The 40,856-nt window shown below is 66.8% G+C and carries 39 protein-coding genes; 22 read left to right on the forward strand and 17 right to left on the reverse strand.

Features of this window, described 5'->3' with window-relative positions:
* Positions 1–165: 165 nt before the first annotated feature.
* Together Rhe02_RS40445 and xseA are read right to left on the reverse strand one after the other, a co-directional pair.
* A complete protein-coding gene (locus Rhe02_RS40445; protein WP_203913804.1) occupies positions 166–369 on the reverse strand; it encodes an exodeoxyribonuclease VII small subunit in 204 nt (67 codons plus the stop codon).
* Entirely contained in the window at positions 366–1,565 is a 1,200-nt protein-coding gene (gene xseA, locus Rhe02_RS40450; RefSeq protein ID WP_203913805.1) for an exodeoxyribonuclease VII large subunit, read from the reverse strand. Before xseA ends, Rhe02_RS40445 begins: the two co-directional genes overlap by 4 nt.
* Positions 1,566–1,692: 127 nt before the next feature.
* Between xseA and Rhe02_RS40455 the strand changes: the two genes are divergently transcribed.
* Together Rhe02_RS40455 and Rhe02_RS40460 are read left to right on the forward strand one after the other, a co-directional pair.
* Positions 1,693–2,673, forward strand: coding sequence for a 4-hydroxy-3-methylbut-2-enyl diphosphate reductase (locus Rhe02_RS40455; RefSeq protein ID WP_203913806.1), 981 nt, complete (start codon positions 1,693–1,695; stop codon positions 2,671–2,673).
* Between the two features lie 9 nt (positions 2,674–2,682).
* Positions 2,683–3,117, forward strand: coding sequence for a hypothetical protein (locus Rhe02_RS40460; protein WP_203913807.1), 435 nt, complete (start codon positions 2,683–2,685; stop codon positions 3,115–3,117).
* Here Rhe02_RS40460 and Rhe02_RS40465 read toward each other — a convergent pair.
* The 5 genes from Rhe02_RS40465 to Rhe02_RS40485 all read right to left on the reverse strand — a co-directional run bounded on the left by Rhe02_RS40465 (position 3,030) and on the right by Rhe02_RS40485 (position 7,949).
* A complete protein-coding gene (locus Rhe02_RS40465) occupies positions 3,030–4,148 on the reverse strand; it encodes a DNA recombination protein RmuC (protein ID WP_203913808.1) in 1,119 nt (372 codons plus the stop codon). The two genes, Rhe02_RS40460 and Rhe02_RS40465, sit on opposite strands and share 88 nt — an antisense overlap.
* A gap of 3 nt (positions 4,149–4,151) precedes the next feature.
* Positions 4,152–5,609, reverse strand: a complete 1,458-nt coding sequence (locus tag Rhe02_RS40470) for a S10 family peptidase (RefSeq protein WP_203913809.1) — start codon at positions 5,607–5,609, stop codon at positions 4,152–4,154.
* A gap of 27 nt (positions 5,610–5,636) precedes the next feature.
* On the reverse strand, positions 5,637–6,065 hold the full coding sequence (locus Rhe02_RS50675) for a winged helix-turn-helix domain-containing protein (protein WP_203913810.1): 429 nt from the start codon (positions 6,063–6,065) through the stop codon (positions 5,637–5,639).
* An 85-nt stretch (positions 6,066–6,150) separates the two neighbouring features.
* Positions 6,151–6,591 carry a methylated-DNA--[protein]-cysteine S-methyltransferase gene (locus Rhe02_RS40480; RefSeq protein ID WP_203913811.1) on the reverse strand — a complete coding sequence of 147 codons (441 nt, stop codon included), beginning with the start codon at positions 6,589–6,591 and terminating at the stop codon, positions 6,151–6,153.
* Positions 6,588–7,949 carry an AlkA N-terminal domain-containing protein gene (locus Rhe02_RS40485; protein ID WP_203913812.1) on the reverse strand — a complete coding sequence of 454 codons (1,362 nt, stop codon included), beginning with the start codon at positions 7,947–7,949 and terminating at the stop codon, positions 6,588–6,590. The genes Rhe02_RS40480 and Rhe02_RS40485 overlap by 4 nt, the downstream gene beginning before the upstream one ends.
* A 234-nt stretch (positions 7,950–8,183) precedes the next feature.
* On the opposite strand from Rhe02_RS40485, the gene Rhe02_RS40490 reads away from it, so the two are divergent.
* Positions 8,184–8,816 carry a TetR/AcrR family transcriptional regulator gene (locus tag Rhe02_RS40490; RefSeq protein WP_203913838.1) on the forward strand — a complete coding sequence of 211 codons (633 nt, stop codon included), beginning with the start codon at positions 8,184–8,186 and terminating at the stop codon, positions 8,814–8,816.
* Positions 8,817–8,827: 11 nt separating this feature from the next.
* Positions 8,828–9,913, forward strand: coding sequence for a redox-regulated ATPase YchF (gene ychF, locus Rhe02_RS40495; protein WP_203913813.1), 1,086 nt, complete (start codon positions 8,828–8,830; stop codon positions 9,911–9,913).
* Here ychF and Rhe02_RS40500 read toward each other — a convergent pair.
* Entirely contained in the window at positions 9,903–10,208 is a 306-nt protein-coding gene (locus Rhe02_RS40500) for a 4a-hydroxytetrahydrobiopterin dehydratase (protein WP_203913814.1), read from the reverse strand. The two genes, ychF and Rhe02_RS40500, sit on opposite strands and share 11 nt — an antisense overlap.
* Positions 10,209–10,504: 296 nt before the next feature.
* Here Rhe02_RS40500 and Rhe02_RS40505 point away from each other — a divergent pair, with 296 nt between their 5' ends.
* Positions 10,505–10,909 (forward strand): (deoxy)nucleoside triphosphate pyrophosphohydrolase, encoded by a 405-nt coding sequence (locus tag Rhe02_RS40505; protein WP_239124365.1) that lies wholly within the window; start codon positions 10,505–10,507, stop codon positions 10,907–10,909.
* A 26-nt stretch (positions 10,910–10,935) separates the two neighbouring features.
* Here Rhe02_RS40505 and Rhe02_RS40510 read toward each other — a convergent pair whose 3' ends face one another.
* From Rhe02_RS40510 to Rhe02_RS40535, 6 genes are all read right to left on the reverse strand, one after another.
* Positions 10,936–11,934 (reverse strand): succinate dehydrogenase/fumarate reductase iron-sulfur subunit, encoded by a 999-nt coding sequence (locus Rhe02_RS40510; RefSeq protein WP_203913815.1) that lies wholly within the window; start codon positions 11,932–11,934, stop codon positions 10,936–10,938.
* Between the two features lie 82 nt (positions 11,935–12,016).
* A complete protein-coding gene (locus Rhe02_RS40515; protein WP_203913816.1) occupies positions 12,017–13,885 on the reverse strand; it encodes a fumarate reductase/succinate dehydrogenase flavoprotein subunit in 1,869 nt (622 codons plus the stop codon).
* Positions 13,885–14,694 carry a succinate dehydrogenase subunit SdhC gene (gene sdhC / locus Rhe02_RS40520; RefSeq protein ID WP_203913817.1) on the reverse strand — a complete coding sequence of 270 codons (810 nt, stop codon included), beginning with the start codon at positions 14,692–14,694 and terminating at the stop codon, positions 13,885–13,887. The genes Rhe02_RS40515 and sdhC overlap by 1 nt, the downstream gene beginning before the upstream one ends.
* Before the next feature lie 44 nt (positions 14,695–14,738).
* Positions 14,739–15,674, reverse strand: a complete 936-nt coding sequence (locus Rhe02_RS40525; RefSeq protein ID WP_203913818.1) for a protein phosphatase 2C domain-containing protein — start codon at positions 15,672–15,674, stop codon at positions 14,739–14,741.
* Between the two features lie 13 nt (positions 15,675–15,687).
* Positions 15,688–17,007: a TldD/PmbA family protein gene (locus Rhe02_RS40530; RefSeq protein WP_203913819.1), complete on the reverse strand. Its 1,320-nt coding sequence runs from the start codon at positions 17,005–17,007 to the stop codon at positions 15,688–15,690.
* Positions 17,004–18,440: a TldD/PmbA family protein gene (locus Rhe02_RS40535; RefSeq protein ID WP_203913820.1), complete on the reverse strand. Its 1,437-nt coding sequence runs from the start codon at positions 18,438–18,440 to the stop codon at positions 17,004–17,006. Before Rhe02_RS40535 ends, Rhe02_RS40530 begins: the two co-directional genes overlap by 4 nt.
* 217 nt (positions 18,441–18,657) lie before the next feature.
* On the opposite strand from Rhe02_RS40535, the gene Rhe02_RS40540 reads away from it, so the two are divergent.
* The 5 genes from Rhe02_RS40540 (at position 18,658) to Rhe02_RS40560 (ending at position 24,654) form a co-directional block, all read left to right on the forward strand.
* Complete coding sequence (locus tag Rhe02_RS40540) at positions 18,658–19,710, forward strand: ABC transporter ATP-binding protein (protein ID WP_203913821.1); 1,053 nt, start codon at positions 18,658–18,660, stop codon at positions 19,708–19,710.
* Positions 19,707–20,726, forward strand: a complete 1,020-nt coding sequence (locus tag Rhe02_RS40545) for an ABC transporter ATP-binding protein (protein ID WP_239124366.1) — start codon at positions 19,707–19,709, stop codon at positions 20,724–20,726. Before Rhe02_RS40540 ends, Rhe02_RS40545 begins: the two co-directional genes overlap by 4 nt.
* On the forward strand, positions 20,723–21,718 hold the full coding sequence (locus tag Rhe02_RS40550) for an ABC transporter permease (protein ID WP_203913822.1): 996 nt from the start codon (positions 20,723–20,725) through the stop codon (positions 21,716–21,718). The genes Rhe02_RS40545 and Rhe02_RS40550 overlap by 4 nt, the downstream gene beginning before the upstream one ends.
* Positions 21,719–21,727: 9 nt before the next feature.
* Positions 21,728–22,717, forward strand: coding sequence for an ABC transporter permease (locus Rhe02_RS40555; protein WP_203913823.1), 990 nt, complete (start codon positions 21,728–21,730; stop codon positions 22,715–22,717).
* Between the two features lie 188 nt (positions 22,718–22,905).
* A complete protein-coding gene (locus Rhe02_RS40560) occupies positions 22,906–24,654 on the forward strand; it encodes an ABC transporter substrate-binding protein (protein WP_203913824.1) in 1,749 nt (582 codons plus the stop codon).
* Positions 24,655–24,706: 52 nt separating this feature from the next.
* Here the strand turns inward: Rhe02_RS40560 and Rhe02_RS40565 are convergent, their stop codons facing one another.
* Positions 24,707–26,413 carry a S9 family peptidase gene (locus Rhe02_RS40565; protein ID WP_239124367.1) on the reverse strand — a complete coding sequence of 569 codons (1,707 nt, stop codon included), beginning with the start codon at positions 26,411–26,413 and terminating at the stop codon, positions 24,707–24,709.
* A gap of 88 nt (positions 26,414–26,501) precedes the next feature.
* Between Rhe02_RS40565 and mshB the strand changes: the two genes are divergently transcribed.
* The 5 genes from mshB to Rhe02_RS40590 all read left to right on the forward strand — a co-directional run bounded on the left by mshB (position 26,502) and on the right by Rhe02_RS40590 (position 31,351).
* Positions 26,502–27,350, forward strand: coding sequence for an N-acetyl-1-D-myo-inositol-2-amino-2-deoxy-alpha-D-glucopyranoside deacetylase (mshB, locus tag Rhe02_RS40570; RefSeq protein ID WP_203913825.1), 849 nt, complete (start codon positions 26,502–26,504; stop codon positions 27,348–27,350).
* Complete coding sequence (locus Rhe02_RS40575) at positions 27,337–27,702, forward strand: hypothetical protein (RefSeq protein WP_203913826.1); 366 nt, start codon at positions 27,337–27,339, stop codon at positions 27,700–27,702. Before mshB ends, Rhe02_RS40575 begins: the two co-directional genes overlap by 14 nt.
* 59 nt (positions 27,703–27,761) lie before the next feature.
* Positions 27,762–28,862: an LPXTG cell wall anchor domain-containing protein gene (locus tag Rhe02_RS40580; protein WP_203913827.1), complete on the forward strand. Its 1,101-nt coding sequence runs from the start codon at positions 27,762–27,764 to the stop codon at positions 28,860–28,862.
* Positions 28,863–29,182: 320 nt separating this feature from the next.
* Positions 29,183–30,856, forward strand: coding sequence for a VanW family protein (locus Rhe02_RS40585; protein ID WP_203913828.1), 1,674 nt, complete (start codon positions 29,183–29,185; stop codon positions 30,854–30,856).
* 15 nt (positions 30,857–30,871) lie between these two features.
* Positions 30,872–31,351: a hypothetical protein gene (locus Rhe02_RS40590; protein WP_203913829.1), complete on the forward strand. Its 480-nt coding sequence runs from the start codon at positions 30,872–30,874 to the stop codon at positions 31,349–31,351.
* Here Rhe02_RS40590 and Rhe02_RS40595 read toward each other — a convergent pair.
* Positions 31,333–32,238 (reverse strand): GNAT family N-acetyltransferase, encoded by a 906-nt coding sequence (locus tag Rhe02_RS40595; protein WP_203913830.1) that lies wholly within the window; start codon positions 32,236–32,238, stop codon positions 31,333–31,335. The two genes, Rhe02_RS40590 and Rhe02_RS40595, sit on opposite strands and share 19 nt — an antisense overlap.
* A gap of 66 nt (positions 32,239–32,304) precedes the next feature.
* Between Rhe02_RS40595 and fdxA the strand changes: the two genes are divergently transcribed.
* The 4 genes from fdxA to Rhe02_RS40615 are packed head-to-tail and all read left to right on the forward strand — an operon-like array spanning position 32,305 to position 35,563.
* Positions 32,305–32,631: a ferredoxin gene (gene fdxA / locus Rhe02_RS40600; protein WP_239124368.1), complete on the forward strand. Its 327-nt coding sequence runs from the start codon at positions 32,305–32,307 to the stop codon at positions 32,629–32,631.
* Entirely contained in the window at positions 32,628–33,695 is a 1,068-nt protein-coding gene (gene dapC, locus Rhe02_RS40605; RefSeq protein ID WP_239124369.1) for a succinyldiaminopimelate transaminase, read from the forward strand. The genes fdxA and dapC overlap by 4 nt, the downstream gene beginning before the upstream one ends.
* Positions 33,696–33,704: 9 nt before the next feature.
* Positions 33,705–34,847 carry an AAA family ATPase gene (locus Rhe02_RS40610; RefSeq protein WP_203913832.1) on the forward strand — a complete coding sequence of 381 codons (1,143 nt, stop codon included), beginning with the start codon at positions 33,705–33,707 and terminating at the stop codon, positions 34,845–34,847.
* Between the two features lie 2 nt (positions 34,848–34,849).
* Entirely contained in the window at positions 34,850–35,563 is a 714-nt protein-coding gene (locus Rhe02_RS40615) for an HNH endonuclease family protein (RefSeq protein ID WP_203913833.1), read from the forward strand.
* Positions 35,564–35,569: 6 nt separating this feature from the next.
* On the opposite strand, the gene Rhe02_RS40620 is transcribed toward Rhe02_RS40615, so the two are convergent.
* Positions 35,570–36,493 carry a DapH/DapD/GlmU-related protein gene (locus Rhe02_RS40620; protein ID WP_203913834.1) on the reverse strand — a complete coding sequence of 308 codons (924 nt, stop codon included), beginning with the start codon at positions 36,491–36,493 and terminating at the stop codon, positions 35,570–35,572.
* An 18-nt stretch (positions 36,494–36,511) separates the two neighbouring features.
* Between Rhe02_RS40620 and dapE the strand changes: the two genes are divergently transcribed.
* The 3 genes from dapE to Rhe02_RS40635 form a co-directional block, all read left to right on the forward strand.
* Positions 36,512–37,582, forward strand: a complete 1,071-nt coding sequence (gene dapE / locus Rhe02_RS40625; protein WP_203913835.1) for a succinyl-diaminopimelate desuccinylase — start codon at positions 36,512–36,514, stop codon at positions 37,580–37,582.
* A gap of 264 nt (positions 37,583–37,846) precedes the next feature.
* Positions 37,847–38,611: an LOG family protein gene (locus Rhe02_RS40630; protein ID WP_203913836.1), complete on the forward strand. Its 765-nt coding sequence runs from the start codon at positions 37,847–37,849 to the stop codon at positions 38,609–38,611.
* On the forward strand, positions 38,608–40,856 hold a 2,249-nt coding region (locus Rhe02_RS40635; protein WP_203913837.1), incomplete at its 3' end, for an ATP-dependent helicase. The genes Rhe02_RS40630 and Rhe02_RS40635, both read left to right, overlap by 4 nt.

Genomic DNA, 40,856 nt, shown 5'->3' on the forward strand with positions numbered 1-40,856 from the left:
GGCCTGGCGGCCCGGCGGCCTGGCGGCCCGGCGGCCTGGCGGCCCGGCGGCCTGGCGGCCCGGCGGCCCGGCGGCCCGGCGGCCTGGCGGCCTGGCGGCCTGGCGGCCTGGCGGCCCGGCGGCCTGGCGGCCCGGCGGTTTGGGGCGGGGCGGTCAGGGCTAGGGCTAGGGCTGGGCGGGGCGGGCGGCGTCGAGGCGGGCTCGGGCGCCGTCGAGGCGGGACTGGCAGATGGCGGCAAGTTCTTCGCCGCGCTCCCAGAGCGCCAGGGCTTCTTCCAGGGTGCCGCCGCCGGATTCGAGCTTGTTGACGACGTCGGCCAGCTCGGCGCGGGCTGCTTCGTAGGAGAGCTCATCGGATGCGGAGGTCATGCCGTGACCTTAGCGGTCAGCTCCCCTTCGGCCAGCCTTAGGCGCAGCGTCTCGCCTTTGCGGGCTTCGTCGGATTTGCGCAGGACGTGGCCGTCGGCCTTTTGCACGATCGCGTAGCCGCGGGAGAGGGTCGCGGCGGGGGACAGGGCGCGCAGGCGGGCGAGGGTGTGCTGGAGCTCACTGTCGGCGCGAGAGAGCCGATGGTCGATGGATCGGCGGATGCGGTCGACGGACTGGTCGAGATCGGTTTCGAGGCGATCGATGAGGGCCTGCGGTTTGGCCAGCGCTGGGCGGCTGCGGAACGAGTCGAGGCGTTGCTGCTCGCGGTCGATGCGGTGGCGGACGGCCTGGGTGACCCGCTGCCGGGCCTGGGCGATCAGGCGCATCTCCTCGGCCAGGTCGGGCACCACCCGCTTGGCGGCATCGGTCGGGGTGGACGCGCGGACATCGGCGACCCAGTCAACGAGAGGGGTGTCCGGCTCATGGCCGATGGCGGAGATCACAGGGGTGCGGCAGGCGAAGACGGCGCGGCAGAGCGCCTCGTCGCTGAAGGGCAACAGGTCCTCCACCGACCCGCCGCCGCGCGCCAGGATGATCACGTCGATGGTTTCGTCGGCGTCGAGAACCTGAAGGGCGCCAACGATTGACGGCACCGCAGTGGGACCCTGGACCGTGACGTTGAGGACCCGGAAGTCGACCGCGGGCCAGCGCCGCTGGGCATTGGTCAGCACGTCGCGCTCGGCGGCGCTGGCCCGCGCCGTGATCAAGCCGATGCGGCGGGGAAGGAACGGCGGGCGGCGCTTGCGCCGCGGGTCGAAAAGGCCCTCCGCCTGAAGCAGCTTCTTGAGCTGTTCGAGACGGGCCAGCAGCTCGCCGAGGCCCACCTGGCGGATCTCGTCGGCGCGCAGCGAGAGCGTGCCGCGCTGAGCGAACCACTCGGGCTTGGCGTGCACGACCACCCGGGCGCCCTCTTCGAGCAGGGGCGCGCCGGAGTCGAGCACGTCGCGGCTGACGGTCACGGTGAGGCTCAGATCGGCCGAAGGATCACGCAGAGTGAGGAACACGGTGGCAGCGCCAGGACGCCGTGAGAGCTGCGCCACCTGGCCGTCGAGCCAGACCCAGCCCAGCTTGCCTATCCAGGCGCTGATCTTCTGGCTGACCACCCGAACGGGCCACGGCTGCTCAGGAGAACTCATGCCATGGCCTCCTTGCGTCGGCCATCACCTGCGGTGAGCGCATGAGCCACTCCCAACCTAATGATGAGCTCGACAAGCTCGCTCAAGTGACCAAGGTCTGTCATGAGTCCGAGGATAGAATCACCGTGTGACCGAAACTCCCCCTCGCAAGCGTGTTCTGCTCGCCAAGCCGCGTGGCTACTGTGCCGGCGTCGACCGGGCGGTGCAGACCGTCGAGGAAGCGCTCAAGCTCTACGGCGCGCCGATCTATGTTCGCAAGCAGATCGTGCACAACAAGCACGTCGTCTCCACGCTGGAGGCCAAGGGTGCGATCTTCGTCGAGGAGAACGAGGAGGTCCCGGAGGGGTCGACCGTGGTCTTCTCCGCGCACGGGGTGGCGCCTGAGGTCCATGAGCAGGCGAAAGAGCGCAACCTGAAGGCGATCGATGCCACCTGCCCGCTGGTGACGAAGGTGCATCACGAGGCGCGCCGCTTCGCCGCCGAGGACTACGACATCCTGCTCATCGGTCACGAGGGACACGAAGAGGTCATCGGCACGAGCGGGGAGGCGCCGGCTCACATCCAGCTGGTCGACGGGCCCGACGGTGTCGACAAGGTGACAGTGCGCGACCCGGAGAAGGTGGTCTGGCTTTCGCAGACCACACTCAGCGTCGACGAGACGCTGGAAACCGTGGCGCAGCTGAAGAAGAAGCTGCCCATGCTGCAGTCCCCGCCCAGCGACGACATCTGCTACGCCACGCAGAACAGGCAGCAGGTGATGAAGCAGATCGCCCTCGATTGCGATGTCGTGCTGGTGGTCGGTTCGAAGAACTCGTCGAATTCGGTACGCATGGTGGAGGTCGCGGTACAGGCCGGGGCGGCGCAGGGCCACCTGATCGACTTTGCGCACGAGATCGAAGACTCCTGGCTTGAGGGCGCGACCACGGTCGGGCTGTCCTCGGGCGCGAGTGTGCCGGAGGAGCTGGTCGAGCAGGTGCTGGCGCATTTGGCCGAGCGAGGTTTCGCCGATGTCGAAGAGGTGGTCACCGTTGACGAGCGACTCGTCTTCTCGCTGCCTCAAGAACTCAAGCGCGACATGAAGGTCGCCGCCGCGGCACGTGCCGTCTAAAGTAGAGCCATGGGTGGCTCACTCCTCGGTGTGATTGTCGGAGCGCTCCTGCTCGGCGTCTGGTTTGCCACGGCTCGAGCGCACAGACAGATCCGCTCGGAGGCGGCGGCCAAAAGCGGTGCGGCGTTTACCGTTTACGCCGCCATTCGCAGGCTGGACGCGGGCCGGTGGGCGGGGCGCTGGCGGCACGGGTTCCTCACCGTCAATGGCAGCGCGATGGAGTGGCGGCCCAGACGGCCGCGGCCCGGCCCGCGCGTCGCGCTATCAGATGTCCTTTTCGGACGGCCTCGCCCGGTCGCGGGCATAGAGTACTGGTGGGTCAACCCGGCCATGAAGATTTTTACGATCCATTCCTTTCATGACCCTTCCGCCAGGTACGATCTCGCGCTGCTGCCCGAGTCGGTGGAGCTGGTCGTGGACGGGGGCAAGAGCTCGGGCGCCTGAGCCTGGCGGGGCGCCATCTCGATCTGCTGCAGCTCGGGCGGGAAGTCCCCGGAGATGCCCAGCTCGTTGAGGCGGCGCGCGGTGACGAGCACCCGCTGTTCAAGCGAGCCAACGGCTTGGTTGTAGGCGATGACCGAGGCGTTCAAGGAGTTGCCCAGTTTCGCGAGATGGCCGCCGACGGTACCCAGACGGCTATAAAGCTGTTTGGCAAGTTCATGAATCTGGACCGCGTTGCGGGAGAGGGCTTCCTGCCGCCACGTGTAGGCGACAGTGCGCAGCAGAGCGACCAAAGTGGACGGTGTGGCCAGCACAACGTTGCGGGTGAAGGCGTGCTCCAGCAAGGCGGGATCGTGTTGCAGCGCCACATCGAGAAACGGCTCGGCCGGCACAAAAAGCACCACGAACTCGGGGGACTGGGCGAAGGCGTCCCAATATTGACGCGAGCTGAGGATGTCGATGTGTGAGCGCAAAGCCTTGGCGTGCAAGGTGAACTGCTCGTTGAGGTAGGCATCGAGCGGCACCTTCGCGTCAACCACCACGCTTCGGTTGCCGTGCAGGCGAACCACCATGTCGGGCCGGACCACGGCGAGGTCAACGGTCGCGGTGACCTGCTCGTCGAAGTCGCAATGTTCCAGCATTCCGGCGGCTTCCACGATGCGGCGCAGCTGGTGCTCGCCCCACCGGCCACGCACATGCGAGGTGCGCAGCGCGCCGACCAGCTGGCCGGTCTGCTCGTTGGCCACCCGCAGCTGGCTTCGCAGCTCCGCGTAGGCGTCGACCCGGTCGTGTTCAAGCTGGCGAAGGGTCTCGTTGAGGGGGGAGATGACGCGGGCGACCGCCTCCTGCGACTGTGCTGTGGCCTCATAGGACAGCGACCGCATCGCCTGCTCCAGGCGCACTTCTCCGGCCGCGGCCGCGTCGATGGTGGCCTGCAGACGAGCCAGCTCGGGTGCTGAGCGGGCCCGGGCGGCGAGCCACCCGAGCCCAGCTCCGGCGATGAGGCAGATGACGACTATCGCGAGGGTGTCCACACCCTAAGACTGCACGAAGGTCGCAATATCCTCCGACTGCGCCACGCGCGATGGCTCGTGCACGTACATCATGTGCCCGGCTTCGTAGTATTTGAACTCGATGTTCGCCCGCAGCTCCGCCGGAATTTCAAGGTGGGCGAAGGTGTGTTCGCTGGCGTAGTAAGGCGTCGCGCCGTCGTGATAGCCGCACGCGACCTGTACCCGCAGGTGGGGGTTGGCGCGCATGGCCTGGGCGAGCTTATCGGCGACATTGACGTGCTGACCTTCGAACTCCTTGTAGGACCAGGGATTCACCTGCCGCCACGCCAGCACCTCATAGGGGAGGTCCTGCTCGACCTTGAGTTCTTCGCGCAGATATTGATTGATGCCCGCACCGTAGGGGCCCATGATGGCGTCGAGCGACGGGTCTGAGCTCCACCGGTCGCCGGCGTAATCGGAGTCCCAGCCGAGGAACCGCCCGTCCAGGCGGCCTACCGTGCGTTTGCGCGACCGCAGCAGCTCGGTGTAGAACCGCACGTGTTCGGGTCGCAGGTCGACGCGGTCGAGGTAATCCTCGGACAGGCCGCTGATCCGCGCCAGCCGGCTCAGAACGCCGGCTCGCTCGTCGGCGGACAGCCGTGATCCGCGATCGAGCGCCCATGGGTAGTCGCGGCTGGCGAACTCCTCCGCCTCGGCGAGCACCTCGCGCAATGGCCTTTCGCCGTGCAGGCCGTGGTAGTGGGCGATGGCCGCGTAGGTGGGCAGGAAGAGCGGGTAGGCCAGATCGAGATGGGGGTGGAACTCGAGCGTACCCATATTGAGAACGCTGGATACCAGGATGATTCCGTTGGGGTAGAGCGCATGCCGGTCCTGGAGGTGCTGGGCCAGGGCGGCGGCGCGCAACGTGCCATAGGACTCGCCGCACAGGAACTTCGGGGACATCCAGCGGCCGTTGCGTGAGGTCCACAGCCGGATCAGCTCGCCCACGCTTTCCACATCGGCGGAAAAGCCGTGGTAGTCCTTGGCTTTCTCGCCCTTGACCGCCCGCGAGTAGCCGGTGGAGACGGGATCGATGAACACCAGGTCGGCATGGCGCAGCACGGTCTGCTCGTTGTCGGCCAGGCCGTAGGGCGGCGGCAGCAGCGACCCGGCATCGCCCATCACGATGCGCCGCGGCCCAAGCACACCCAGGTGCAGCCACACGCTGGCCGAGCCCGGCCCGCCGTTGAAGGCGAATATCACCGGCCGGGTAGCCGGATCGGCCCCTTCCAGCACGTAGGAGACGACGAACATCTCCGCCTTGGCCTTGTGGCCGTCAACCTTTTCGTCGGTCTGCGTCTCATAGCGCAGCACCATCCGGCCCGCGGTGGCCGTGTATCGCAGCCCGGCCACCTCGTGTGTGGTGGTGACCAACTGGTCGGTGGGCTCCGGCGAGGCTGCGTCGCCGTTCTTCTTGTCCTCGGGCTTCTGCTCATCTGCCATGGGAGCAGACCCTACCGACTGGTTAGGTCAGTTCGGGAGGTGGCGCAGGAGCGACAGGCTGTTGGACGGCTCGAGGCGGTAGCCGAAGCCGTGCACAGTGGAGATCGCGTCTCCGTGCACGCCGAGCTTCACCCTGACCCGCCGGACGTGGACGTCGACTGTGCGCTCCCCGCTGAACTCGTGGCCCCAGACCTCTCGCAGCAGCTGCAGGCGGGTGAAGGCTGCGCCCGGGTGCGAGGTCAGGAACAGCAGCAGATCGTATTCGCGGCGGGTGAAACGCACGGGACGCCCGCCCAGCAGCACCCGGCGACTGGCGGTGTCGATGACGACCGGGGTGGTGACGGGAGTCCCGTGCGCAGACCCGTGCTCCACTTCGGAGATGGCCTGCACCAGCCGGTCTGCCGACACCTGGGCGTCGGGACCGGAGAGCGTGACGGTGAGGGTTACGGTTGGCACCGCCCCAGACTATCTCCATAATCTCTATGGGTCTAGTAGGAATTTGGACGGTAACTCTGGCGCGTGCAAAGCAACGCGCGGCAGATCACCGCCGGCGATCTGCCTCGTGGTCCAGGAGCCAGCGCTTCACGTCCAGGCCCCACCTGTACCCGCCGAGTGAGCCGTCGGCGCGCAGCACGCGATGGCAGGGCACCAGAAGCGCGATCTGGTTGCGGGCGCAGCCCTGGGCGGCGGCCCGGACAGCTTCCGGCTTGCCGGTGAGCGCGGCGAAATCGGTGTAGGTGATGGGGGTGCCGAGCGTGCGCAGCACCTCCCAGCAATGCTCCAGATAGGCCGTTCCGGTCTGCGCGACCGGCACCTGGTTCAGCGCCCCGATATCCCCGTCGAGGTAGGCCTTCACGGAGTCGATCGCGATCTGGGGTACCTCACCGGCCGGTAGATCGTCGTTGCCGAACCGGGCGGCGGTGACCGCGACTCCGTTGCCGGTCATGGTGAACGGGCCCGCGGGTGTGGAAATAGTGATCATGATGCGGCTCTCCAAAGTCGGATCTGGGCATACGAACGCCAGGGCCGCCAGCTTTCGGCGTGCCGGGCGAGGTCTTTCGGGTTGGTCGGCAGACCGAGCGCGGCCGCGCCGTGCAGCGAGCCGAGATCGGTGGGGAGGAACACGTCGGGGTGGCCCAGCGCCCGCAGCGCGATGTAGTCGGCCGTCCACTCGCCTATGCCCGGCAGCTCAAGCAGAGCCAGTCTGGTGGTCTCGCGGTCGCTGCCGGTGTCGAGGGTGAGCTCGCCGTTGTCCATCACCCGGGCCAAGGTGCGCAGGGCCTCCCTGCGCCGGGTCGGCATCGAGAACGCCTCGTCGGGCAACTCCAGCAGCTCCTGCGGAGTGGGGAAGAGATCGCCGCGACACAGTCGCGATAGGACCGTCCGGGCGCCGGAGACGCTGATCTGCTGGCCCACGATCGCTCGGACGGCGACTTCGAAGCCGTCGACGGCGCGTGGCAGCCGCACCCCCAGCGGTTGTCCGGGGAAGTCGGCGATCAGCGCCGCGTCGATCGCGGCCGGGTCGGCGTCAAGGTCGAGCAATCGGCGGCAGCGCGCCACGGCCGGGGTCAGATCCCTTACGTCCGAGAGGTTCAGCTCGGCGGCCACGTGCCCGTCGGCCGGGCTCAGCGTCACCGTGGCCGGGCCGTGCGGCAGGCGGAGGCTGCGGCGGTAGCGGCCCGGCTCGTAGGTTTCGATGCCGGGGACGGTGCGGGCGCCGAGAAAGCCGAAAAGGCCGGCCGAGTCAAAGGGCGGACGGTAGCTGAGCCTGAGCGAGATCGTGCCGTCCACATGCGCGGGGGCACGCCGCAGCGACGACGGCACGACGCCGTAGACCTCGCGGAACGTGTCGTTGAACTGGCGCACGCTGCCGAAGCCTGACGCGAAAGCGATCTCGGCCAGGCTCAGCCCGGTCTTGGCGATCAAGGTCTTCGCCGTCTGCGCCCGCTGGGTGCGGGCCAGCGCCAGCGGTCCGGCGCCCAGCTCGTCGGTGAGCAGCCGGTTGAGGTGACGCTCGGTGTAACCGAGGCGGGCCGCCAGCGCGGGCACGCCGCCGCGGTCCACCACACCGTCGTTGATGAGCCGGACCGCCCGCGCCGTCAGGTCGGCCCGCACATCCCACTGCGGCGAGCCTGGCACGGCGTCCGGAGCGCAGCGACGGCATGCCCGGAAGCCCGCCTTCGAGGCGGCGGCGACGCTGGGAAAGAAGCGCACGTTTTCGCGCTTCGGCGTGCGGGCCGGACAGGATGGGCGGCAATAAATTCCTGTCGAGGTCACGCCCACCCAGAACCGTCCGTCGAAGCGGCGATCCTTGCTGGCTATGGCTGGGTAAAGGTCCACGCGGCTAAGTCTGCCCCGGCCGTGGGACAGACTGCTGGCGGTTTTCGGACGCGAGCTTGGGTGGGGAGAAATTGTGCGCCGCGCGGCCCCTGCCAACTGGGACCGCGCGGCTGTCACCCCTCTACCGCAGCCTGTTCTTCACAGGCGCTGGAAGAAGCTCTTTGCGGAACGAAGCGTTCCGTTCTTCGACTCTATCAGAACGGAACATTATGTTCCAGTGGTAGCGTGAGCAATATGGCGTTGAATGGTCGCAAGGCGCAGGCCGCCCGGAACGACGAACTGATCCTCGAAGCGGCGCGTGCGGTCTTCACCGCAGATCCAGCCGCGCCGATATCGACAGTCGCGGAGCGGGCCGGAGTTGGTATAAGTGCCCTCTATCGGCGTTACCGAAGCAAGGATGATCTACTCCAGAAGCTGTGCACCGACGCCATCCGTACATATGCCGATATTGCTGAATCGGCCGCAAAGTCGCAAGCGGAACCCTGGGAGGTCTTCGTCTCGTTCATGCGCACTGCCCTCGATGCGAAAGCCGGATCGCTGAGCATCCGCCTGGCCGGGCAGTTCCGCGTCGGCGAGGAGCTCCAGGCCCAGCTGCCAAGGGCTTTTGAGAGCACTCGGCAGGTACTGGACAGAGCCAAAGCGGCCGGAGTGGTGCGCGCCGATATCGAAGTAGGTGACATCTCTCTCATGCTGGAGCAGCTGCAAACGATCGAGGTCGGGGACGAAGCGCGCACGAACCAGCTCCGTCACCGGTACCTGAAGCTGATGCTCGATGGGCTGCACGCTTCGCGCGACGAGATCCCCGGGCCGGCGCCGACTTGGAAGGAGATTGGCAGCCGTTACGAGCAGGCGGTAACGCCCGCGTAAGCTGGTCTGTCGTGAGTCTTTCCATCGGCATCGTCGGCCTGCCCAACGTCGGCAAGAGCACCCTTTTCAATGCGCTCACCCGTAACGACGTGCTCGCGGCGAACTACCCCTTCGCCACGATCGAGCCCAACGTCGGCGTGGTCGGTCTTCCCGACGCGCGCCTGGGCAAGCTGGCCGAGATGTTCAGCTCGCAAAAGATCCTCCCGGCGCCGGTGTCCTTTGTGGACATCGCCGGCTTGGTGCGCGGCGCGTCGAAGGGCCAGGGCCGCGGAAACGCGTTCCTCGCCAACATCCGTGACGCCTCCGCCATCTGCCAGGTGGTCCGCGCCTTCAGCGACCCGAATGTGGTGCACGTCGATGGCAAGGTGTCGCCGAAGGATGACATCGAAACGATCAACACTGAGCTGATCCTGGCCGACCTGCAGACCATCGACAAGGCGATCCCGCGTCTGGAGAAGGAGGCCCGCGCCAACAAGACCCGGGCCGCCGCGCTGAACGCGGCCAAGGCCGCGGGCGAGCTACTCAACGAGGGAACGACGCTCTACGCGGGCGCGGCCAAGGCTGGCATAGACACGAGTGAACTTCGCGAGCTGCACCTGTTGACCGCCAAGCCATTCCTCTATGTGTTCAATGTGGACGAAGCCGAGCTTGGTAACAACGCTTTCCTCGACGAGCTGCGGGCGCTGGTGGCCCCGGCCGAGGCCATCTTCATGGACGCGAAGATCGAGTCGGAGCTGATCGACCTGCCCGAGGATGAGGCGCGCGAAATGCTTGAGGCGATCGGCCAGCCCGAGCCGGGTCTGGACCAGCTGATCCGAGTCGGCTTCCGCACCCTCGGGCTGCAGACCTACCTCACCGCCGGGCCCAAGGAAGCGCGGGCGTGGACGATTCAGGTCGGCGCGACCGCGCCCGAGGCGGCCGGTGTCATCCACACCGACTTCCAGCGCGGCTTCATCAAAGCCGAGATTGTGGCCTTCAATGATTTGATGGCCGCAGGCTCGATGGCGGCTGCCAAGGCCGCCGGCAAGGTGCGAATTGAAGGTAAGGATTACGTGATGTCCGACGGCGACGTGGTGGAGTTCAGGTTCAACGTGTGAGCTGGGTGTAGGCCGCTTCGATGCGGGCGGCCAGGCCCACTTCCGCCTGGGTGAGCGCACCGTCGGCCTCATGGCAGACTTTGATTTGGGTGCGGCCGTCGAGCCGGCGAATCTGCGGTCGGACGCCTAACGCGTCCGCGGCGACCGTAATCCGCTCGGTGAGCAGGGCGTGCTGGACGTCGTCGAGTTGAAGGGTCCGTTTGATGCAGTCACCGTCACGGATCCACCCCGCCAGCTGGGAAAGTGCGTCGGTGAGGTAGTCGCGCCGCTGGCCCCATGGTCGCTTGATCAACACTGCCAGACCACGCCCATTCGCACCTCCAGCGTCGTTGCCGGCTTGTGGCCGAATCTTGTCCGCCCCGTCACATAATCGGTATCCCCATCCTGCCCGTTAATCGTCTGAGTGTCCACGCGAACAAAACCGACTTCGGGTACTTCGCAGGACGCTATACGCGCAAGAAAGTCTTTACCACCAGCCGGTTTCCCTGCGACATTGTCTGGTTGTGCGAGTCAACATTGGCGGTTCGGTCACCTCTATCGATGGGTGACCCCAAATCGCCTTAAAGACCAGGGTCTGGCACGCTGTCCGCCGTGTCTAATTTCACGCCAGAGATCCGGGTCATCGTCGGCGCGGCCATTGTCGACGAGGGTCGCGTCCTGGCTTGCGAGCGCTCCGAGCCCGCCGAGACCGCTGGCAAGTGGGAGTTCCCGGGCGGCAAGGTGGAGCCCGGCGAGACCGAGCGAGAGGCGCTGATTCGCGAATGCGAAGAGGAGCTTGGCGTGACTGTGGAAATCGGGATCCGGGTGGGCGGCGACGTCATGCTGGGCCACGGCCGCGCCGTGCTTCGCGTCTACACCGCAACTCTGATCGATGGCACACCGAAAGCGCTTGAGCACGCAGAGCTTCGATGGCTGACCGTCGACGAGTTGGACAGCGTCCCCTGGCTCCCCGCCGACGCGCCAATAGTCGCGGCCCTACCCGCTCATCTGAGATGAGGGGATAGGGCCGGCTGACTGAGCGCTCAGTGCTTGTCTGGGTGGTAGTAGTTGAGGCCTTTGGGGTCGACGGGGAAGCTCAGGTCGTCGCCGAAGGGCGAAGCCGCCGCTGAGCGGTCGGAGAGCATTTCGTTGAGGTTGACGTGGCCCTTGGCATTGAGCTCGGGGGGCAGCGGAGGCGTCGGTTCGCGGCCGAAATCGACCGGAGCCATATCATCGGCCACCTTCACTGGGCCAGCGTGTACGGTCGGCTCTGCCGAAGCCGTAGGCGCAATCTGGTCACGCCGTAGGATCTTGCGTCCGAGTACCACAAGCGGATCATACCGCCGGTCCACGACGCGCTCCTTCATCGGGATGATGGCGTTATCCGTGATCTTGATGTGCTCCGGGCACACCTCCGTGCAGCACTTGGTGATGTTGCAATAGCCCAGACCCTGCTGCGACTTGGCGAACTCCTTGCGGTCGTTCTTGGCGTCGAGCGGGTGCATGTCCAGCTCGGCGGCGCGGATGAAATACCGCGGCCCGGCGAACTCTTCCTTGTTGGGCTCGTGGTCGCGTACCACGTGACAGGTGTTCTGGCACAGGAAGCACTCGATGCACTTGCGGAACTCCTGCGAGCGCTCGACATCGATCTGCTGCATCCGGTAGTCGCCCGGCGCGACCCCCGGCGGCGGCGCGAAGGCGGGCAGCTCGCGTGCCTTCGTGTAGTTGTAGGACACATCGGTCACCAGGTCGCGGATGACCGGGAAGGTGCGCAGCGGGGTGACCGTGACGGTCTCGTTCTCCTCGAAGGTGGACATGCGCGTCATGCAGCTCAGCCGCGGCATGCCGTTGATCTCCATCGAGCACGAGCCGCACTTGCCCGCTTTGCAGTTCCAGCGGCAGGCCAGATCCGGCTCCTGGGTCGCCTGCAGGCGGTGGATCACGTCGAGGACGACCTCGCCCTCATTGACCTCAACCTGGTAGTCGTTGAGCTGCCCGCCGCCCGAGTCGCCGCGCCAAACCTTGAACTTGCGAACGCTCATGCCGAAGCCTTCCCTTCGGTCCGCTTCGCTGCCGCATCGGCATGATCGAATCCCAATTTCATGATGAGTTCCCTGCGGTCACTCATGCCGACAACTCCTCTTCGGTCATGTACTTGGAAAGCTCGGACCGGTCGAAGAGGTCCAGGAGATCGGGGCGCATTGTCGGTACCGGCTGGTGGGTCAGGGTGACGTTGCCGTCGTCGTCGATGCCGCAGACCAGGTTGACCTGACGCCACTGCGGATCCATCTTCGGATAGTCCTCGCGGGTGTGGCCGCCGCGGGATTCCTTGCGCTCCAAGGCGGCCAGGGCCGTGCACTCGGAAACGAGGAGCATGTTGCGCAGATCGAGGGCCAGGTGCCAGCCGGGGTTGTAGCGGCGGCCGCCGGTCGCGCTGACATTGCGGACGCGCTCCCTCAGCTCGCCGAGCTTCTTGATGGCCGCCGCCAGCTCGCTTTCGCGGCGGATGATGCCCACCAGGTCGCCCATGATCTCCTGCAGCTCGTGCTGGAGGGCGTAGGGATTGTCCCCACCTTCATGGGAGAGCGGAGCCAGCGCCGCCTGGGTGGCAGCCTCCACATCGGACTGTGCGGCCTTGGGCCGGGTCGTCAGCTCGCTGACGTACTGGGCCGCGTGTTCCCCGGCGCGCTTGCCGAAGACGAGGAGGTCCGACAGCGAGTTGCCGCCCAACCGGTTCGAGCCGTGCATGCCGCCGGAACACTCGCCCGCCGCGAACAGTCCGGGCACCCCGCCCGCCGCGCTGTCCGGGTCGACCTCGATGCCGCCCATGACGTAGTGGCAGGTGGGCCCGACCTCCATCGGCTGCTTGGTGATGTCGACGTCGGCCAGCTCCTTGAACTGGTGGTACATCGAAGGCAGCCGCTTGCGGATCTGTTCGGCGGGAAGCCGCGAGGCGATGTCGAGATAGACGCCGCCGGCCTTGGTGCCGCGGCCGGCCTTGACCTCACTGTTGATCGCGCGAGCGACCTCGTCGCGGGGGAGCAGCTCGGGCGGGCGCCGGTTGTTGTCCGGGTCGGTGTACCAGCGGTCGGCTTCGGCCTCGGTTTCCGCGTATTGCTTGCGGAACACGTCGGGCACGTACTCGAACATGAAGCGCTTGCCTTCGGAGTTCTTGAGCACGCCACCGTCGCCGCGGACCGACTCGGTGACCAGGATGCCCTTCACCGATGGCGGCCAGACCATGCCGGTCGGGTGGAACTGGAGGAACTCCATGTTGATCAGCTTGGCTCCGGCGCGGAGCGCGATGGCGTGACCGTCGCCCGTGTACTCCCAGGAGTTCGAGGTCACCTTGTAGGACTTGCCCACGCCGCCGGTGGCGATGACCACCGCCGCCGTTTCGAAGAGCACGAACTCGCCCGACTCGCGGTAGTAGCCGAAAGCGCCGGCGATCGCGCCTTCCGCGGACAGGAGCAGCTCGGTGATCGTGCACTCGGCGAAGACCCGGATCTGTGACTCGTAGTCTCCGTACTTGGTCTTGTCCTCCTGCTGCAAGGAGACGATCTTCTGCTGCAGGGTGCGGATGAGCTCCAGCCCGGTGCGGTCGCCGACGTGGGCGAGCCGGGGGTACTCGTGGCCACCGAAGTTGCGCTGCGAGATGCGGCCGTCCTTGGTGCGGTCGAACAGCGCGCCGTAGGTTTCCAGCTCCCAGATGCGCGACGGCGACTCTTTCGCGTGCAGCTCGGCCATCCGGAAGTTGTTGAGGAACTTGCCCCCGCGCATGGTGTCGCGGTAGTGGACCATCCAGCTGTCGTTGCTGTTGACGTTGCCCATAGCGGCGGCGGCGCCACCCTCGGCCATCACCGTGTGGGCCTTGCCGAACAACGACTTGGAAATGATGGCGACCCGCTTGCCGGCGAGCCGGGCTTCGATGGCGGCGCGTAGGCCGGCCCCGCCGGCCCCGATCACTACCACGTCATATTGAAATTTGTCCATTATCCTACGAACCTCAGATCGCTGAACCATCCGGCCGCGAGAGCCATGATGTAGAAGTCGGTGATCGCCAACGTCGCCAGCGTGATCCAGGCCAACCCCATGTGCCGGGTGTTCAGTTTGGAGACGAAGGTCCAGGCCCTGTACCGAACCGGGTGCTTGGAGAAGTGCTTGAGCCGCCCGCCGATGATGTGCCGGCAGGAGTGGCAGGAGGCCGTGTAGGCCCACAGCATGATGACGTTGACCCACAGGATCACGTTGCCCAGGCCGAAACCGAAGTCGCCGTTGGCCTTCTGCATGGCCATGATGGCATCGTAGGTGTTGAATATTGAGATGATCACGGCTGCGTAGAAGGCGTAGCGGTGCAGGTTCTGGAAGATGAGCGGGAATCGGGTCTCGCCGCTGTAGTTCTTGTGCCCATCCGGTACCGCGCACGCGGGCGGCGACATCCAGAACGCCCGGTAGTAGGCCTTGCGGTAGTAGTAACAGGTCAACCGGAACAGCAGCAGGAACGGCAGGCTCAGGGCCGCGTAGGGGATCCACGGGCTGTCGGGTATGAACCTTCCGAAGTGCGCCGCCGCTGGCTCACAGCCCTCCGACACGCAGGGCGAATAGAAGGGCGTCAGATAGTGATACTCGTCGACCCAGTACCACTTCTGCATGAACACCCGAAACGTCGCGTAGGCCACCCAGGCGAAGAGCCCGACCGCTGTGATCAGCGGGGCTAGCCACCATCTATCGGTGCGCAACGTCTTGGCCGAGATCTCGGCGCGCGCCTTGGCGCCGGTCGGCCTCGTTGCCAACGTCGTCATATCAAGTCTCTCCAGCGCTACAAGCAGGTTCGATCACCGACACGTTACGCCGCGCCGCACCACACGATGACGGCGGTCCGGTCGTCTGTGAGCGCACCGGTGCCCGCGGTGTCCGCGGGGAAGTCCACATCCAGCAGGAACGATCCGATCGAGCGCGGGTGTCGCCACCTGTGCGCGAAGCGGCTCTGTCCTTGCGGGAGCTTCGAGAAGGCGGCGGCAAGGCCATCGGTGGTGATCGCTACCACCGACTTCGGCGGGAGATCGACCAGTGCCGCTGCGGCCAGCTCGGGCTGGAAGGGCAGGGTCGCCGAGGTGTCGGCGGTGACGTCCGCGGTCAGGTTCTGCCATCGTGAGCCGAGGTTCACCCACGCGCTGGAGTGCCCGAGGTAGGCCAGCCACGCGGTGCGTTCGCCGCCGCGGGTGGGCGCGGTGGGGATCACCATCGCCACCAGCGTGGTGTAGAGCGAGCCCATCGAGATTCCGCGCAGCTGGGCACCGTCGACCATGGACTGGGCGACGCGGCCGAAGACGTCGGCCGCGGTCAGCCGTTCCAGGCCTATCCCCAGGTCCAGCTGTCGGCGCAGGTCGTTGACGACGGTGGTGGTGGCGAGGTTGGCGCCCAGGCCGGGCCGGCCACCGGGCAGCGCGCCGTCGGCGACCGCGATGATGAGGTGTTCGGAGGCCGAGTCCTGCGCCAGCCTGTACGCGTCCTGCCGGGGCATGCCGGGCTGATGGCTGCGGTTGGCGGGGCCGACTATCGAGGCGGCCCTGACCGCGAGATCGCCGATCTGAGCCAGGTCCGCGGCGATGGCCGGCAGCGCGGGCTCGTGCGGGAGCGCCCAGCGCGGCATCGGCTCAGCGCGGGCGGGCCGCCGCTTGGACCGGCGGCTTCTGCCCACGATGAAGGTGGCCGCCCAGATCAGCAGGACGACCACCAGGGCGAGCCCGGCGAACCTCACCGTGGGCAGGACAAAGCCCACTACTCACCCGCTTTCATCCACTGGCGCCTCCGGTGAAGTTCCACGAACGTAGATGCAGCACCGGGGCGGAGGTGTTGACGAACTCGTATCGGTTGGGTTGAGCGATGGATTCGGAGCCGATGCCGAGCACGTTGCCGGGCTCGAGCGCCTGCACATAGCTTTGCGTGAACCGGAAGTTGCGCACCGGCCGGACGATCTCACCGGCCTCGATGAGCCAGGCGCCGTTGCGGGTCAGCCCGGTCAGCGCCATGGTGCGCGGATCGAGGACCCGCGTGTACCAGAAGTCGGCCACCAGGATGCCCCGCTCGACCCTCGCGATCATCTCGGCGAGGTTGGTGTCGCCCGGCGCGAGCACCGGGTTGCGCGGCATCGGCCCCCAGCTGTCCTCGATGATGCAGTGGCCGGTGGAAGCGACGCCGGCCTTGGCGGCTGTCCGCCGGTCGTGCGTGACGCCTGCGGTCACGCCGCCGTCGACCAGGGTCATGCGCCCGCGCGGGGTGCCCTCCGCGTCGAAGGACACGCCGCCGGCCGGGCCGGTGGGGTCGTCGTAGATGGTGACGGCCGGGTCGAGCTGGGCCGAGCCGGGCTCGGCGAAGCTGCGTCCTTCCGTGAAGACCTTGCCGTTGAAGCCGAAGAGGGCGAAGTTGTTGAGAATGTCCGCCACCGCGGCCGGCTGCAGGATGACCTCATAGCGTCCGGGCGGCAGCTCGACCGGATCGCCCTGTGCGCGTACGGAATTTGCCGCTTGCTCGCCAAGTGCCGCTCCCTCCAAATCGGACAGTCGGGCGCTGGCGTAACGGGCCACGCCGTCGGCGCCATCGAGGCGGGCGATGCCGTCCATGGCCGAGTCTGTCGCGGCGGCGGTCAGCTGCTGGCCGGCCGAGTTGAGGTAGAAGCCGGACCAGGTGGCGGTGCGGCAGTAGCCGGCGGTCACCAAGCCCCCGGCGGCCTGGACGAAGTCCTGGACCAGGGCCGCCCTGTCAGCTGGCGTGCAGTCACGGGTGTCTTCGTCCACAATGGACTGCTCGTGCAGCGAGGTGGGCGCGGTGATCCCGGGCCAGCCCGGGTCGAGCGGTGCCAGCGGCAGCATCGCGCCGGCCCGTTGCGCCAGCGCTTCCGCGTCGGTCTGGGTGGTCGAGACGGAGACCGTGCGGCCCTCGTGGTGCACGCGCAACCCGACCCGGATCGTGTCCTCGTCGACGTTCTGGTGGATGAACGAGTTCGCAAAGCGGGTAAGCGCGGACTGGATGCGGTCCACCTTCACCTCGATCTGCGCACCCGGCATCGCCTTGATCGCGGCGTCGAGGACCTGTGCGGTGAGTTCGCTTGTCATGACCGCACCCCCACCCGGACGTTGCGAAAGCGCGCCGGCGCGGCCGGATGCCCGGTATGACCGGTCTGACTCGGCTGGCCCTTGCCACAGTTTGGCGTTCCCCACGCGACTATCTCGCTGGAGAGCATGTCCATCGAGCTCCAGAAGCGGGGGCCGATCCCGGTGTAGGTGGGGTTGCGCAACATGCGGCCCAACTTGCCGTTCTTCACCTCGTATCCGATCTCGCAGCCGAATTGGAAGTTCAACCGTTTGTCGTCGATCGACCACGAGCGGTTGTTCTCCATGAAGACACCGTCATCCGTGCTCGCGATAATCTCGTCGAGCGTATGCGGACCGGGCTCCAGACCCACATTGGTCATCCGGACCATCGGCAGCCGGGCAAAACCGTCGGCGCGCACGCTTCCGCCATAATCGAGGCCCGCCGCGGCGGCCGAGTCGCGTCCCGCGAGGACGCCGACCCAGGTGCCGTTGCGCACGGCGTACCTCTTCTCGGCGGGGGTGCCTTCATCGTCGAAACCGAAGCTGCCCAGGGCGCCCGGGATGGAGGGATCGATGGTGATGTTCATGAGCTCGGAGCCGTACTTGAGGCTGCCCAGCTGCGCCAGGTCAAGCCAGGAGGTTCCGGCGAAAGCGGCTTCCCAGCCCAGAATCCGGTCGAGTTCGATGGCGTGCCCCACCGACTCGTGGATCTGCAGGCACATCTGCTCGCCGCCCAGGATGAGATTTGTCTCCCCGGCGGGGCACAGCGGCGCCGTGAGCAAGGCGCGCGCCTCCTCCGCGACGCGGGGAGCATGGCCGAGCAGGTCTAGTGAGTGCACCAATTCCCAGCCGCGGGTGCCGTACTGGCCGCGCCCGGCCGGGTAGGAGCGGCGCTGGGTTTGGCCGTCGCCGATAGTGGTGGCCTGGATTCCCGCCCCGCATTCCCGGATCCGCTGGTCGATGCGGTGGCCCTCGCTGGAGACGAACCACTTCTCGGTATCCCAGATCTGGTAGAGCGACTCGGCGAGGTCGGCGCCGTGCTCTTGCATCAACCTGGTTGTCGCGACCAGGAGGTCTCCCTTGTCGGCCAGGGCCACCCCGATCGGGTCGATCTCGCAATCGCTTGCCCAGCTCGCGGTGCTGACCTGGCTCTTGATCAGGTCGAGTGCCGGGCCGGCCACACTCGCGCTGGCCTTGGCGATCTCGGCGGCGCGGCGGCCCGCGTGTCTGGCTGCCTGGTCAGACATATCCGGTACCGCGAAAAAGCCCCAACTGGAACCAACGAGCGCTCTGACGCCCAGGCCGGCCGACTCATCCGAGGTCAGCTCGTCGACTTCGCCGTTGCGGGCGGTCATGGACTCATACCTGCGGTGCATGACGCGCGCGTCCGCGTAGCGCGCCCCCGCATCCAAAGCAGCCGATACGGCCGCCTCGGCCGTGCCGAAGAAAGTCATGGCGAAACCCTAGCCCCTCGGCTCTTGCGAAAAATTCCTTCATGCCTGACGCTGTGCGCGATCACTTGGACGACTGATCGGGGAAGCGACCCTAGCCATTGGGGTGATTTCCTGTTGCGTTACCGAAGGGAAACCTAATTCGGTCAACCCGCTTGCCACCCTCGGGCGTCCAGGTGCAGAAGGATTCCTTCGCATAGGAGCGGAGCGGCAGGGGTACATGAACACAACGATCGAGGATCCGCCCTACCTTCGGGTGGTTGATCTGAAGGTGCGCTTTGACACCGACGATGGCCAGGTGCGCGCCGTCGAGGGCGTCAACTTTACTGTTCGCAAGGGGCAAACCCTGGGCATTGTGGGCGAATCGGGCTCTGGCAAGAGCGTGACCTCGCTGTCCATCATGGGGCTGCACGACGCACGGCGCACCCGAATTTCAGGCGAGATCCACCTGGGCGGCCGTCAGCTGGTTGGCATGCCAGAACCGGCGCTGCGCAAGCTGCGTGGCTCGGACATGGCGATGATCTTCCAGGACCCGCTCTCCGCCCTGCACCCCTATTACACGGTCGGCAAGCAGCTGGTCGAGGCCTACCAGGTGCACCATCCCGACGCGAGCCGCGCCGAGGCGCGCAAGCGCGCGGTCGACATGCTGGGGCGCGTTGGCATCCCGCAACCGGACAGGCGCTTCAGCTCCTACCCGCACGAGTTCTCCGGCGGCATGCGGCAGCGGGTGATGATCGCTATGGCGCTGATGAACGACCCGGCGCTGCTCATCGCCGACGAGCCGACCACGGCGCTCGATGTGACAGTCCAGGCCCAGATCCTTGACCTGCTGGAAGACCTGCAGCGCGAGTTCAACTCGGCCGTCATCCTGATCACCCACGACATGGGCGTGGTCGCCCAGGTCGCCGACGACGTACTGGTCATGTACGCGGGCCGGGTCATCGAATACGGCACGGTGGAGCAGGTGCTCCGCGAGGCGCACCACCCCTATACCTGGGGCCTGCTGGCCAGCATCCCGAGCCTGCACGGCGACGCCGAGGTAGACCTCAAGCCCATCAAGGGCAATCCGCCCAGCCTCATCAACGTGCCGACCGGCTGCGCGTTCCACCCGCGGTGCGCCTACGCGCTCGTCCCGGGCGCCTGCGTGGACGTCGTGCCGGACCTGCTGGAGCTGTCGTCCCGCAACGGGCACAAGGTCGCCTGTCATCTGCCGGAGTCGCGGCGGGTGCGCACCTACGAAGAGGACATCGCACACGTGGGAGTCGCACAATGACCATTCCAATGGCTCAGGAGCTGGTGCCGTCACAGCGGCAGGGTCAGCCCCTGCTTCAGGTACGCGGCCTGGTCAAGCATTTCCCCATCCGGCAGGGCTCTTTCGGCGCTAAGGCCACGGTGCGGGCTGTCGACGGCGTCGATTTCGACGTGGCGGTGGGCGAGACGCTCGGCCTGGTGGGCGAGTCGGGCTGTGGCAAGACGACCACGGGCCGGATGCTGGTCAAGCTGCTCGACGCGACCGCGGGCTCCATCGTTTTCGAGGGGCGCGACATCACCAAGGCCAGCCGGGAGGAGATGCGCCCGCTTCGGCAGGACCTGCAGATCATCTTCCAGGACCCGTATTCGTCGCTGAACCCGCGGCACACGGTCGGCAAGATTGTGGCGATGCCGTTGGTGGTCAACGGCATCAAGCCGCCCGGCGGGCTCAAGGCCAAGGTGCAGGATCTGCTGGATCTGGTCGGCCTGAACCCCGAGCACTACAACCGCTTCCCGCACGAGTTCTCCGGCGGCCAGCGCCAGCGCATCGGGATAGCCCGAGCGCTTGCCTTGCGCCCCAAGCTGATCGTTGCCGATGAGCCGGTCTCCGCACTCGATGTCTCGATCCAGGCCCAGGTCATCAACCTGCTGCGCAATTTGCAGAAGGAGCTGGATCTGGCGTTCGTCTTCATCGCCCACGATCTCGCGGTGGTGCGCCACTTCAGCCAGCGCATCGCGGTGATGTATCTGGGCAAGATTGTGGAAGTGGGCAGTCGCGAGGAGATCTACGAGCGGCCGTCGCATCCCTATACCCGGGCGCTGCTTTCCGCGGTACCAGACGTGGCCAAGCTTGGCGCGGGCCGGATCCGCCTCACCGGCGATGTGCCGACCCCGCTGGACCCGCCCTCCGGTTGCCGTTTCCGCACCAGATGCTGGAAGGCGCAGCCCATTTGCGCTACCGAGGAACCGGCCCTGCTGCCCATGGCCGGCGGTTCCGTTGCGGCATGTCACTTCCCAGAGACGGGAGCACTGCGATGACAGCGCAGCTCACCACCACCGAGGAGATTCACCCCGTCGAGCCCGATGCGGTGCTGCCACGCAAGTTCGTGGGCCGTTCACCCGGTCAGATCGCGTGGGCCCGGCTCAAGGCCGACCGCACGGCGATGGTCTGCATGGTGATTGTTGGCGCCACCATCCTCGTCGGCATGTTCGCGCCGGTGGTTTCGTGGCTCTACGGCGTCTCGCCGGACGAGACCTTCACCAGCTTGCTCACCGGTGACGCGGTGCCGAAGGGTTATCTCGGCGGGCTTTCCGGCGATCACTGGCTCGGACTGGAGCCCAGGCTCGGCCGGGACCTGATGATGCAGGTGGTGTACGGAATCCGTACCTCGCTGACGATCGCCTTCCTCGCCGCCATCCTGAGCACCGTGCTCGGCGTGGTGATGGGCGTGGTGGCCGGTTACCTCGGCGGCTGGGTCGACAACGTCATCGGCTGGATCGTCGACATGCTGCTCGCCTTGCCGTTCATCATCTTCGCGCTCGCCGCGATGCCCGCCATCCAGGCCGCGGTTTACACGCCGCGCGAGGCGCCCTCGCCGTTCTTCAAGATGGTGACTCTGGTCATCGTGTTCACCGTCTTCGGCTGGGTGGGAACCGCCCGCCTGGTCAGAGGTCAGGTGCTTTCGTTGCGGGAGAAGGAATATGTCGAGGCCGCGCGCGCTGCGGGCGCGGGCACGATGCACATCCTCTTCAAGCAGCTGCTGCCGAACCTGTGGGCGCCCATTCTGGTGACCTTCTCGCTGGCGGTTCCGGGCTTCATCACCGCCGAAGGCGCGCTGGGCTTCCTCACCATCGGCATTGTCGAGCCCACACCGGACCTGGGCCGGATGATCTCGCAGAGCTCGAACTGGCTTTCCGCCGACCCGATGTACTTCATGGTCCCGGCCGGCACGCTGTTCCTTCTCGTTCTTACCTTCAACCTCTTCGGCGATGCGGTCCGTGACGCGCTCGACCCGAAGACGCGCCGATAGGAGTCACTCATGCTGCGGTTTGTCGTGATGCGACTGTTGCGGGCGGTCTCGGTTCTGATCGTCACCAGCGTTGTCACCTTCTCCATGTTCTTCGCCCTGCCGGCCGATCCTGCGCTTGCCTTGTGCGGCAAGAGCTGTGACACCACCAAGTACGAGCGGGTGAAGCACACGCTCGGCCTGGACGAGCCGTTGGTGAACCAGTACGGCGACTACATGAAGGGCATCTTCGTCGGACGTGACCTTTCCGCCATCGCGGGTGGGAAGTTCTGCGAAGCGCCCTGTCTCGGGTACTCCTTCGAGCAGGGGGAGCTGGTGACCGACGCGCTCAAGCGCACCTACCCGATTACGTTGAGCCTCATCATTCCCGCCTTCATCCTGTACCTGACGTTCGGGATCGGCTTAGGAGTGCTGGCGGCGCTGAAACGCGGGCGGGCGATGGACAAGTTCGCGGTGGGACTTTCCCTCGTCGGCGCCTCCAGTCAGATCTTCACCATCGGGTTCATCCTCGTCTTCATCTTCCTTGTCACACTCAGGATTTCGCCTCCACCCAGCTATACCCCGCTCACCGAGGATCCCTTGAAATGGGCGTCCGGACTATGGATGGGCTGGGTGGCCCTGGGCTTCGTGAGCATGGCCATCCATACCCGGCTGTCGCGGGCGCAGATGCTCGAAACCCTGTCGGAGGATTTCGTTCGTACGGCTCGCGCCAAGGGTTTGTCGATGCGCAAGGTTTACGGCAAGCACGCGCTGCGTGCCGCGCTGACACCGATGGTGACCCAGGGCGGGCTGGAAATCGGAACTCTGCTCGGCGGCGCCGTCATCACCGAGACCACCACGAGCGTCAACGGCGTTGGCTCGCTTGCGGTTGCCGCGGCCCGGTCCGGTGACCTGGCGGTGGTGATGGCCACCGTGCTCATCTCGGCGGTGTTCGTGGTCGGTTTCGTCATTATCGTCGATGTGCTTTACGCCGTAATCGATCCGCGGGTGAAGCTGAGCTAACCGACAAACACCCGAAACCCAATCTGTGCCCCGGGGCTTATGACGCGGGGTAGGCGAAGCTTTCCTTCGATACGTAAGTCAAGACCTGAAAGTTATTGTCACCAAATAGAGACATTCGCGTTGTGCGGCCGTAACAGCCAATGCGAAGGGTAAAGGTAAGCACACTTAGCAATCTGGAGGTTTCACCTATGCGACGCAGGTTCGCAATGGTGGCACTCACGGCAATGACGGTCGTCGTTGGTATGAGTGCCTGCACGAAGGTGGAAGACAACGGCAACAGTGCCACGCCTTCCAAGTCCACCCAGGAGGGTGGTATTTCGAAAGACCCAGCGGACTCGAAGGGCCCCGCGCCGGAGATCGCTGGCGCGAAGAAGGGCGGCACGGCCTACATCCTGCGCCGCAACGACTTCTCGCACCTTGACCCCAGCCGCCAGTACTCGGTGACGGCGATGGCCCTCGGCCAGCTGTACTACCGCACGCTGACCACCTTCAAGGACCTGGGCAACAACAAGCTGCTCCTCGTGGGTGACCTCGCCGAAGACACCGGCAAGGACGTCAAGGGCGACTGCAAGACCTGGGAATACAAGATCAAGAAGGGCATCAAGTACGAGGACGGCACCGAGGTGAAGGCGGCTGACATCGCCTACGGTGTGACTCGTATGTTCAACGACGCCCTCGTCGGTGGACCCACTTACATGATGGAGTGGCTCGCGGACACCCCGCAGTACACCAGCGTTTTCGACCACGCCAAGCCGGAGAACAAGGACAAGCTTGCCCCCGGTATCACCGTTGTCGACGACTACACGGTGAAGTTCGACTTCAAGAAGGCGCACTGCGAGGTTCCCTACGCCTTCAACCTGCCCTTCGGCGTTCCGGTGCCGAAGGCCAAGGACACCGGCACGAACTACGACCTTGCCCCGGTCTCGACCGGCCCTTACAAGATCACCAAGTTCACCAAGGGCTCTGAGATCATCCTTGAGCGCAACACCAACTGGGACCCGAACACGGACCCGATCCGTCACGCTTACCCGGACAAGTTCCACGTGAAGCTCGGCATCGCGACCGCCACCGTGACCCAGCGTCTCATCGCTGACGTCGGCGACGACCAGTTCGCGTTCACCTCCGGCATCGACCCGGCGCAGGTTTCCTCGATCGCGTCCAACGCGGCTCTGCAGAACCGGATCATCTCTGAGATCACGCCGTTCATGTTCTACATGTGGATCAACAACCAGCGGGTGAAGGACCTCAAGGTTCGCCAGGCTCTGAACTGGGCCATCGACCGTGACGCCTACATCAAGTCGCTCGGTGGCGACAAGCTCGGCACGCCGGGCACCACGCTGCTGTCGCCGCTGACCATCGGTTACGAGGCCTACGACGCCTACCCGGGCGGCCCGACGGGCAACCCGACCAAGGCCAAGGAGCTCCTCGGTGGCGCCACCCCCGAGCTGGTGCTCGCACACGGTGACGACCCGGACGCGCAGACCCAGGCGGTGGCGATCAAGACCGGTCTGGAGAAGGCCGGCTTCAAGATCACGCTGGTGGCGACCCCGGCCGACTCGTTCCTTGACAAGATCGGTGAGAAGAACAACCCGTGGGACCTGTACGTGAGCGGCTGGGCGGCTGACTGGCCGTCGGGCGCGAGCACGCTGCCGGTTCTCTGGGATGGCCGCACCATCAAGGACGCCAACAACCAGGACTACCCGTACTTCAACAACGACGACGTGAACAAGGAGTTCGACCGCATCAACGCGCTGCCGGACTCCGCCGCCGCCGCGAAGGCGTGGGCCGCTCTGGACAAGAAGCTCATGACCGAGTTCGCTCCCTGCGTTCCGCTGACGTTCGACCGTGACTACCTCGTCTACGGCTCGAAGGTGGGCGGTCTGTTCGAGAGTGACGTGCTCGGCACGGTGGCGTTCGTGAACGTCCACCTCAAGTGAAGTAACCAGCAATAGACAGGCCCGGGTGCTCAGCACCCGGGCCTGTTGCTTTCTATATCACGGCTCTGAGAAAGGCCTGCGCCGTTTCGTTGTCCACTTTGGACATCGTGATTGTTGTTTCGGGTACCGGCCCAAGCTCGTGGCGCGCATAGACCTCGCTTTCGCTTTCGCGTGGCCCCAGATAGCGCTCCGCCACCGGAACCGGGATTTCGGCCCAGTCCCAGGGGGTCACGGCCACCGCCGCCTGAACGGCGTCCGGGCGGCGCGAGGCGAGCGCGAGCGCCAGCCAGCCGCCGTAACCCTCGCCCATCGCGGCGACCCTTCGCAGATCGAGATCCGGGTGTTTGTCGGCGGAGGCGCGCAGGCCGTCAATCTGGTCGGCCAGCGCGATATCCGCCAGCCGCCGATGCGTGACCTTCTCGAAACCCGGTGACACGCCTAGGGTTCCGCGCCCGTCGATGAGGACGACGGCGTAACCGGCCGCAGTCCAGTGGCGCGCGAAGGCAAAGCACTGGTTGTCCGCCCGCACCTGCTGCTGGGTCGGATCGCTGGGGAGCAGGAGCAGCACCGGCAGCCGCCGCCCGAAGACGTGGCCGGGTGGGTAGAGCACGGCCGAGGGCAGCTTGCGATCGGTGACCCTGTCCACGGTCGGCAGCGCGTTGGGACCCGGGACGTGGCCGGTTATCTCGGCCACCTCGGAACCCGCGTGCAGGACAACCCACTGCGTCGTGTCCTGGCTCCACGAACGGAAGCCGGTCACCACGGTGTCCCCCGCACAGGCCGCGGTGTGCCAGCCGGGCGCGGTGGTCAGCCGGTGCACCACCATCGCGCCGCTGGACGCGCCCCTGACCCGGTAGAGGTGCTGCTCGGCCGGCTCCGCTTCGCTCGCCTCGACCAGCAGATCGCCCAGCTCGCCCCCAGCCGCGCGCGGCCCAAGCCGCCCAACAACTCTGCGCACATAAAGGCTGGGCGGGGTAAGCAGGGTGCCATCGGCGAAAAGGCAGCGCGCGTCATAGCCGTCGTGGGCTATCTCGCCGCCGACCAGGACCCGGCCGTCGGCCAGATGCTTCGGCGTGCCCGGGATCGGGTTGACCCATCGGGGATCGGCCAGCTCGGCGTGCACCTGCGTCTCACCCGTACGGCGGTCGACCGCGAGGATCAGGCCGTGCGATTGGGAGCGGCGCAGGACGGTGATCAGGGGACTGCCGTCGGCCCACGAGACGATGCCGAGGTACGGGTAGATCTCCCTGTCCCAGTGCACGTCGACCCACCCGCCATCGAGGTCGAGCAGGTGCAGCGAAACCTGGTCGTGGTGCACACGGGCGGCGAGGATCGTCTCGCCGTCCGGGGCCCACCACCAACCGGCGTCGCGGCCGAAGTAGGTGCCGGAGTCGTCGAGCGCCCCCCAGCGCACCGCCTCCTCACCGGCCATCAGCTCGTCTGAGCCGTCTTCGCGGACCACGCGGATGGTGTCCCCGGCCAGGTAGGCGATGCGCCTTCCGGTCGGGTCGGGTTTGGCGGAGTGGGCCTGGCCCGCGGTGGCGAGCTTGCTCACCGAACCGCCCGCTTCCCGGCGGTGCAGCACACCATCGGCCAGCCACGTGACCACCCGGCCGGTACGGTCGGCCGCGTACTCCTCGACGCCCACACCCAGCAGCGTGACCTGCCCGCTGGGCACGTCACAGACGCGCAGTTCACCACCGCGCAGATGCCACACACGCATCCCGTCGGCGCTGACGGCGACCTCAGCCGCGGTCAACGCCAGCTCCTAGCAACGAAAGCCCCCATGAGCCGGATCGTATCGGCGCAGCGAGGGCCTACGTGGCCAAACGGGCTAGAGTGACGGAATGGCTCGCAGCATCCTGTTCGTTCACGCTCACCCCGACGACGAGTCGATCGGCACCGGCGCGACCATGGCTCACTACGCGGCCAGCGGCGCCCACGTGACGCTGGTGACGTGCACCCTGGGCGAGGAGGGCGAGATCCACGTTCCGGCGCTGGCCCAGCTGGAAGCGGCACAGGCCGACCAGCTCGGTGGCTACCGGTTCACCGAGCTTCGGGCCGCCTGCGCGGCGCTCGGCGTCGCGGACGTCCGTTTCCTTGGCGGGCCTGGAAAATATCGCGACTCGGGGATGATGGGCACGCCGGCCAACGAGCACCCGCGGGCGTTCTGGGGCGCCGATCTCGACGAGGCGGCCGCCTTCCTGGTGGAGATCATGCGCGAGACCAGGCCCCAGGTGATGGTGACCTACGACGCCAACGGCTTCTACGGCCACCCCGACCACATCCAGGCGCACCGGGTGGCGATGCGCGCCGCGGAGCTGGCCGGCGAGGACGCGCCCAAGAAGATCTACTGGACGGCGATGCCGCTGAGCGTGCTGAAGGCCGGGATAGAAGCCTTCGCCGAGTCGGAGAACAACCCGTTCGGCGACGTCACCGATATCAGCGAGTTCCCTTTCGGTACACCGGATGAAGACATCGCGGCATGCATCGACGGCTCGGACCATCACGACGCGAAGGTGGCCGCGCTGAAGGCACATGCCACCCAGATCCCCGAAACCTCTTGGCTCTACTCGATTGCGGGCAATTTCGGCCAAGAGTTCATGGGCGTGGAGTATTTCACGCTGGCCGTCGGCGAGCGCGGTCCCTCGAACGGCCCGTACAACTGGGAAGAAGATCTGTTTGCGGGTCTTTGATTTACTTTTGCGGCTATTCGGCATCGTGCTTTCGGTGCTGATGGCCGTCGGGTCGGCTGTGCTTGAGGCGACCGCCACGCCAGGATTTTGGGTCTATCCGGTGGTAGCTGCCATTGCAGGCAATGCTTTCCTGGTCTGGTTTGCACACTCTACTGTGGATAGATCGTGGGCGCCTTGGATCCCTGCCCTCGCCTGGTCTGCGACGATGATTGCCCTGGTAGGCGGCACGAGCGAGGGTGATCAGATCGCCAACTCGGTCACTGGATTGGCGACTTTCGCGGCTGGAGCACTGACTTTTTTCGTTGCCGTAGCGTTACGTCCCCGCTCTGATGACAGGCGAGCGCCGTTTTAGCGGGTGCGGTAGGTTGCGCTTCTACTGAAAACCCGATCACCTACGGGGAGAAACCCTTTATGGATATGCGCTTTGGGCGTTCGCTTCGGCGCGCCGGGGCAACTGCAGCCGTGTTCTTTGCCGCATCGGCGTTCGCGGCTCCGGCGGCCTTCGCCGCCGACACGACCTCCGACCTCGATGTGCAGCTGCAGGGTGTGACCCTCGCTGGCGGCGCAACCGAGAAGTCGGGTTCGTTCACTGTCACCAACAATGGTCCGCAGGCTGCGACCAATGTGGGTTTCAAGCTGGATGCTTCCGGTCTTGACGCCACCAAGGTGACTTTCGAGTTCGATGGCGGTGACTGCACCGAGGTCGCCAAGGTTTGGGACTGCGAGTACACCGGCACCATCGACGCCGGTGAGACCTGGGACAACTGGTACACCATCAAGCGCATTGGCGACGCCACGGGCGAGGTGGGCACCCTCAAGGTGACCGTTTCGCACGACCAGGACGAGAACACCGACAACAACTCCAAGTCCGCGGTCATTGAGCTCAGCAAGACCGTTGGCGTCGACCTGGTCGCCGACGCTGAGGACATCTATGTCACCAACGCCAGCCACGAGGTCCAGCACGGCCAGGCCGTGCAGCCGGGTGCGCAGACCGAGTTCATCATGTGGGTCGGCAACCAGGGCTCGGTGACCTCGGCGAACCAGAAGATCTGGATCAAGTTGCCGGAGCACGTCACGTTTGTCGGCAGCGAGCCTGACTGCGACTACGAGACCGGCGACACCGAGACCACTTGCAACTACTTCGGCAGCGTGCTCGAGGCCGACGACTTCGACAAGTTCTGGTTCGACGTCAAGATCGACGAGAGCGTGGCCGGCCCGGTCGTCCTGGGCGGCGGCAAGGTCGTCGTGGTGGACGTGCAGGTGGCTCCCGAGGCACGTGCCGCGGCGGCTGCGCCGACCAACCGCGCTTCGGTCAACAACGCCGACCGTGACGTGACCGACAACTCCGACGAGTTCGCTGCCTATGTCGCCAAGAAGGACGGCGGCCAGGGTGGCGGTCTCCCGGTGACCGGTGTTCAGATCAGTCTGATCGCCGGTATCGGTGGGGCTGCTGTTATCGGAGGTGGCGCGCTGCTCCTGCTCTCGCGCCGTCGCCGGGCCACGGTTGCCTGATCAACCCTGACTCACCCCTGAATGCGGGCCCCGGTTCACGCCGGGGCCCGTGTCTATTTCTGGCTCACCCAGTCGCCGCCCGAGGGCCGCAGGCCCGGCTTCCCCGCGCCTGCTTGACGGCGCGGCCCTGACCCAAGCCCCCGGCCCCCGGCCCCCGACCCAAGCCCCCGGCCCCCGGCCCCGACCCAAGCCCCCGGCCCCCGACCCAAGCCCCCGGCCCACCCCTGGGCGCCGCAGCCGCTTATGCGGCGGGCGCGCCAAAGTGCGCTTCATCTCATCAAAATGGGCGTGTCGGGCATATCCGGCTAATCTAGCGATCTATGCGACGATGGAGTTGGCTGGCCGCTGGAATCAGCGCGGCGCTGGTGTTCACCCTGGGCGGTGCGGCCGCCGCCTACGCGGCCTACCCCGATGTCCCCCACCACGTGACTGTGCTCGGCATCGAGATCGGCGGGAAGTCCAAGGCGGGTGCCAAGCGAGCCCTCAACGAAGGCCTCGCGAAGCGGGCCGGGGACCTGGCTCACCCGATGACCGTCAAGATCGAAGGCAAGGTGGCCACCATCCAGCCGGAGGATGTCGGCCTGGCCGTGGATGTCGACGCCACCGTGGGCAAGGCGGCCAAGGTTTGGCCGAACCCGATCACGGCGCTGTTCGGCCGCGCAGAGGTTCGGCCGGTGGTCTCCGTGGACGCCAAGCGTCTGGTGGCGGCACTCAAGCCGACCGCGGACGCGATCAGCACTCCCGCCACCCTTCCCGGCATCACCTTCGAAGGCACCACACCCAAGCCGATCTACCCGGTGACCGGGCGCGGGCTGGACGCGCAACGGGCGGCTGAAGCCGTGCGCAACGCCTGGCTCCACGAAACCGAAGCGGTCGTGCCGATCGCCGACATCGTTCCGGTGAGCACCGCGGCCGACGTGGACGCGATGATGGCCGAGCTGGCGCTGCCGGCCGTGGCCGGGCCGGTGACCATCCAGACCGAGAAAGGCCCGCTGACCGCGACCCCGCAGCAGATCGCGGCGAGCCTGGTCATCACCTCCGACGAGTCGGGAAAGCTGACCCCGCACGTGGACGAGGCGGCTCTGCGGGCGGCGTTGAAGTCCGAATTGGACAAGGTGGAGGTGCATCCCCGCAACGCCACCGTGGGCGACGGCCAGATCGTCGCCAGCTCGGCCGGCACCCTGCTCGACACCGCCGCGCTGGCCACCGATCTGCTGCCGGTGCTGGCCAAGCCGAGCCCGCGGGAGGTGTCCGCGGCGATCAAGCCGGTCGAGGCCGCGACCACCACGGCCGAACTCGCCGCGCTGGGCATCAAGGAGCAGGTGTCGACGTTCACCACCTCGTTCTCCGGTGGCCTCAGCTCGCCGCGCAGCATCAACATCATCACCGGCGCCAAGAAGGTCGACGGCGCGCTGGTCAAGCCCGGAGAAACCTTCTCCCTCAACGGTTACACCGGCCCCCGCGGTTACGCCGAGGGATACCAGGACGCCCCGATCATCATGAACGGCAAGCTGACCCCGGGTGTGGGCGGTGGCATGTCGCAGTTCACCACCACCCTGTTCAACGCCGCCTACTATGCGGGGCTTGAGGATGTGGAGCACCAGCCGCACACCATCTACTTCTCGACCTACCCGTCGGTCATCGAGTCAACGATCTTCTATCCGAACCTGGACCTGAAGTTCCGGAACAACACGCCCTACGGGATCCTCATCGATACGTCTTACACCGAAGACTCATTGACGATCAGCATGTGGTCGACCAAGGTGTATGACAGCGTCACCACCGAGTGGGGCGCCAAGCGAAACTGGGAAGAACCTGAGACGGTCACCGTCCCCGCCGGTCCGGGCTGTATAGCCCGAGAGGGTGGCAAGGGCTTCGCCCAGGACGCCTGGCGGATCTTCCACAAGGAGGGTAAAGAGGTGCAGCGGGAGAAGTTCTCGTGGCGCTACGATGCTGAACCACGCGTGACCTGTGGGACGCCAAAGTCCCAGTAGGACTTAGGAGTTTCAATGAAAGATTTCATCCTGCGGTGGCGGGAGGTCGGCATCGTCGCCCTCGTCCTCTTCGCGATCAATGTCGCTGGCCGGGTGGTGGCCGCCAAGTTGATCAAATCGGAGAACCAGCAGGTGCTGGAGGACAGGCAGTCGCTGGCCGGGTTCATCACGCTGGGCACGATCTTCCTCGTGTACTTCGGGCTCACGCTCTACTGGGGCCGCAAGCGCACCATGTGGAAGGTCTGCACCGAGCTCGGCTTCGCCGGTGTCATCAGCTGCGTGCTGGCAATCTTCGTCGGGCCGCTGATCATCGGGGAGTCCCCGTTCAAGGGCGGTGCCGGTGCCTTCTTCGCGCAGATCTGGCTGTGGGCAGGCATGGCCATCGGCGGGGTGTTCCTCGGCTATGTCGGGCTCATCTCCTTCACCGCCGACTACAAGTCGCGCCAGCTGAAGGCCTACGTCGATCGCGCTAAGGCTCAGCCGCGGCGCGTGTAGCGCGTGTACCAGTGGTGCGCGCGGAAGCCGAGCGAGTCGTAGAGAGCTAGGGCTGCCGTGTTGTTGTCCGAAACCTGAAGGAACGCACGCGTCGCCCCCAGCTCCTGCGCCCACCGCGCCAGCGCGCCGATGGCCGATCGGGCCAGCCCGCGGCGGCGTGCGACTTCGGCCGTCTCGATGAAGGTGAGCCCCAGCCAACGGCTCGTGACCGTGCCGCGTGCCATGCCAAGCAAAACGCCGCTTTCTTGGTACCCAGCAAAAGCTAGCTGAGGCACAGCGGTGAGCACGTGGGCCGCGGCGGCCGGCAACACCCCACGCCTGCCCTTGATCATTTCGAGCATCTGCTCGCTCGGCCTGTCGGCGAGGGTGAACTCGGCACCGGCTGGGGTGGCCGCCACCAGATCGGGAAGGTCGATGGCCCGCACCAGCACGCTCTGACCCGGCGCCCAGCCAAGGTCGGTCAGCCGCCGCGCGACCGGCCGGCCCAGCGGCAGCGGAACGTCGAACTGCGCGGGAAGCCCGTGCTGGTCGTAGAAGGCGACCACCGCGGCGACCGCCTCCGAGAACGGCAGACCCGGGTCGCCCAGCGGCAGCGCGCTATTGGCCCGGCCGGTGAACCCCTCAGACGCGCGCAGCTGCCACTCGCCCAGCTGTTTGACGACCACGGCCGGCATCGCCTGTGCGGCAGCGCGCTCCAACCCGGCGAGATCGGGGATACGCTTACTTCGATGGACCTCATCGAGTGGAACGCGAATCTTGCCTCGTAAGGTCGCGACCGTGAGATGTGTCTCGGAAAGCTCGGTCAACTCGCCCAGAATGTCCGTGAAGCGGGTGCCGACCCGCCTGCGTACGACCACCCGAGAACCCAGATCACGGTTATCCAACACTGAGTACCCACCTCCCGCACCGGGATACTAGGCTGCACCTCGTATAAACGCGTGGAAGGACGACCCGTGACCTACATCATCGCCGAGCCGTGCGTGGACTTGCTGGACAAGGCCTGCATAGAAGAGTGCCCGGTCGACTGCATTTATGAGGGCAACCGGATGCTCTACATCCACCCGGATGAATGCGTGGACTGTGGGGCCTGTGAGCCCGTCTGTCCGGTTGAGGCCATCTTCTACGAAGATGACGTGCCGGAGCAGTGGAAGGACTTCACAGACGCGAACTATCGCTTCTTCGACGACCTCGGCTCGCCTGGCGGCGCTTCGAAGGTCGGCAAGATCGACGCGGACGCGGCTTTCGTGGCGGCCCTTCCTCCGAAGGAAACAGAGCACTGAGCCAGCTCGTTTCGGCCGGCCTGCCAGACTTCCCCTGGGATCTGCTGGAGCCGGCCAAGGCAAAGGCGGCCGCACACGCCGACGGCTTAGTCGACCTGTCGATGGGCACGCCCGTCGATTCAGTACCCGAGGTGGTGCAACGCGCCCTGGCACAGGCTGCTGATGCGCCGGGCTACCCGCTCACCTCGGGCACGCCTGCCCTGCGGGCGGCCATCACCGCCTGGGTCACCCGCGCCTGCGCGGCGGCCCCGGGCTTCGGGGTGTTGCCGTCGATCGGGTCCAAGGAGCTGGTGGCGTGGCTGCCCACGCTGCTCGGGTTGGGGCCGGGGGACACCGTCGTCCTCCCTGAGGTCTGCTACCCGACCTACGAGGTGGGCGCTCGCCTGGTGGGCGCCACCGTTCTTCGCACGCTTTCCGGCGACCCCCGGCTGGTCTGGATCAATTCGCCGTCGAACCCGACCGGCGAGGTGCTGGCGCCTTCGCGGCTGGCCGAGATCCTGCGCTGGGCGCGGGAGCGCGGTGCCATCGTGGCCAGCGACGAGTGCTATCTGAGTCTGCCTTGGACAAAGGAGCCGGTTTCCGTGCTCTCCCTGTGCGAGGGCGACTACACGGGCGTGCTCGCGCTGCATTCGCTTTCCAAGCGCTCCAACCTTGCCGGGTACAGGGCGGGGTTCGTGGCCGGGGACCCGGCTCTGATCCAAGAGCTGCTCGCGGTTCGCAAACACACCGGGATGATCATACCCGCGCCGGTACAGGCGGCGATGATCGCGGCGCTCGGCGACGAGTCGCATGTGGACGCCCAGCGCGCCCGCTATGGCGCGCGCCGCGAAATCCTGCTGGCCGCGCTGACCAAGGCCGGCTTTCAGGTCGAGCATTCCGAGGCGGGGCTCTACTTCTGGGCCACCCGCGGCGAAGACTGCTGGGAGACCGTCGACTGGTTCGCCCAGCGCGGCATCCTGGTCGCCCCGGGCACCTTCTACGGCCCGGCCGGGCATCGCCACGTCCGGGTGGCGCTCACTGCCAGCGACGAAAGGGTCGAAGCCGCGGCGGACAGGTTGGCTTAATCTGGGGACATGTATGTCGCGAAGGTGAAGGTCGAGAACATCCGGGGGTTCCACGACGCCCGGAAGGTAGGCCTCAACCTTCCTGCCGCGCCGGGCTGGTGTGTCCTGATCGGACCGAACGGCTCCGGCCGCACCACCCTCCTGCAGTCCATCGCGCTGGCCATCGGCGGGCCCTCCTTCGCGCCTGCCTTCGTCACCGGCGCGGCCTGGGTCAGCGCGGGCAAGGAGCGCGGCGGCATCGAAGTCGACCTGGTGCCGGGGGAGCAGGACAGGTTCGCGCGCGGATCGGCAACGCCCGAGGGGCACATCTTCGCCGACCTCGTGGTCACCGCTTCGGGGGTGTCAGTCGACAGCAACGTCGGGCGCAGCGGGCCGTGGCAGGAGAACCCGGTCGGATGGTTCGCCGTGGGCTACGGCGCCTATCGGCGTCCCGCTGCCGCGGCCGCACGCCCGCAGCCACGCCTGGCCGGCCTTTTCCGCGCCGACTCCACGCTCTCCGAAACCGTGACTTCGGCCGCGGTTTCGCTTATCCGCGATGGCCTGCTGCCCGAGGACCACACCGTCGAAGCCGACTCGGAGGGCCTCTGGGTGACCCGAGCCGGGGTGCGGCTCGCATTGCGCGATCTGGGAGATGGCTACCGCAACCTCATCGCGCTCGTCCTCGACCTGGTGCGCCAGCTGCACGCCGCGGGCCTGACCGCCGAAACCGCGACCGGCGTGGTGCTGCTGGACGAGGTGGAGGCCCACCTCACGCTCGAGTGGCAGCAGTGGATCGGCGGCTGGCTGCTCGCCCACTTTCCCGGCCTGCAATTCATCGTCAGCACCAACAGTCCCTACGTCTGCCAAGCGGCCACGCCCGGTGGTCTCCTCTCCCTGTCCGGCCCGCCGCGGGTGGTCGACGGCGACCTCTACGAGCGGGTCGTGCACGGCAGCGCCGAGGACGTGGCGCTCTCCGAGCTGTTCGGGCTCGAAAGTGCTTATCCGCCAAGGGCTCGGCGGCTGCGCCAGGAGCTGGTCGAGCTGGAGGTGCGGGTGCTTGACGGGGATGCCAGCGAGGTGCAGCTGGCCAGGTACAGGGAGCTGCAGGAGCTGCTCGTCAGCTCGCCAACCGCGCGAGCGGCGGAGATCGCGGCCAGGCTGCGGCGCCGATAGCGATGATCTACATCCGACGGCTTCCTCTGGCAGTTCCGCTGGCGGACCAGCTCAACCTGCTCACCAGCGTCCTCGTCGGCCACGGCGCCGACGCCCGCAAACACGCACGCGACCTGTGGAACCGCAGCCGCCAGCCGCGACGCGAGCTGCGTGAGACGCTCAACCGGATGGCGCCGGGATACCAGCGCTGCATGTACTGCGGTGACAGCGAAGGCACCAGCGTCGACCATTTCGAGCCCATCGCTCGCAACCCGGTGCGCACCTTCGACTGGCTCAACCATCTGCTGGCCTGCTCGTTCTGCAACAGCAGCCAGAAGGGCAGCCGGTTCCCGGTCGATGAGGAAGGGCAGGCCCTGCTGATCGACCCGACCATCGAGGATCCTTTCGACCACCTGGTGTTGAGCCTGTCCGCGGGCGAGTACAGGGCCCGCACCCGCAAAGGCACCGAAACCATCGCGGTGCTGGGCCTGAACCGTGCCGTCCTGGTCGCCGGGCGTCAGCACGCGAGAGCCGTTATCGGGCAAGCCCTGCGCCAATGGTTCGCCGGCGACCGAGCCGAGCGCATCCGCCAGATCCGCACCATACGCATGCAGCCGCTGGCCGACGTCTACCAGGCGATGATCCGGTACGCGGTGGCCCCCGGTGCTCAGCACCTTTTCGCCACCGAGCCGGACCTGCTGGAAATCCTCCGCGACCCCGAGCTTCAGGAAATGTAGAGCCCTCTAATCGTTGGCGTGCAGGGCGGCGTTGAGGGTGATGCCGGTGCCGCTGCGCGGGCGGGCTTCCAGGGCGCCGGTCACGGAGTTGCGCAGGAACAACACATTGTCCACACCGGACAGCGCGCTGGCTTTGACGATCTCGCCGGTCTCGACCAGGGTGACCTTCGAGCCCGAGGTGACGTAGCAGCCGGCCTCGACGACGCAGTCGTTGCCCAGGGCTATGCCGATGCCGGCGTTCGCGCCGACGAGGCTGCGCTCGCCCACCGAGATGACGATCTGACCGCCGCCGGAGAGGGTGCCCATGATGGAGGCGCCCGCGCCGATGTCCGAACCCTCGCCCACGACGACGCCCGAGGAGATGCTGCCCTCGACCATCGAGGTGCCCAGGGTGCCGGCGTTGAAGTTGACGAAACCCTTCTGCATCACCGTCGTGCCGGAGGCCAGATGCGCGCCCAGCCGCACCCGGTCGGCGTCGGCGATCCTTACCCCGGAGGGGACGACATAGTCGGTCATGCGGGGGAACTTGTCGACGCCGTAGACGGCAAGGTGGCGGCCGGCGGCGCGTTCGATGAGGCGCAGCTCGTCGACTCGTTCCGGCGGGCACGGCCCGGCGCTGGTCCAGGCGACGTTGGCCAGCAAGCCGAACACGCCGTCGAGGTTGGCCTGGTGCGGCTGGATCAGCCGGTGGGAGAGCAGGTGCAGCCGAAGATAGGCGTCCGCGGTGCTCGCCGGCGGCTGGGCGAGAGAGTCGATGATCGTCTCGATCGGTTCCACGCGCAGCCCGGGCAGGGCCGGCTCGGCCGTCTTCAGCGGCGGGTGGCCGGTTTCCGGGTTTCCAAGGCCAAGGTGTGGGTACCAGACATCGAGCAGCTGTGATTCATGGACGGTCGCGAGGCCGGAGCCCCAGGCGGGCTGGTCAAGACGCATGGAAAGTAGGCTACCGGCATGAGTTCTCCGCTTACGCCGCAGGTGCTGGCCGATCCGGTCGCGCTCACCCGGGCCCTGGTCGACATCGAGTCGGTCTCCCGCAACGAGAAGGAGATCGCCGACGCCGTCGAGGCGGTGCTCGCGCCATTGCCGCATCTGAGTGTGCAGCGGATGGGCAACACCTTGATCGCGCGTACCGATCTCGGGCGAGGGCAGCGTGTCGTGCTGGCCGGACACCTTGACACCGTGCCGATCGCGGACAACTTTCCGTCCACAGTGGACGCTCAGCGGATCTGGGGCTGTGGCTCGGCGGACATGAAGGCAGGCACCGCGCTGGCGCTGCACTTCGCCGTGACCGCACCCGAGCCGAAGTACGACGTGACCTACTTCTTCTACGATTGCGAGGAGATCGAGCACGAGTTCAACGGCCTGAACAAGGTTGCCGCGACCCATCCTGAGCTGTTGCAGGCCGACTTCGCCGTGTTGCTGGAGCCGACGTTCGGGATTGTCGAGGCGGGGTGCCAGGGCACCATGCGGGCCAGGATCCGGCTCACCGGGCGGCGGGCCCACTCGGCGCGCTCCTGGCTCGGGGTCAACGCGATCCACGCGGCGGGTGAGGTGCTCTCCCGCCTGGCCGCCTACCAGGCGCGCGAGGTGGAGATCGACGGCTGCCTGTTCCGGGAGGGGCTCAACGCGGTGAGGATAAAGGGCGGCGTGGCCGGCAACGTGGTCCCTGACCTGTGCGAGATCGAGGTCAACTTCCGTTTCGCTCCAGATCGGAGCGTGGAGCAGGCAACTGCCCACCTTTCCGAGGTATTCGACGGGTACGAGATAGAAATCGCCGATTCAGCCCCGGCTGCCATGCCGGGCCTGGGCGCGGCCGCCGCGAAGGGTTTCATCGCAGCAGTAGGCACCGCGCCCAGGGCCAAACTCGGCTGGACCGACGTGTCTCGCTTTGCGGCGCTTGGGATCCCGGCGCTGAACTACGGGCCGGGCGATCCGAACCTCGCGCACACTCGCGAGGAGCACGTGGAGATTGAAAAGATCGAGGCCGGCGCGCAGGTGCTAGGACGTTGGCTCGTCGGATGAAACGGACTCGGCCTCGGCGAGCGCGGTGGCAACCGCGATGCGACGGGCGGTCACCAGGGCGCGGATGCGCTGGCGCATAGCTTGGCGCTGACGATGAAGGTCAGAACGGTTAGTCACAGTGATCGCCCCCTCCACTTGCCCCATTAGTGGTCGATGCTGCTTGTATGACGCCTCAGCTTCTCTCGAGGTTGCGACATTTTCATGTGAGTTAGCTGTACGGCGGCTTGTCCGGCCAAACGATCCTGCGAGGCTAGGGTTATGGGCATGACGCATAGCGACCGAAGGCCTGAGCGGCACCGCGGGCCGGTGACCCTGCGCCGCGAGGCTGTCTCGTCAGGAACCGCAGACCAGGCCCTTCTCGACTCGGCCGGACGTCCGGATTGGAAGGTTCGGGACGCCTGGCGCACGCTGCGCATTCTCAGCGAGTTCGTCGAGGGTTTCGATACGCTCAGTGATCTCCCCCCGGCGGTGAGCGTTTTCGGCTCTGCGCGAAGCGCCCCCGATTCGGCCGAGTGCGACCTGGCTCGCCGGCTCGGCCACGCTCTGGCCAAAGCGGGCTACGCGGTCATCACCGGCGGCGGGCCGGGCGTGATGGAGGCCGCGAACAGAGGCTGCACCGAAGGCGGTGGCCTGTCGGTCGGGCTGGGCATTGAGCTTCCCTTTGAACAGAGCGTCAACGAGTGGGTCGATGTGGGCATCGACTTTCGCTACTTCTTCGCGCGCAAGACCATGTTTGTCAAATATGCGCAGGCGTTCGTCGTCCTGCCGGGCGGGTTCGGCACCATGGACGAGCTGTTCGAGGCGCTGACCCTGGTCCAAACCGGCAAGGTGACGCGTTTCCCGGTGGTGCTGATGGGCGTCGGCTACTGGTCTGGCCTGCTGGAATGGATGCGCACCACGATGGCCACCCGCGGCATGATCTCGCTGGAAGACCTGGAGATGCTGCTGGTGACCGACGACGTGAACGAAGCTGTGAAGCACATTTTGGAGTCGGACCTGTCGCCCCCTCGTGGTGAAATGGCGCCATGACGAGCGGCCGTCAGTGGAGGTTGGTCCGGGCCGGGGCCCGCGATCACCCGCCGCTGACCCCTGACCCGGTGCAGCGGCAGGTGATTGCGCACGTGCGCGGCCCGCTGCTGGTGCGCGGGGCGGCCGGCTCGGGCAAGACCAGCACCCTGATCGAGGCTGTGGCGCAGCGGGTGGCGCAGGGGGTTGACCCGCAGCGCATCCTGGTGCTTACCTTCGGGCGGCGTGGCGCGCAAGAGCTACGCGAGCGCCTCGAGGCTCGGGTCAGCCGGGAAAACGTCACCTCCGAGCCTTTGGTGCGCACGTTTCCTGGCTACGCCTTCGGTCTGCTGCGGCGGGCCTCCACGCTGCTCGGTGACCCGCCACCTCGGCTGCTGACCGCGCCCGAGCAAGACCTTGTCATTCGCGAGCTGCTGCCCGGCGACGCCGGGTGGCCACACCATCTTGCGCCGGCTCTTGGCACCCGCGCCTTCGCCGAGCAGTTGCGCGATCTGTTCCTGCGCGCCGCCGAGCGTGGGGTGACCGCCGACGATCCGCTGTGGTCGACGCGCGACGACTGGGTCGCCGCGGCCCGGTTCATGCGCGAATACGAGCAGGTCATGGCGTTGCGCGACGCCTCAACCCGGGGCTCGGCGGGCTATGACCCGGCCGAGCTGGTCCGGGCGGCCACCTATCTGCTCGACACCGAGCCGGGCCTGCTGCGCTCCGAGCAAGACCGGGTGGAGTTCCTCTATGTCGACGAGCTGGCCGACACCGACCCCGCGCAAATCGAGCTGCTGCAACGGGTGGCGACCGGCAAGGCGCTGATCGCCTTCGGCGACGCCGACTCGTCCACGTTCGCGTTCCGGGGCGCCGATCCCACCATCATGCGCACCTTTCCCGATGTCTTCCCCGGCGCGGCCATGGTCGAGCTGGGCATCCGGCATCGTGGCCGGCCCCGGGTCGAGGCCTATGCGTTGCGCAGCAGGGCAAGCGAGGCCGCCTATGTGGCGCAGCGCTTGCGCCAGGCCCACCTCGCCGAGGGCGTGCCCTGGTCGGGCATGGCGGTCATCATGCGTTCGGCAAGCAACCAGCTGGCCACCTACGAGCGGGCGCTGCGCCAGGCCGGCATTCCGACACTGGTGCACGCCGAGGATCTTCCGGTCCATCTGCAGCCCGCGGTGAAACCTTTCCTCCTCCTGCTGCGCTGCGCCCTCGACCCCGCGCAGCTGACCGAGGAGAACGCCGTCGCACTGCTTCACTCCCCGCTGGGCGGCGCCGACCCACTCGCCGAACGCAAGCTGCGCCAAGGCTTGCGGGCTCTGGCCGGCCCGGAATACTCCTCCGGCGAGCTGATCGTCTCGGCCTTGAACGATCCGGCCGAGCTGGTGGCGCTGGAAAGGCGATGGGCCGAGCCTGCCGCCCGGGTGGCGAAACTGCTTGCGGTGGCGAGGGAGACCGCGTCCGGCAGCGCCGAAGAGGTGCTCTGGGCGGTGTGGCGAGAAAGCGGGCTGGCCGAGCGGTGGGCCGCGCTGGCCACACGTCCCTCGATCGGCGTTGACCAACAACGCCGGGCTGAGACCGCCGATCGCGATCTCGATGCCATCATGGTGCTCTTCGACGCCGCCGCCCGCTTCACCGATCGGCTTCCCGGCGCACGGGTCGACACCTTCCTCGAACATGTTGCCGCCCAACAACTTCCGGCCGACTCGCTCGCGGGCAGCGGTGACCGGGGTGAGGCCGTGCGGTTGCTGACCGCCCACGCGGCCAAGGGCCAGGAGTGGGAATTGGTGATGGTCTCCGGTGTCCAGGAGGGGGTCTGGCCCGACCTTCGCTTGCGCGGCAGCCTCCTCGGGTCCGAGCAGCTGGTCGACGAGGTGTCGCAGCGCGCGGCTCCGGGCGCGGTGGCGCAACGGGTGGCTCAGACCACGGCGCTGTTGCGCGAGGAGCGCCGCCTGTTCCACGTAGCGACCACCCGAGCCCGCCGCTGCGTCATCGCCACCGCGGTCGACTCGAGCGCGGTGGGCGGCGCAGATGGCGAGGAGCGGCCAAGCCGCTTCCTCCACGAGCTTCTCCGCCAAGCCGCCGACCCACCACCAGCAGACCCAACCCCACCACCGACCGTCGGCCCACCCGGCCCCGGCCCCGGCCCAAGCGGAGGTGCGGGTGGCGGCACCGGCCCGAGCGGCACTGGCCCGAGCGGCACTGGCCTGAGCGGCACTGGCCTGAGCGGCACTGGCCTGAGCGGCACTGGCCTGAGCGGCACTGG

This window comes from Rhizocola hellebori, from assembly GCF_016862955.1.
GTDB lineage: Bacteria > Actinomycetota > Actinomycetes > Mycobacteriales > Micromonosporaceae > Rhizocola > Rhizocola hellebori.

Coding starts and splice junctions, on each gene's coding strand:
- sdhC (WP_203913817.1), bottom strand. CDS start 14,694: ATGACGACGTTGGCAACGAGGCCGACCGGCGCCAAGGCGCGCGCCGAG.
- Rhe02_RS40620 (WP_203913834.1), bottom strand. CDS start 36,493: ATGCGTCTTGACCAGCCCGCCTGGGGCTCCGGCCTCGCGACCGTCCAT.
- Rhe02_RS40535 (WP_203913820.1), bottom strand. CDS start 18,440: ATGACTTTCTTCGGCACGGCCGAGGCGGCCGTATCGGCTGCTTTGGAT.
- Rhe02_RS40550 (WP_203913822.1), top strand. CDS start 20,723: ATGACAGCGCAGCTCACCACCACCGAGGAGATTCACCCCGTCGAGCCC.
- Rhe02_RS40555 (WP_203913823.1), top strand. CDS start 21,728: ATGCTGCGGTTTGTCGTGATGCGACTGTTGCGGGCGGTCTCGGTTCTG.
- Rhe02_RS40615 (WP_203913833.1), top strand. CDS start 34,850: ATGATCTACATCCGACGGCTTCCTCTGGCAGTTCCGCTGGCGGACCAG.
- Rhe02_RS40610 (WP_203913832.1), top strand. CDS start 33,705: ATGTATGTCGCGAAGGTGAAGGTCGAGAACATCCGGGGGTTCCACGAC.
- Rhe02_RS40585 (WP_203913828.1), top strand. CDS start 29,183: ATGCGACGATGGAGTTGGCTGGCCGCTGGAATCAGCGCGGCGCTGGTG.
- Rhe02_RS40590 (WP_203913829.1), top strand. CDS start 30,872: ATGAAAGATTTCATCCTGCGGTGGCGGGAGGTCGGCATCGTCGCCCTC.
- Rhe02_RS40445 (WP_203913804.1), bottom strand. CDS start 369: ATGACCTCCGCATCCGATGAGCTCTCCTACGAAGCAGCCCGCGCCGAG.
- Rhe02_RS40530 (WP_203913819.1), bottom strand. CDS start 17,007: ATGACAAGCGAACTCACCGCACAGGTCCTCGACGCCGCGATCAAGGCG.
- Rhe02_RS40545 (WP_239124366.1), top strand. CDS start 19,707: ATGACCATTCCAATGGCTCAGGAGCTGGTGCCGTCACAGCGGCAGGGT.
- Rhe02_RS40560 (WP_203913824.1), top strand. CDS start 22,906: ATGCGACGCAGGTTCGCAATGGTGGCACTCACGGCAATGACGGTCGTC.
- Rhe02_RS40490 (WP_203913838.1), top strand. CDS start 8,184: ATGGCGTTGAATGGTCGCAAGGCGCAGGCCGCCCGGAACGACGAACTG.
- xseA (WP_203913805.1), bottom strand. CDS start 1,565: ATGAGTTCTCCTGAGCAGCCGTGGCCCGTTCGGGTGGTCAGCCAGAAG.
- Rhe02_RS40580 (WP_203913827.1), top strand. CDS start 27,762: ATGGATATGCGCTTTGGGCGTTCGCTTCGGCGCGCCGGGGCAACTGCA.
- Rhe02_RS40460 (WP_203913807.1), top strand. CDS start 2,683: ATGGGTGGCTCACTCCTCGGTGTGATTGTCGGAGCGCTCCTGCTCGGC.
- Rhe02_RS40540 (WP_203913821.1), top strand. CDS start 18,658: ATGAACACAACGATCGAGGATCCGCCCTACCTTCGGGTGGTTGATCTG.
- Rhe02_RS40630 (WP_203913836.1), top strand. CDS start 37,847: ATGACGCATAGCGACCGAAGGCCTGAGCGGCACCGCGGGCCGGTGACC.
- Rhe02_RS40480 (WP_203913811.1), bottom strand. CDS start 6,591: ATGATCACTATTTCCACACCCGCGGGCCCGTTCACCATGACCGGCAAC.
- Rhe02_RS40515 (WP_203913816.1), bottom strand. CDS start 13,885: ATGGACAAATTTCAATATGACGTGGTAGTGATCGGGGCCGGCGGGGCC.
- mshB (WP_203913825.1), top strand. CDS start 26,502: ATGGCTCGCAGCATCCTGTTCGTTCACGCTCACCCCGACGACGAGTCG.
- Rhe02_RS40470 (WP_203913809.1), bottom strand. CDS start 5,609: ATGGCAGATGAGCAGAAGCCCGAGGACAAGAAGAACGGCGACGCAGCC.
- dapE (WP_203913835.1), top strand. CDS start 36,512: ATGAGTTCTCCGCTTACGCCGCAGGTGCTGGCCGATCCGGTCGCGCTC.
- Rhe02_RS40510 (WP_203913815.1), bottom strand. CDS start 11,934: ATGAGCGTTCGCAAGTTCAAGGTTTGGCGCGGCGACTCGGGCGGCGGG.